This window comes from Mesorhizobium sp. CU3 (assembly GCF_006442965.1).
Lineage (GTDB): Bacteria > Pseudomonadota > Alphaproteobacteria > Rhizobiales > Rhizobiaceae > Mesorhizobium.
Window position 1 is genome coordinate 1 of record NZ_VFWX01000020.1, and the last position, 56,168, is coordinate 56,168.

The following is a 56,168-nucleotide window of genomic DNA, read 5'->3' on the forward strand; positions in this document are numbered from 1 at the left end:
CATCCTCAGTGCAATGATCCGAAACAACGAACCTTGGAATCCAAACAGGTTCTGACAAACACAGTTGCTCATCCGTCTCGGCGCTAGTGCGCCGATCCACCTTCTCCCACAAGGGGAGAAGGGAAGTGGCGCTCAATGCCGGAAATGCCTTACCCCGGTAAACACCATGGCTATGCCGTGCTCATCCGCTGCGGCGATGACGTCGTCGTCGCGCATCGAGCCGCCGGGCTGGATGACGGCGGTGGCGCCGGCTTCGATGGCGGACAGCAGGCCGTCAGCGAAGGGGAAGAAGGCGTCCGACGCAACGACGGAGCCTTTGGTCAGCGGTTCGGCGAGGCCGGCGGCTTCGGCTGCGTCGAGCGCCTTGCGGGCGGCGATGCGCGAGGAATCGACGCGGCTCATCTGGCCGGCGCCGATGCCGACCGTCGCCCCGTCCTTGACATAGACGATGGCGTTCGACTTGACGTGCTTGGCGACGCGGAAGGCGAATTTGAGGTCGGCCAGCTCGGCCGGTGTCGGCGCGCGCTTGGTCACCACCTTGAGATCGAGGTTGTCGACCACGGCGTTGTCGCGGCCCTGCACCAAGAGCCCGCCGGCGACGGATTTCACCGTCGTGCCGGCGGCGCGCGGGTCGGGCAGGCCGCCAGTGACCAGAAGGCGCAGGTTCTTCTTCGCCGCGACGATCGCGGCCGCTTCGTCGGTGGCGTCGGGCGCGATAATGACCTCGGTGAAGGTTTTCACGATCTCCTCCGCCGCCTCGGCGTCGAGGACGCGGTTCATCGCTACGATGCCGCCGAAGGCCGAGATCGGATCACAGGCCAGCGCCTTGGCATAGGCCGCCTTCAGCGTCTCGCCCTCGGCGACGCCGCAGGGGTTGGCATGCTTGATGATGGCGATCGCCGCCGAGCGGGCGGGATCGAATTCGCCGACCAGTTCGAAGGCGGCGTCGGTGTCGTTGATGTTGTTGTAGGAGAGTTGCTTGCCCTGCAGCTGTCTGGCGGTGGCGACGCCCGGGCGCTTGTCGCCCGACAGGTAGAAGCCCGCGCTCTGGTGAGGGTTCTCGCCATAGCGCATGACCTGGTCGAGACGGCCGCCAAAGGCGCGCCAGGTCGGATGCTCGATCTCAAGCGCTTCGGCGAACCAGCTCGAGATCGCCGCATCGTAGGTGGCGGTGCGGGCGAAGGCCTTGGCGGCCAGCATCTTGCGGAAATCCAGCGACAACGAGCCGAGGTTCATCTCCAGCGCGTTGAGCACGGCCGCATAGTCGGCCGGGTCGGTGACGATGGCGACATAGGCATGGTTCTTGGCCGAGGCGCGGATCATCGCCGGACCGCCGATATCGACGTTCTCGACGATCGAGGCATAGCCGGCGCCGGAGCGGCGCACTTCCTCGAACGGGTAGAGATTGGAGACGACGAGGTCGATCGGCTCGATGTGATGGTCGCGCATCGCCTTGGCATGGTCGGCGTCGTCGCGGATGCCGAGCAGCGCGCCATGCACCGAAGGGTGCAAGGTCTTCACCCGGCCGTCCATGATCTCGGGAAAGCCGGTGATTTCCGAAACATCGCGCACCGCCAGGCCAGCCTCGGCGATCGCCTTGGCCGTGCCGCCGGTCGAGACCAGCTCGACGCCGGCGGCGGCCAGCGCCTTCGCCAGCTCGATCAGCCCGGTCTTGTCGAAGACCGAAAGCAGCGCGCGGCGAACAGGAACGAGATCGGGCGCCGGAATGTTTTTCGTGGGCACGGCCATGGGTCGACGGCCTTTCAAGGCTGATTGGAAGAGACCGCGCCGTATCACATGACATCAGGAAATCAAGCGCCGCGCGGCCGGTTCACAAGCTGTTGCGGGATGTCAGTTGTTTTCCGGATAGCCGGCGATGTCGGTGCGGGTCAGCTGCCAGTGGATCTCGGCAACCTCCGAGGCCTTGAAGGCCAGCACGATCTGACGGCTGCGGCGCGGCCCGCCGAGGCCGGCGAAGTAGATCGATTCCTCTACCTCGGGCACCACTTCCGCGCAGGTGAACACCCAGGTGTCGCCCTGCGAGGCGGCAAGGGTCAGCCGGTCGTGCTCGTCCTGCAGCAGGTTGATGTCGGGATGGACGTGGAAACGCAGCGTGACATAGTCGCGGCCATTGTTGCGGACCGCGCCGCCGCCGGGCCGCAGGAAGCGGTCGCGGCCGGTCAGCACGTTGCCGCCGCTGGCAAGCTTCAACTCGCGCTCGTGCAGGAAGCCGAATTGCGCGGCATAGCCGTCATGGCGGGCGACGAAGCCATGCATGCCTTTCTGGTCGAGGCGCTTGCAGGGCACATGCTGAGGGCCGCCGATCAGCGGCGAGCCCAAAAGGTCGCTGACTCGGAGCGAATGGCTGAAACGCGCCGATGAGGTGTCGTTGACGGTCGCGGTCGAATGCGCGGCAGTGGCCCGCGCCAGCGGCCGGAACTCAGGCGCGCCGAACGCGTCGATGCCGGCATTGACGATGAAATGCTGGCGCCCGGACGAAAGCTCGAAAGCGAGGCAGCCGGCATGCGCAGTGTTCGAGACGTCGATCGGCGGCGGCAGGCCGGTGTCGGCGATCACCGTCACGCCACCCAATGACAGGCGCTCATAACCGGAATGCGGCGCATGCAGCAGCGGCGCGCCGGCGGTGTCGTCATGGCGCATGATGGTGGCGATGCGGTCGTGGAAGGTGGCACCCATGCCGTTGAATCGGGCGAGGCTGCCGTCCTGATGGCGGAAGAAGCGCAGCGCCGGCAGCATGCGGTCGATGGCGCCGATCAGCGCCGGCGGCGGCGCCTCGGCCTGGTTGGCGTAAGTCTGGCGCAGCGGCAGAAGGTCGGCCAGCAGCTCCAGCACCGCCATCGGGTTGCGCGAGATGTGGCCGCCGTCCGGCAGGATCTGGCGATCAAGCTCTTCAGCCAGATAGCGTGTCGAGGAGCGCAGCGCCGAGGCCGGCGCCGGTAGCGACAGGGCGGCGAAGGCCAGCGCGATCCGGGCGCGCAGCCTGCCTTCGCCATCCTGCATCTCGCGCACCATCGAGCGGAGATAGCGGATCTGCACGGCGAGCGATTTGAGGAAGGCACGATAGAAGGGGAATTCGGCGCCCTGCAGCACCACCGAGGAGTGCTGCAGCCAGGCGATCACGCGCTTGGCGGTGGTGCCCGGTTCCCAGGCGACGCCCGAAATCTGGTTGCCATGCATGGCGATCCAGTCACTTACCAGGGCCCGCGCATTGGCGGCGGCAAGCTCGGTGCCGGCGGCGCGCATGTGGCGCAGCCAGCGGAAGCCGTGCAGCGATTTCTGCCAGCCGCGATTGGGCACGTCGAGCTGAAAGGGCGAGCGGCCGCCGGTCTCGACCATGTGGCCGGACAGCGGATAGCGGCCGTAATAAATTTCGAGTGCTATCTGCGGATCGGCGAGCCTTAGATCCGGCGGCGCGATCAGAACACGTTCGGGCGTGCGGCCGGAATAGCGCCAGCGATAGACAGGTCCAGCGCGCAAACGCCGGCGTGTCTTGCGCCAGAACTCCTTCGCGACAAGCGTCCAAAGACGCGTCGTGCTGCCGGCAACAAGTGCCAAGCGCCCTCCTGATTTCCCCATTACCCAAGCACAAGCTTATGCGATTCAAGAATTTATGCGAAGGCGGTTTTCGCCTAAGTGAACCGCTTCACGCTGGTCCAGCCCGGTCGTGCCAGAAAAAGTCCTGTCTTTACCGCGCCATACCGCTGGTTGAGGGGCGGTTGCGTCGTTGCTTAGCCACGCTTGTGGCGGCGCCGGAATTCGCTCGGCGAACAGGACTCGCGATCCCTGAACAGGCGGGAAAAGTAAAATGCGTCTTGGATGCCGACCGCCGCCGCCACGCTTTCGACCGGCGAATCGCCGGCCACCAGCAACTGCTTGGCAAGGTCGAGCCGAATGCGCAGCTGGAACGCCTTAGGCGACAGGCCGGTGTGCTGCGCGAACTTGCGGCGCAGCGTCGCCGGCGACATTGCAAATTGCGCGGCGAACGCCTCGAGGTCGAGCGGTTCGATGGCGCGGGCGCGCAACGCCTCGATCACCAACTGGAAATCGGGACCGGTTTCGCCGGCGCTTGCGCCCGCCGCCTGGCGGGCGGCGCGCGCGACCAGTCCATGCAGTGTCGCTGCGGCTTCAGCGTGGGCCAGCGCGGTGTCCAGCGACAGTTCGGCATGCAGACGGTCGAACAGATGCTGCATGCCGCCAAGGTCCGACACGGCAACGACCGGCGCCTGCTCGGCGATGAGCCGCATGCGCGTGAAGTCGCGCGTCATGGCGCCGGTGAACAGGGCCCAGCGCTCGCTCCAGCCGGCATCGTCCGGCCCATAGGAATGCGTTCTTCCCGGAAACAGCCAGAACAGGCTGGGTGCGACAACCGCCTGCCTGCCGGCAGCCTTCGTTTCCAGCCAGCCTTGCCCGTCCTCCACCAGGACGACGGCGAAGTCCGGCAGTTTTCGTCCGACGATGGCCCGGCTGACGCGGTGCCGGCCGATCCCCTTCACGGCCAGCCCGGCCATCGCAGCCGGCGGCGAGCGATACAGTGCAAAATGCCGGTCGGTCATGAGCGAAAAATCCAGGCTGGTATTTCTGTCCATGGGCAATCGCCGCGATAATAGGCATTCTTTGCCTGGATCGAAAATCCTTGAGTGAGTGAAATGTCGATACCGGCAGCAAAATCGTCTCCCAGCATCGCATTGACCGCTAACGACAAGGTGCTGTCTACGGCGCCGAATCGGCTGGGGCGTCTCAGCCCTACCCGGCCCTCGATCGGCATCGAGTCGCTTCGCCAGCTCTATGCGGCGCAAGGCTATCTCTGGCTGAAGGGCTTGCTGCCGCGCCACGAGGTGATCCAGTTTCGCGGCTGGGTGCTGTCGCATCTGGCCGAGAGCGGGCTGCTGAAGCCGGGGACCGATACCTCGCTCGGCATTGCCTCTGACGGCGGCTTCGATCGTCAGCTTGCCGATCGCCGGCTGATGGCGCTGGTACGCTCGACCGCCTATGAAGGCTTTTGCGCGCAGCCTCGCATGTCACGCCTGATGGACGCCTTTGTCGGCGGCTTGTCCTATCTGCACAAGCGCAAGATCATGCGCTTCACCATGCCGGGCACCACCACGGCGACGCCGGCGCATTACGATTTGGTCTATCTGCGCGGCGGCACCAGCCGGGTGGTGACGGCCTGGATACCGCTCGGCGACACGCCGGTCGACATGGGCGGGCTGATCTATCTGGAAGGTTCGCACGCCGTCGGCGCCGCCATGGAGGCGCAGTTCGCGCGGGACAATGCGGGGCTGAGCCCGGAAGAACGCATCAGCGCCTATAACCGCAACATGGGCGAAGGTGGCTGGGTGTCGAAGGACCTGCCCGCAACGGCGGAGCGGTTCGACACGCGCTGGCTGACGGCCGATTACGAGGCGGGCGACGTGGTCTTGCACTCGCCCTACATGATCCATGCCTCCACGACCAACCAGAGCGCCGAAGGCCTGATCCGGCTGTCTACCGACATCCGCTACCAGAATGTCGATGACGAGATCGACGCGCGGTGGGGGAGCCACTGGAGCCTAGGGGACATGCTTTAGGATGTATCGATATTCAGGTGAGGCTGGCACGTGAACGAGGGCTCCATGTCACGGCCAGCGCGGCCAGATTTCACCGCTTGCTGCGGTAATCGTCGCAGTGGTTCGCGACTGGCCGATGCCTCCGTGACGTCGTCATCCACGGGCGGAGCAAGGAGCGGAGCGACGCGCGCAGACCCGAGGATCCATGCCGTGACTTTGATCGTATGGTGCAGCGGAGCAGAATTCTGCACCCTTGCAACGCTTCGAAGTCACGGAATGGATTCCAGGGTCTGCGCGCGTCGCTTCGCTCCTTGCTCCGCCCTGGAATGACGAGGTTCGGAAGCTTCGGGTAATCGTCGAAGGCTGCGATCCGCCGGCACCCACTCGAAAGCGTCAGCGCCAAGAAATCCTATCCAGCCCTTCGCATCCGCGCGGCGAAGAAGCCGTCGAGGCCGGAAATGCCAGGCGAGCCCAAGTCCATGTCCGCGGGCGTGGTGCGCAACGTGCCTTCGGGGGTCAGGAACGGATCGATGCCGGCGAACTCGCCGGGCTGGATCGGATCGTCGGTCACGCCCGCGGTCTCAGCGAGGAAGGCGCGATAGAGTTCCTCGCCCTCCAGCGGGTCGAGCGAGCAGTTGGAAAAGACGATGCGTCCGCCGGGCCTAACGAGGTGGACGGCGTGGTCGAGCAGCTTCCTTTGCAAGGCGGCGAGCTTTTCGACATCGGCCATGGTCTTCGTCCAGGGCACGTCGGGATGGCGGCGCACGGTGCCGGTCGAGGAGCAGGGTGCGTCGAGCAGCACGGCGTCGAAGAGTTGCGGGGGCTTGTAGTCGAGCAGGTCGGTCTGGGCGAGTTCGGCGCTCAATCCGAGGCGCTCGAGATTCTGCTTGAGCCGCGCCAGCCGGTTCTTCGAGGTGTCGACGGCGGTGACGTTGGCGCCGGCCAGGATCAACTGCGCCGTCTTGCCGCCGGGCGCGGCGCAAAGGTCGGCGACGCGCTGTCCACTTATGTCGCCGAACAGCCGCGCCGGCAGGCTGGCCGCTGCATCCTGTACCCACCAGGCGCCGTCGGCGAAGCCGGGCAGCTCGGTGACGTTGGCGGCGAGCTTTTCGACACGCACGGCGCCGGTCGGCAGCACGATGCCGCCTAGACGCTCGGCCCAGAGCGCCGGATCGGATTTGACGGTGAAATCGACAGGCGCCTCATAGCGATGCGCGGCGAGGATGGCGCGCGTCTTGCCTGCCCCATAGGCCGCGGTCAGTCGCCCGGCGAACCATGGCGGCGCCTCGCTGGTGGCGGCCAGCGCCGGGGCAAGCTCGGTGTCCTTGGCGCGGGCGAGCGAGCGCAGCACGCCATTGACCAGGCCGGAAAAGCGCGTGGTGCGCGGATCCGACTTGGCGTGGGTCACGGCGAGGTCGACGGCGGCGCTGTCGGGCACATCGAGGAACAGGATCTGCGCGGCGGCGACATGCAGGATATGCGAGAGCGCGGTGGCGTTGGGCGGCAGCGGCTTTTCCAGCCGCCGGGACAACAGCCCGGCAATGGTCATGCGATGGCGCAGCGCCGTGACCAGGATGGCGCGCACCAGCGCGCGGTCGCGGCCGTCCAGCGCCTTGTATTGCGGATGGCCATGCTCGTTGTCGGTCAGGCCGTCGAGCGGGGTATGGGCATCGATGACGGCGGCAAGCAGCCGCGCGGCGGCCTTGCGCGCGGCAAGGCCGGCGACGTTTTCATCGCCGGCCTGGTGTTGCGCATTGCCTTGATGCGGGCGCCTCGGCGGCTTCACGACCACGGACCCCTGGACCGGACATTGCGCGGCCCGGTCGGGTTGCGGCCCCATGGATTGGGTTTCGGCGGCGCCGGCTCGGCAGGCTGCACTGCCTCCGTTCGCTTGCCCCACGGTCCGACTGGCGGCTCCTCGGGTTGGCTGGCCGGCGCGGAAGCTTGGCGTTGCGGTGCCGGCCGGGTGTTGCCCATCTCGCGCGCCATCTCCTGCCGCGCCATCTCCTGCAAAGCGGCGATGCGGTTCTCGGTGCTCGGATGGGTCGAGAACAGATTGTCCATGCGCTCGCCGTGCAGCGGGTTGATGATGAAGAGATGCGCCATCGCCGGGTTGCGCTCGGCGTCCGGATTAGGGATCTCCTCGGCGCCGCGGGCGATCTTGTTGAGCGCCGACGCCAGCCATAGCGGATTGCCGCAGATCTCGGCACCGCGCCGGTCGGCCTCGTATTCGCGGGTGCGGCTCACCGCCATCTGCACGATCATGGCAGCAAAGGGCGCCACGATCATCGCGACGAGCACGCCGACGAAGCCGAACGGGTTGTTGTTCTCGCGGCTGCCGCCGAGGAAGAAGGCAAAATTGCCGAGCATCGAGATGGCGCCGGCAAACGTCGCCACGATCGTCATGGTCAGCGTGTCGCGATGCTCAACGTGCGCAAGCTCATGCGCCATCACCGCGGCGACTTCTTCGTGGCTCAGCCGCTCGAGCAGCCCCGTCGATGCGGCGACCGCTGCATTTTGGGGGTTGCGGCCGGTGGCGAAGGCGTTGGGCTGCGGACTGTCGATCAGATAGGTCTTCGGCATCGGCAGGCCGGCCTGCTTGGCCAGCGCCTCGACGATGGCGTGAAATTCGGGCGCGTTCTTGGCGTCGACCTCCACGGCGCGGTTCATCGACAGCACCATCTTGTCGGCGTTCCAGTAGCTGAACAGGTTCATGCCGGCGGCGATCAAAAGCGCGACGATCATGCCGCCAGAGCCGCCGATCAGATAGCCGACGCCCATGAACAGCGCCGTCATCGCGGCGAGAAGCATGGCGGTGCGAAGCGTGTTCATCGTTTCATCCGTCTCAGGTCAGGGCGAACAGGAGTCGATCCTCTCAGTTTCGTGGCTATATGTTTCATGGCTATATGATGGGAAACGGTCGCTCCCGTTTCAATCGGCAAGGACTTATCGCATGATCGAAGAGCCAGGCAAAACCGAAGCCGCCAACGCGGATGAAAAGCCGCAAAAGCTGCTCACGCCGGAAGCGCAGCGCGCGCTCGCCGAAGCCGAAGCGAGGCGCCAGTCGTACCGCGAGGCGGAAGCCCATCTGCCGAAAGAGATCGGCGGCCGCGGCGGCAAGGAACCTGGCCGCTACGGCGACTGGGAAGTGAAAGGCCTCGCTACGGACTTCTAAGCGACCGCGCGTTCCAGCGCGAGTGCCAGCCAGCCCTTCTCATCGACCGTTATGCCGATCTCGTCATAGGAGTGGATCGTCGGGTGCGGCGTGACCATCGGATGGACATGCGTGGCCGCGATCACCATCACCGATGCGCCGGACGCTTCGCCGGCCGCGATGCCGGCCGGCGCATCCTCGAAGACGAGGCAGTCGCGCGCCTCGACGCCCAGGCGTTGGGCGGCCAGGAGAAAACAGTCCGGTGCCGGTTTGCCATGATTGACGTCTTCCGCCGTGACCATCGTCGCCGGAACCGGAATGCCGGCGGCCTTGATGCGCAGCAGAGCGAGCTCGCGCGGCGCCGAGGTGACGATCGCCCAACGATCGCGAGGCAACGATTCGAGGAAGGCGACGGCGCCCGGGATCGGGACGATGCCTTCGAGGTCGTCCATTTCAGCCTTGAGCAGCGCATCGGCTTCGGCCACGGCGTCGACGCCCGGCAGCTTCAGTGCGCCGATCGTCTCGATCGCCCGCTTGCCGTGGATGGTCGGCAGGAAGGCGGCCACGTCCAGCCCATGGCGCTCGGCCCATTTCGTCCAGACCCGTTCCGCCGCGGCGATCGAGTTGAGCACCGTGCCGTCCATGTCGAAAAGAAAGGCGGCGAACTTTCTGCCTGCAAACATCGGATACCTTGGGTTTGTTTCTGGGAGGTGGCTGCAACCTAGAGCATTTCACCGTTTCACGGAAACGGCGAAATGCTCATAGGATTGTCTTGACGCAATTTCGGACGGAAGGCGACGGCGAAGTCGCCGCGCCCAACCGCTTCACACTTTTCCTGAAATTGCTCTAGCCGCGATGGCCACATGTGGGAAGGCGGCATTTCGACTTGGACGAGGAACAACAGCCGGTTTGCCGCGTTCTTCGAGCTGTAATCCAACAACACCAAAAAGGGGGAACGCGATGCTGATACGGCTCGGCTATGAAATCGCCGTCGAATGCGACGCCGCGACGCCGATTATCTCCTTGCTCGACATCCATCCCGAACGCCAGGGCGACATCAAGCGGCAGACGCGGGTGCTGACTTCGCCCTCGGTGCCGACACGCACCTATCACGACCGCCACGGCAATGTCTGCCGCCGCTTCACCGCACCCGCCGGGATGTTCCGTATCCTCTACGACGCGGCGATCGAGGACAGCGGCGAAACCGACGAGGTCAACACGCTGGCGCGCGAGACGCCGGTGGCTGAGTTGCCCGACGATGTACTGGTCTACCTGCTCGGCAGCCGCTATTGCGAGACCGACCATTTGAGCGGCCTCGCCTGGCAGTTGTTCGGCCACCTGCCGCCGGGCTGGGCGCGCGTTCAGGCGATCGTCGATTACGTCAACAGCCGGCTCTCCTTCGGCTACGGCTATGCGCGCGCCACCCGCACTGCGGCGCAGGCGCATGAGGAGCGGGTCGGGGTCTGCCGCGACTTCGCGCATCTGGCGATCACGCTTTGCCGATGCATGAACATTCCGGCGCGCTATCTGAACGGCTATCTCGGCGATATCGGCGTGCCCGCCGATCCGGCGCCGATGGATTTCTCGGCCTGGATGGAAGTTTTCCTCGACGGCAAATGGTACACATTCGACCCGCGCCACAATCGGCCGCGGATCGGCCGTGTCGTCATCGCGCGCGGCCGCGACGCCACCGACGTGCCGTTGCTGCACAGTTTCGGCCCGCATCGGCTCGCGCTGTTCAAGGTGTGGACCTACGAGCAGGAAAGCAACCGCTTCAACCCGCCGCATCACGGTATCGATCGGACGGCGAGCGCACAGATGCTGGCATAGGGTCTGTCGATATTCAGGGGAGGCCGGCCTCACGTGAATCTCAACATACCTGCGCCGGAACCTGTCCTAGTCCGGTTCATGTCGGCCCTTGAACCGCTTCGGGACAGGCATGCTGTGCCGAAGCGGGAGGGGTCGGAACCACCGGCCCAATTATGGTAAGTGCTTTATGAATGGGATCATCCTATTGGTTTTCCGTTTACCGGTCGTTTACCTTTCTGTTTTCGTAAATATAATAAAAACAATTAGTTAACCTGCTATCGATGGTCGTTCGATTGGGCAAGAACCTGGGCTGGCCGAAATCCTGCAACACCCCTGCCGAGCGGCATCGATGCCGCAGACAGCGGAGGCGGAAGGGATGCGGCAGTTCAGAGGTGTCGTTCGTGGGGTGGACGGCTTTGCCCGGAATCGTGATGGCAACATCGCGATTCTGTTCGGAGCTGCCGTATCGGTCCTGGCACTGGGCGTGGGCTTCGCGGTCAATATCTCGCAGCTCTATAATGCGCGATCGAGCCTGCAGGGCGTGGTCGATGCGGCGGTGACCTCAACGGCACGCGATCTCACGCTCGGCGTCATCAAGGAAGCCGATGCCAACAAAACGGTGCAGTCGTTCCTCGACGCCAACAGCAACGCCGGCATCCTGCAGACCAACCAGATCGTGCTCGACAAGCTCACCGTCGACAGGACGGCCAGCACCGTGCAGGCGGATGCGCATGTCGATGTCGGGCTCTATTTTCCGGTATTCAGCACCGGCGACATGCGCCGGGTGACGGCTTCGACCACAGCGCTCTATTCCAACAAGACGGTCGAAGTGGCGATGATGCTCGACGTCACCGGTTCGATGGCGGGGCAAAAGATCAAGGATCTCAGGACAGCGGCGAGCAACGCCGTCAATTCGTTCCTTAGCGGCCAGAGCGCCTCCAATCCGCGAGTGCGCGTGGCGATCGTGCCTTATGCCAATTCGGTCAATGTCGGCTCACTTGCCGCAAGCACCGTCTTCGTCGAGACCCAGGCAAGCGATCGCAAGCAGGCGCCGGGCAACAGCGACCCGAAATATGTCTCGGCATCGACCCGGCCGGACAATTGCGCGACCGAGCGCAAGGGCGCCTATCAGTATTCGGATGCCGGGCCCGGCGTCAGCATGGTCAATCGCGATCTCTTTTTGTCCGCCTTCGCCCAGCAGACCGGCACGGCAGCCTGTCCGGTCGCGACGGTTCAGCCGCTGACGGCAAATGCCTCCACGCTGAACAGCGTGATCAAGAATCTTGTCGCGTCCGGCGGCACTGCCGGCCATATCGGGGTGCAATGGGCCTGGTACATGCTTTCGGAAAACTGGGGCAGCGTGATGAACGCTTCGCAACGGCCGGCCAAGATGGATCCGAAGAAGGTGGCCAAATACGTGATCCTGATGACCGACGGCGAATTCAACCTGTCCTATTTCGATGCCGACAACGTCAATCAGGTCTACAACGATGCCGGCAAGGTGCAGACGCGCACGGCGGCGACGACGCTATGCTCGGCTATGCGCGACCAGGGCATAGAGATTTTCACCATCGGCTTCGCGCTGACCGAGACGAACGCCAAGTCGACACTGCAATCCTGCGCCAGCCCCGATACGGCAAACAGCAAGCATTTCTATCAGGCAGCCAACGGCGCGGAACTCGATCAGGCCTTCCAGTCGATCGTTCGCAACATCGACAACCTCACAGTGACCAAGTAGCGGTCGGACGCCGCCTGGAACTCACGCGTTCCAAAAGGAAAAGGCCGCCGCTTCTCGCGAAGCCGGCGGCCTTCCGTGTTTCCGTCCATGACGCGGCTCTGGCGATAACCCCTTCGGGCTACCTGCCGCGCGTCTCGCGCCTTAACGGGAAGACTGCTTCCCGGAAGTGCAATCCGCTGAGCTCACGTTATAGGAAACGAAATCACTCGACATCGGATCACCTCCTTTCAGTTCGTTGAACACACCCAGATGATGGGGTGCGTCGCGGCAAAAGACAAGGGGTGCCGATTTTTGCCGCGACCACTGCGGGCCTTTCGCCTTGGGCCTTGGCTTGGCGCAACCATGCCGACGGATCGCTGCCTTCCTGCGAGACCGCTGATGTTTCTCGAGGGATTGAAGACAAATACTATTGGTTGTACAGGCCGAAACAATGGGGGCCGGCTCGAAGCAACGTCTACAGGCACTTGATGGGATCCGAGCTTATGCGGCGCTCGCGGTCATCGTATATCACGCCATCTTGTTGGTCGATCATGGGCTCATTCAGCGCGTGTTGCCAAAGACGTTCTGGGAGGTGGACGCCAGCGATATTTGGGTGAAGGTCTGGCTCTCGACCTTCAATGGCGCGGCGGCCGTGGAGCTGTTCTTTCTGCTAAGCGGCTGCGTACTCGTCCGGTCGTTGGATGCGGCCAAGGGTACGTGGCTGGCGGTGTCAACTTCTTTTGCCATCAAGCGCGCTCTGCGCATCTATCCAGGCTTGATCCCGTGCGTCGCGGTGACCGCAGCGGTTACCCCGTCCGCCTTCTCATGGGGCGATATTGCCGGCAACATGGCACTGTGGAACTTCGATGTCGTCGGCCCGAGTTGGACCTTGCAGGTGGAGATGCTTGCGCTTCCGCTCCTGCTCATCGTGGGCCTGCTGCATCGGAAGTGGGGCGCCTGGGGGATCCTCGCTGTGTTGGCCGTGGCTTTTATCGCGAGAAAGAACCATGAGGTGTTCATAGCTCCATTGCTTGGCCAATTCGGCTATCTTTTCGTGCTGGGTAGCTTGGCGCCGAGCCGGGTTGGGAGTGTCGTGGCGTCGTTGGCCAAGCCTGTCGGTTGGGTGCCCGTCGTCGTTGCCTTCGTCTTTCTTCGGCAATGCGTCGGTGGAATGGATCTGGAGACGGCGGCTCTCGGCTTTGTCTTGTTGGCGCTGCTCTATCACGATGACAGAGCGGCCACGTCGCCCGTGCTCGTGTCGCGGGTGCCGCAATTTCTCGGGAAGCTGAGTTTCGGCATCTACCTCTGGAATGTGCCCTTCTTCTATATGCCGTATCTGGTGCCGAAAGCGCTGCTGTCTCTCGATACCGTAACTGCAGGGCTCATCATTTCCGCGGTCATCATCCCGCTGAGCATTGTTCTCGCGACGCTCAGCCATTGGCTTATCGAGACGCCCGGCATAGCGCTGGGGAAGCGCTTGGCAAACCTCGCGGATTTTGGTTCGCGTCGCCTCCCGGCGCCGGAAGCGGCAAGCTGATCCGCTCCATCATGTTTTTTCGACGCCGCTCACGCTTTCTCTGGAATTGCTCTGGCCGGGCTGAGGGCGGCTCTTATGGGCGCCTCGTCTAATGGAATAGCAGACGGGCCGTTCTTCGAAGCGGCGCGTACCCACTTTTCAACTGCTTGACAGAAATCGCATCGGCGCGCCGATCTCGATGCGCGCCGGCCGGTCGACGGTGCAATAGACGCCGAGATTGTGGGCGTTGTGGCGCACCACATTGCGCAGGATGCCGGGGTCGTTGTCGAAGCCGTCCTGCGCAATGATGGTGAAGCCGCAGCGGCGGCACGGCTCCGAGACGGTGAGCAAAAGGTCGCCGATGGCGAGCTTGCGGCCGATCCATTCGGTTTCGGGAAAAGACCCTTCGATCGGCGCCATGTCGACGACGATGTTGGGCCGGAAACGGCGCGGGTCGGGCGCGCCTTCCGGATGCAGCGCCTTCAACCGCGCCAGCGAGGCGGTGGTAAGCAGGTGGATCGGCGCCTTGGCGTAGCGGGCCTCGGTCAGCGGGCCGACATAGGAGGGCGCGGCCTGCTCCGCGCCGAACGGGCGGATCGACGCTTCGAAGCCGAGAAAGGCGGAGATGGCGCGATCGCTTCGAGGGTCGGGCGCCGGCAGCCAGTCGCCGCCGGGTATCGATACTTCCAGGCGCCGGTCCCCGGTCAGCCGGGTGCGCAGCAACGGCGCCTTGTGCCACCTCGCTTCGCGGTCCGGCCGCGCGATCTCGCCGTCGGCATCGACGAGGCCGAACAGCCGGTCGCCGTCGACGGTCGTTGCGCCGACGGAGATGGCGTCGAGCCGCTCGCCGGCGAGCGAGCTTGCCGGATAGCGCCAGAGCTGGCTGACGGCGCCGAGTGCGGCCTCTTTATCCATCAGGCCTTCTTGTTCTGCCGGTTGGCGACGAGATCGTCGACGACGGCCGGATCGGCCAATGTCGAGGTGTCGCCGAGCGCGCCGAAATCGTCCTCGGCGATCTTGCGCAGAATGCGGCGCATGATCTTGCCGGAGCGGGTTTTCGGCAGGCCGGGCGCGAACTGGATCTTGTCGGGCGAGGCGATGGCGCCGATCTCCTTGCGGACATGGCCGATCAGCTCCTTTCGCAATTCCTCGCTCGGCTCCACGCCCTTCATCAAGGTGACATAGCTGTAGATGCCCTGGCCCTTGATGTCGTGCGGGTAGCCGACGACGGCGGCTTCCGAAACCTTCTCGTGGCTGACCAGCGCCGACTCCACCTCGGCCGTGCCCATGCGGTGGCCGGAGACGTTGATGACGTCGTCGACGCGGCCGGTGATCCAGTAATAGCCGTCGGCGTCGCGGCGGCAGCCGTCGCCGGTGAAGTACTTGCCCTTGTAGGTCGAGAAATAGGTCTGCACGAAGCGGTCGTGGTCGCCATAGACGGTGCGCATCTGGCCCGGCCAGGAATCGACAATGCAGAGATTGCCGTCGGTGGCGCCGTCCAGCACCTTGCCTTCGCCGTCGACCAACTGCGGCTTGATGCCGAAGAAGGGCCGCGTGGCCGAGCCGGCCTTCAACTGCGTGGCGCCCGGCAGCGGCGTGATCATGATGCCGCCGGTCTCGGTCTGCCACCATGTGTCGACGATCGGCACCTTGCCGTTGCCGACGACGTTGAAATACCACTCCCAGGCTTCCGGGTTGATCGGCTCGCCGACGGAACCCAGCACGCGCAGCGACTTGCGCGAGGTCTTCTTCACCGGGTCGTTGCCGGCGCCCATCAGGGCGCGCAGGGCGGTCGGGGCGGTGTAGAAGATGTTGACCTGGTGCTTGTCGATGACTTCCCAAAAGCGCGACTGCGAGGGGTAGTTCGGCACGCCCTCGAACATCAGCGTCGTGGCGCCGTTGGCCAGCGGCCCGTAGACGATGTAGCTGTGGCCGGTCACCCAGCCGACATCGGCGGTGCACCAGTAGATGTCGCCGTCATGATAGTCGAAGACATATTGGTGCGTCATCGAGGCGTAGACGAGGTAGCCGCCGGTGGTGTGCAGCACGCCCTTCGGCTTACCCGTTGAACCCGACGTGTAGAGGATGAACAGCGGATCCTCGGCCTTCATCTTCTCGGGCTTGCATTCGGCTTTCACCGAGGCGACCTCGTCGTGGTACCAGACGTCGCGGCCCGGCGCCCAGCCGACCTTGCCGCCGGTGCGGCGCACGACGACAACCTTGTCGACCATGACGAAGTTCTTGGCGGCGATATCGATCGCCTTGTCGGTGTTCTCCTTCAGCGGGATGGCCTTGCCGCCGCGCAGGCCTTCGTCGGCGGTGATGACGAAGGTCGATTCGCAGTCGACGATGCGGCCGGCCAGCGCGTCGGGCGAAAAGCCGCCGAAGACGATCGAGTGGATGGCGCCGATGCGTGTGCAGGCAAGCATCGCGTACGCCGCTTCCGGGATCATCGGCATGTAGATTGTGACGCGGTCGCCCTTCTTGACGCCGTGCTTCTTCATCACGTTGGCGAGCCGGCAGACATGCTCGTAAAGCTCGTTGTAAGTGATCTTCTTGTCGTCGTAGGGATTGTCGCCTTCCCAGATGATGGCGGTCTGGTTGCCGCGCTTCTTCAGGTGTCGGTCGATGCAGTTGTAGGAGACGTTGGTCAGGCCGTCCTCGAACCATTTGATCGAGACCTTGCCGTCGAATGAGGTGTTCTTGACCTTGGTAAAGGGCTTGAACCAGTCGATGCGCTTGCCGTGCTTGCCCCAGAACTTGTCCGGGTTCTTCACGCTGTCGGCATACCATTTGAGATAGGTGTCGTTGTCGATCAGCGCGTTCTTCTTCCACGCCGGCTGGACGCGGTGGACATGAACCTCGGACATTTTTTTGCTTTCCTCCCGAACCGTTCCGCCGGCCTGGGCGCCGTCGGTCGCGGCGAAGCAGCCGCGAATTTCGCGGGCATTATTAACAGTTCCACGCCGACGGCAACATTAGACGTTGGATTCGCGTGGCGGGATGACGCAGGGGCAACCGAACAGCCTGTCAGCACTCGCGCTCCAACGCTGCTAACTACATGTTTTGGCGAAGGAAATGCCGGCTGCGATCAGAAAAAATCAATAGACAGTTAAGCAACTAAGCGCAGAATCGGAAGCGGGAGGAAAGGAGATCGATGCCTTAAGGGGGCTGCGATGCACGACCATTGTGAAATGGACCTGATGCTCAGGGGCTATGGGCTGACCACGGCCAAGATTCTCTATCACTTCCCCGACCACCCGCATTTGCTGCAAAGCTATATCTGGCAGGACTACGACATCGCACCGAAGTTCCCGGTGCTGATCCGCTTCATCGAGTTCTGGAAGACCAAGCTCGACGGACCGCTGCATTCGGTGACCTACACGCACCAGAAGCTGATCGCGCCGAATGAATGGCGGAAGGTGGACGGGGAGTTTTTGGTGCACTGAGCGGTGGCGCAGAAGTGTCAGCGGACTGTTTGCGTGATGTACCCGCATGCCTTGGTGGTTAGCGGAAATGCGCCATCGCTTCGTCATCCTCGGGCTTGACCCGAGGATCCATGCCGTGACGTTAGCCGTAGAGTGCAACGGAGCAGAATTCTGCACCGTTGCAGCGCCTTGAAGTCGCGGCATGGATCCTAGGGTCTGCGCGCGTCGCTACGCTCCTTGCTCCGCCCTAGGATGACGAACCTCAGAGGCCGCGGCCAACTACAAGCGTTTGCTCTGACTCAGCCAGCTCTCACACCGCAGGCGGATTGAGCCGGGCAAAACCTTCCTGGCGCCGATAGGGAAAGTACGGGTAGGGCGCCGTCACCGCGCTTGCTTCATCCAGCGTCTTGATTTGTTCCGGCGTCAAACTCCACCCGACGGCGCCGAGGTTCTGGCGCAACTGTTCCTCGTTGCGGGCGCCGATGATGACGGACGAAACGGTCGGCCGCTGCAGGAGCCAGTTGATGGCGATCTGCGGCACGGTCTTGCCGGTTTCGGAAGCGACCACCTCAAGTGCGTCGACCACGCGGTAAAGAAGCTCGTCCTCGACCGGCGGGCCAAAGTCGGCCGTGCCGTGCAGCCGGCTCTGTTCCGGCAGCTTCTGGCCGCGGCGGATCTTGCCGGTCAGCCGGCCCCAGCCGAGCGGGCTCCACACCAGCGCGCCGACGCCCTGGTCGAGGCCGAGCGGCATCAGCTCCCATTCATAGTCACGGCCGAGCAGCGAGTAATAGACCTGGTGCGCGACATAGCGCGGGTAGCCATGCCTGTCAGCGAGGGCGAGCGACTTCATCACCTGCCAGCCGGAGAAGTTCGAGACGCCGACATAACGCAGCTTGCCTGAGCGCACGAGGTCGTCGAGCGCCGACAACACCTCCTCGATCGGCGTCGAGGCATCGAAGGCGTGGAGTTGGAGCAGGTCGATATAGTCGGTGCCGAGGCGCTTCAGCGCCGCGTCGACGGAGCGGATCAGGCGCGAGCGCGACGAGCCCCAGTCGGCCGGGCCGTCGCCCATCGGCAGCGACGTCTTGGTCGAGATCAGCACCGCGTCGCGGCGGCCCTTGATCGCCTCGCCCAGCACCTCCTCCGAGGCGCCGGCTGAATAGACATCCGCGGTGTCGAAGAGATTGACGCCCGCCTCCACGCAGATGTCGATGAGACGGCGGGCCTCCTTGGCGTCGCTGTTGCCCCAATGGCTGAACAGCGGGCCGGAGCCGCCAAAGGTTCCGGCGCCGAAGGAAAGCGCCGGCACGCGAAGGCCGGAAGCGCCAAGAGGTCGGTAGTCCATCTTCATTCTCCTGATTGTCGAAGGAAATCGCTGATCAGCACGAGGCCGGCGCCGGCGTGACGATGGCTGGGCTGCGCTCCAGGCGCAGCGCCAGGACCACGACGGCAAGTGCCGCGAGCGGCACCAAGGCGGCGACGAGCGGGACGGCGCCGAGGCCGGGGCCATGGTCGATGACGAAGCCGCCGAGCCAGGCGCCGATGGCGTTGCCGAGGTTGAAGGCGGCGATGTTGAAGGAAGAGGCAAGGCCCTGGCCGGCGCCCTGCGCCTTCTCCAACACCCACATCTGCAGCGGCGCGACGGTGGCGAAGGCGGCAGCACCCAGCAGGCCGACGGCGAGGATGGCCGCGAGCGGCTGATGCATCGCGGCGGTCATGACGAAGAGCACGGCCGAAAGCGCGACCAGCGTGCCGATCACCGTGGGCACCAGGCGCCTGTCGGCGAGACGTCCGCCGAGCAAATTGCCGGCGACCAGGCCGCCGCCGAAAACGAGCAGGATCGGCGACACCGAAGCTTCGGAAAAGCCGCTGATGCGGGTCAGCATCGGCGCCAGATAGGTGAAGGCGGCAAAGACGCCTACCCAGCTCAGGACGGTGGTCAAAAGTCCAAGCAGCACCGGCCGCCGGCCGAGCACGGCGAGCGTGCCTTCGGAGCTTTCGTCCTCGCTCGCCGCCGCCGGTTCATCGCGCGGCACCAGCAATGCGATGACGGCAAAGGCGACGACGCCGACCAGCGTCACGGCAAGGAACGTGGAGCGCCAGCCATAGGCCTGGCCGAGCCAGGTGCCGAAGGGCACGCCGAGGATGTTGGCGACGGTGAGGCCGGTGAACATCAGGGCGATGGCCGAAGCCTTCCTGGTGGGCGCGACCAGGCTGGTGGCGACGACCGAGCCGACGCCGAAGAAGGAGGCGTGCGCGAAGGCGGTCAGCACGCGCGCGGCCATCAGCGTCCAGTAATCGGGCGCCAGCGCACAGGCGAGGTTGCCGATTGTGAAGACCACCATAAGCGCAAGCAGCAAGGTCTTGCGCGACAGGCGGCCGGTCAGCGCGCCAAGCAGCGGCGCGCCGACGACGACGCCGAGCGCATAGCCGGAAATGAGCAGGCCGGCAGCCGAGATCGAGACGCCGAGATCGGCGCTGACATCGAGCAGCAGGCCCATGATGACGAATTCGGTGACGCCAATGCCGAAGGCGCCGGCGGTGAGGGCATAGAGTGCAAGGGGCATGGCGATGGTCCGATTGTCATGAACAGGACGCCTCAGTCCTGCGCCCCGGATTTTTGCTGGCGCATGATCTTTCCCGAAAACCGGTTTCCGCTTTTCGGGATCATGCACGGGGAAAATCGTGATCCGACAAGCTGTGAACCAGCCTTGCATGAGGCATATTTTCTGTGAAATAGATTCACGAATGGCGAGACCCGAGATCAACCGCTCCGGCGAGATCGAAGTGTTCGTGCGCGTCGTTGAGGCGGGCAGTTTTTCCGCCGCGGCGCGGCGGCTTCGCATGACGCCGTCGGCGGTCAGCAAATTGATCGCGCGGCTGGAGGCGCGGCTCGGCGCTCGGCTGATCAGCCGCTCGACGCGCAAGCTGCAGCTCACCCCGGAGGGCGCTGCCTTCCATGACAGTGGCCTGCGCATCCTCGCCGATCTGGACGCGGCCGAGCGCGAAGCGGCGGCGGGGTCGGCTCCGCGCGGCAGGTTGAGGGTCAATTCCTATGTGCCGTTCGGTCAGCACCGGCTGATGGCGCTGCTGCCGCGTTTCCTGGAGCGCTATCCCGAGATTACCGTCGAGGCGGTCCTGACCGACAACGTCATCGATCTCTTGGAAGAGCGCGCAGACGTCGCCATCCGCGCCGGGCCGCTCAGCGAATCACGGCTGGTGGCGCGCAAGCTCGGCCAGAGCCGGATGGTGCTGGTGGCGTCGCCGGCCTATCTCGAAGCGCGCGGCACGCCGCGCACGCTGTCCGACCTCGCTCGCCACAATATGCTGGCTTTCGGCTTCGCCCGGCATATCGACGGCTGGCCCTTCGTCGACGCGGCAGGCAAATCGCTCATCCTGCCGATCGTCGGCAACATGTCGCTGACCGACGGCGAAGCGATGCGGCGCACGACGCTGGCCGGGGCCGGCATTGCGCGGCTGGCGCGCTGGCATGTCCAGCCCGACATCGATGCCGGGCTGCTCGTGCCGCTGCTGGAGGACTTCAATCCCGGCGACGAGGAGCCGACGCATGCCGTCTATGTCGGCCAGGGCAAGCATTTGCCGGCACGGGTGCGGGCTTTTCTGGATTTTCTCGCCGAGACTGTGCGTCTCTAAAAAGAAAGCCGCGCGCCAGTGGCACGAGGCTTTTCACGACATCTGCGCAAATTCGAGGCGTTACGCCTTCGGCACGAAAGGCGCTGGACGGCGGCCGGCGCCTTGCCGCTCCAGCATCCAGCCCGGATACTCGGCGGGCAGCGCGCTCACCTCATCCAGTTTCGCGAGATCATCGGCGTCGAGCTTCAGGCCGGTGGCGGCAAGGTTCTGCTCGAGCTGGTCCATGCGGCTGGCGCCGATGATGACGCTCATCACGAAGGGTTTTGCCAGCACGTAGCCGAGCGCCACCGTGGCGACACTGACGTCGTGCTTCTTGGCGACCTCGCGCATGACCGCGACCGCTGCCCGGGCGCGGTCCTCATTGACCGGCGGGAAATTGAAGGATGCGCGGCGGCCCTCGCCATTGCCGGGCGCGCCGGGGCCGTATTTGCCGGAAAGCAGGCCACCCGCCATCGGCGACCAGACCATCAGCCCGAGCTTTTCCTCATTGATCAACGGCACGATCTCGCGCTCCAGGTCGCGGCCGGCGATCGAATAGTAGGATTGGATGGTCTCGAAGCGGGCGTAACCCTTGCGCTCGGCAATGCCCAGCGCCTTGGCGATACGCCAGGCCTGCCAGTTGGAGACGCCGACATAACGCACCTTGCCGCCGGCGACGAGATCGTCGAGCGCGCGCAGCGTCTCGTCGATCGGCGTCACCGTGTCGGTGCCGTGCAGCTGGTAGAGATCGATGTGATCGGTCTGCAGCCGTTGCAGGCTGCGGTCGATGGAATCCATGATATGGCCGCGCGATGCGCCACGGTCATTGGGACCGCTGCCCATGGCGCCATGCACCTTGGTGGCGATGATGACGTCCGAACGTTTGACGCCGAGATCCTTGAGCGACTGTCCCAGCAACTGCTCGGACTGGCCAAAGGAATAGACATCGGCGGTGTCGAAGAAATTGACGCCGGCGGCGATCGAGCGGCCGACGATCTCGTTGACGCCTTTCTGGTCGAGGCTGGCGATCAGGCCCCATTGGGCGTTCTCGCCGGCGGCGCCGAAAGTCATGGTGCCGAGGCAAAGTTCGGAAACGAACAGGCCGGTGTTGCCGAGCTGATTGTAGCGCATAGTGGGATTCCCCGGGAGGTGTTGGATGACACCAGGGGAAATAGGAACGGGTCGTTTCGTTTCAAGGCCTGCATAGCGAGAGAATCAGAGATCGATGTCTCGGATCATGGTCTCAGGTCTGCGATTGACTTCCTCGGCGAACTCGTCGTCCCATCCGGGACCGGAGAGAAGATATTCCGCAAGTGACGGCTTGGCGCCGACGAGCCTTTCGGCAGCTACGACCACGACGACGGGCCTTCCATCTTGCGTGATGGTCTGCGGCCCCATTTCACACGCTTGCTTGATCAATTTCGGCAGGCTCTTTCCTGCTTCCTGAATATCCATTCCATGAGCGCCACTCGGCAAAACAGTCTGCGATGCATATCAGTTGCGCCAGAAAAGGTCATGCAAAACAGGTCGTAGCTAAACTAGCGGCTGCCGAAGATCGCCGACCCCACCCTGACGCTCGTCGCGCCGAAAGCGACCGCCGTTTCGTAGTCGCCGGACATGCCCATCGACAGTTTTTCGACACCCGCCTCTCGCGCAAGCTTCTCCAGCAGCGCGAAATGCGGGCCGGGGTTTTCCTCGGCGGGTGGGATGCACATCAGGCCTTCGATGGCGAGGCCGTGCACGTCGCGGCAGCGCTGGACGAAGGCGACCGCCTCGCGCGGTTCGATGCCGGCCTTTTGCGGCTCGGATCCGGTGTTGACCTGGACGTAGAGCCTCAGGGACCGGCCCTGCTTAGCGATTTCCTTGGCCAGCTCGGCGGCGATCTTTTCACGGTCGATGGTCTCGATGACATCGAACAGCGCCACCGCTTCCTTGGCCTTGTTGGACTGCAGCGGGCCGATGAGATGCAATTCGATATCTGGAAAAGCCGCCTTCAGACCCGGCCACTTACCCTGCGCTTCCTGCACCCGGTTCTCGCCGAAGACCCGCTGACCGGCCTCGATCACCGGACGGATATGCTCGGCATCGAAGGTTTTCGACACCGCGACCAGCGTCACCGCGCCAGGCTTGCGCTCGGCCTCGCGTTCGGCGTTCGCGATCCTCACCTGGACCGCGTGAAGCTGCTCGACGGCGCTCGTCATGCCACTATCCTGCCTATGGTTTTCATGCCCATGCCGGCTCGTCGCAGTTGACGGGTCCGGCAATCCATGGTGAACACCGCGACGACATTTCCCAAGCCGCCGGCCATTGTCCGGCGCCTCGTGCCTGCTTTTAAGTGAAAAACACCCGATGGCAACCGAACGATACAATCCGCGCACCGCAGAGCCCAAATGGCAGAAGGCCTGGGCCGAAAAGAAGCTGTTCGAGGCCAGCAACGACGATCCGAAGCCGAAATACTACGTGCTCGAGATGTTCCCCTATCCGTCGGGCAAGATCCATATCGGCCACACCCGCAACTACACGATGGGCGACGTGGTGGCCCGCTACAAGCGCGCCAAGGGTTTCAACGTGCTGCATCCGATGGGTTGGGACGCCTTCGGCATGCCGGCCGAAAACGCCGCCATGCAGAACAAGGTCCATCCCAAGGACTGGACCTACGAGAACATCGCCGTCATGCGCGAGCAGCTCAAGATGATGGGCCTGTCGCTCGACTGGGCGCGCGAGTTCGCCACCTGCGACGTCGACTACTACCACCGCCAGCAGATGCTGTTCCTCGACTTCGTCGAGAAGGGGCTGGTGACGCGCAAATCCTCCAAGGTCAATTGGGACCCGGAGGACATGACGGTGCTTGCCAACGAGCAGGTCATCGACGGTCGCGGCTGGCGCTCGGGCGCGCTCGTCGAGCAGCGCGAGCTGACGCAGTGGTTCTTCAAGATCACCGATTTCGCCGAGGATCTGCTGCAGTCGCTCAACCTGCTCGAGGAGTGGCCGGAAAAGGTCAAGCTGATGCAGCACAACTGGATCGGCCGTTCGGAAGGGCTGCTGATCCGCTGGCCGCTGGCAAAGCCTGTCGGCGATGCGCGCGAGCTGGAAGTTTACACGACAAGGCCGGACACGATCTTTGGCGCCTCCTTCATGGCGGTCGCCGCCGACCATCCGCTGGCGAAGAAGGCTGCCGAGGATAATGTCCAACTGGCCAAGTTCATCGAGGAAGTGCGCCACATGGGCACCTCGGTGGCGGCGCTGGAGACGGCCGAGAAGAAGGGCTTCGACACCGGCATCCGCGTCGTCCATCCGTTCGACGAGAACTGGACGCTGCCGGTCTATGTCGCCAATTTCGTGCTGATGGACTACGGCACCGGCGCCATTTTCGGCTGCCCGTCGGGCGACCAGCGCGATCTCGACTTCGCCAACAAATACGGCCTGCCGGTGATCCCGGTGGTGATGCCGGAAGACGGCGACGCCAAGACCTTCCAGATCATCGAGGAGGCCTATGTCGACGACGGCGTGATGATCAATTCGCGCTTCCTGGACGGCATGAAGCCTGAGAAGGCCTTCAACGAAGTGGCGAAGCTGCTGGAGCAGAAGACGATCGGCGGCCGGCCGATGGCGGAGCGCAAGGTGAATTTCCGCCTGCGCGACTGGGGCATCTCGCGCCAGCGCTACTGGGGCTGCCCGATCCCGATGATCCATTGCGAGGCCTGCGGCGTCGTGCCGGTGCCGAAGGCCGACCTGCCGGTGAAGCTGCCCGACGACATCGAGTTCGACCGTCCTGGCAACCCGCTCGACCGGCATCCGACCTGGCGGCACGTGAAGTGCCCGCAATGCGGCCGCGACGCGCGGCGCGAGACCGACACGATGGACACCTTCGTCGATTCGTCCTGGTATTTCGCGCGCTTCACCGCGCCCTGGGCCAATGAGCCGACCGAGCCGAAGGCGGCCGACGAATGGCTGGCGGTCGATCAATACATCGGCGGCATCGAGCACGCGATCCTGCATCTGCTCTATTCGCGCTTCTTCACCCGCGCCATGCGCGAGACCGGTCACCTCAATCTGGCCGAGCCGTTCAAAGGCTTGTTCACGCAGGGCATGGTGGTGCACGAGACCTACCGCGTCGGCGGTTCCTCGACCAACGGCCGCTGGCTGTCGCCGCCCGAGGTCAGGATCGAGGACGCCGGCGGTAAGCGCCGCGCCGTCGAGATCGCCACCGGCGAGGAAGCGGCGATCGGCGCGCTGGAAAAGATGTCGAAGTCCAAGAAGAACACGGTGAGCCCGGAAGAGATCACCGACGGCTACGGCGCCGACACCGCGCGCTGGTTCATGCTGTCGGATTCGCCGCCCGAGCGCGACGTCGAATGGACCGACGACGGCGCGGCCGGCGCGCACCGCTTCGTGCAGCGTGTTTGGCGCCTGGTGCAGATCGCGACCGAGCAGCTTGCCGGCGTGAAGCCGGTCGCTGCGAAGGATGGCGAGGCCGGCGCCGTCTCCAAGGCCGCGCACAAGATTTTGAAAGCGGTCGGCGAGGATATCGAGAAGCTCGGCTTCAACCGGGCGATCGCGCGCATCTACGAGCTCGCCAACGCGCTGGCGACACCGCTCAACGACGTCGCCGAAGGCAAGGCCGACGCGGCGCTGAAAGGCGCCTGCCGCGAAGCGGTGGAGATCCTGGTGCATATCGTCGCGCCGGTCATGCCGCATCTGGCGGAAGAGTGCTGGCAGGAGCTGGGCGGCACCGAGATGGTCGCCGAACGGCCGTGGCCGGTCTATGACCCGGCGCTGGTCGTGGACAACGAGATCGTGCTGCCGGTGCAGGTCAACGGCAAGAAGCGCGGGGATTTGACAATTGCCCGCGACGCGGATCAAGTTGCCGTCGAAAAAGCGGTGCTGGCCCTCGACTTCGTGCAGAAAGCGCTCGAAGGTAAGGCTCCGCGCAAGGTGATCATCGTGCCGCAGAGGATCGTCAATGTCGTTGCCTGATCCGGTGAAGTCACAAGCGGCCCGCCTGCGCGGCCGCTTCGCGGTCTGCGGTATGGTTGCCGCGCTGGCGCTGGTCTCGGCCTGCACCGTCAGGCCGCTCTATTCCAACCAGCCGCTGTCGCCCGGATCGACGTTGAGCGCAAAGGCCGAGCTGGGCTCGATCTCGATCAAGCCGGTCAACACGCGCTACGCGCAGCAGGTGCGCAACAATCTGATCTTCGCCTTCGGGCAAGGGGCGGGCGAGCCGGCCTCGCCGGCCTATACGCTCGATCTCGGCGTCACCGAACTGGTCGAATCGGCAGCCGTCGTTCAGGTTCAGACATCGGAAGACGAGCCGACCGCGGGCACGGTGACGCTGACCGCCAACTATGTGCTACGCGACAACGCGACCAACGCGGTCATCGCCGTCGGCAAGCGCTCTGTGCCATCGTCTTTCGACCGGCCGCTGCAGGAATACGCGTCCTATCGCGCCCAGATCGACGCCGAGAACCGCGCGGCTCGGGAACTCGCGGAATTTCTGCGGCTGGCGATCGCGCAGGATCTTGCGAAGCACAAGAAGGCATCGGCCTGACCTGAATCTCGACACCTCGGTGCGTCCCAAAAGAAAAAGGCCGGTCGCCCGGCCTTTTTTCGTTTCTGACCAGATAGAGACGGATCAGCCGATCTTCTGGCCGGTCTTGGCCCAGTCGGCGAGGAACTGCGCCAGGCCCTTGTCGGTCAGCGGATGGCTGACCAGCGCCTTCAAGGTCGCCGGCGGCGCGGTCACGACATCGGCGCCGATGAGTGCTGCCTGCTTGACGTGGTTCACGGTGCGCACTGAAGCCGTCAAGATCTCGGTCTTGAAATCGTAATTGTCGTAGATGGTGCGGATTTCCGAGATCAGCTCCATGCCGTCCGAGCCGGTGTCGTCGATGCGGCCGACGAAGGGCGAGATAAAGGAAGCGCCGGCCTTGGCGGCAAGCAGCGCCTGGTTGGCCGAGAAGCACAGCGTGACGTTGACCATGCGGTTCATCTCGGTGCGGATCGTCTTGCAGGCCTTGAGGCCATCCAGCGTCAGCGGCACCTTGATGCAGACATTCGGCGCGATCTTGGCCAGCACCTTGGCCTCGGCCATCATGTCCTCGTACTTGGTCGCGACGACCTCGGCCGAAACCGGGCCTTCGACGATGTCGCAGATCTGCTTGGTGACGTCGGCGATCTTGCCGCCCGATTTCAGGATCAGCGACGGGTTGGTGGTGACGCCATCGAGCAGCCCCAGATCGTGCAGCTCCTTGATCTCCTTGATGTCAGCGGTGTCGACAAAAAACTTCATGGCTGTCTCCTTGGGGATTGCCTGGCGTAAGCCAGGCGGATGCGGGGGTCCCCTTTGATCTAGACCAAAGTCGGGGCAAGGTCACGCCTGATGATCGAAGATTCGCCCTTTGTCGCGGCCGCTCCGGTGCTGGTGCCGATGCCGGCCGAACGGCCCTACACCTATGCCGTTCCGCCTGGCATGCGCGTGGTGCCGGGCTCGATCGTGCGCGTGCCACTCGGGCCGCGCCAGGTCGCCGGCATCGTCTGGGACGGCAAGGTCGAAACGGTCGATGCGAAGAAACTGCGGCCGATCGAGGAAGTGTTCGACTGCCCGCCGATCGATCGGGCCATGCGCCGCTTCGTCGACTGGATCGCGCAATACACGCTGTCGGCGCCCGGCATGGTCGCGCGCATGCTGCTCAGAGCTCCCGAAGCGTTCGACCCGGAGCCGTGGATCGAAGGGCTGCAGCGCACGATGGCCGAGCCCGACCGGCTGACGGATGCGCGGCGCCGCGTGCTGGAGACGGCCGAAGGGGGGCTCGCCTGGACGCGCACCGGCCTCGCGCATGCGGCGGGTGTGTCCTCGACCGTCATTGACGGGCTGCGCGCGCAGGGCGTGTTCGAGACGGTGATGATCCCGCCACGGCCGGTGGTGGCGGCACCCGATCCGGATCATGCCGCGCCGGAGTTGATGCCGGACCAGAAAGCCGCCGCCGAGAAACTGCGCACCGCGGTCGCAGCGGACGCCTTCAACGTCACGCTGCTCGACGGCGTCACCGGCTCCGGCAAGACGGAGGTCTATTTCGAGGCGGTGGCGGCGGCGCTGGACAAGGGCCAGCAGGTGCTGATCCTGCTGCCGGAGATCGCGCTGACGCATGCTTTCCTCGAACGGTTCCAGGATCGTTTCGGCGCCAAGCCGGCGGAATGGCATTCCGACCTGCCGCCAAGAATGCGCGAGCGCGTCTGGCGGCAGGTGGCGGAAGGGGGCGTGCGCGTCGTCGCCGGCGCGCGTTCGGCGCTGTTCCTGCCGTTCAAGCAGCTCGGCCTGATCGTCGTCGACGAGGAACATGACCCTGCCTACAAGCAGGAGGACCGGGTCTTCTATAATGCGCGCGACATGGCGGTGGTTCGCGGCCATATCGGCGGCTTCCCGGTGGTGCTCGCCTCGGCCACGCCGTCGGTGGAAAGCCGGGTCAATGCCAGCCAAGGCCGCTACGACAGGGCGGTGCTGTCGTCGCGCTTCGCCGAGGCCGCACTTCCCGACCTGAAATCGATCGACATGCGGCGCTCGCCACCGGCGCGCGGCGGCTTCCTGTCGCCGGTTCTGCTGGAACAGATGCAGCGCACGCTGGAGAGGAAGGAGCAGTCGCTGCTCTTCCTCAACCGGCGCGGCTATGCGCCGCTGACACTCTGCCGTGTCTGCGGCCACCGCTTCGGTTGCCCGGTCTGTTCGGCCTGGCTGGTCGAGCACCGCTTTCGCGGCCAGCTCGTCTGCCACCATTGCGGCCACAATGAGCGGCGGCCGGAAGCCTGCCCGGAATGCGGCACGCTGGACCATCTCGTCGCCTGCGGCCCCGGCGTCGAGCGCATCGCCGAGGAAGTCGTCGACCATTTTCCGGATGCGCGCACCATCGTCTTGTCCTCTGATCTTCTGGGCGGCGTCCGCCGGCTGCGGCTCGAACTGGAAGCGGTCGCCAATGGCGAGGCGGACATCGTCATCGGCACGCAGCTCGTCGCCAAGGGCCACAATTTTCCCGGCATGACACTGGTCGGCGTGGTCGACGCGGATCTCGGACTGGCCAATGGCGATCCGCGCGCTGCCGAGCGCACCTTCCAGCTGCTCAGCCAGGTGACGGGCCGTGCCGGCCGCACCGGCAAGAAAAGCCTCGGCCTTTTGCAAACCTACCAGCCCGACCACCCGGTGATGCGGGCGATCGTCTCCGGCGATTCGGAAGCCTTTTACGAGCGCGAGATCACCGAGCGCGAACGCGCCGCGCTGCCGCCTTTCGGCCGGCTCGCCGGCATCATCGTCAGCGCCGCGACGCGCGGCGAGGCGGAAAGCCATGCGCGCGGCTTGCGGCGGGCGGCGCCTCAGGCGTCCGATCTCTTCGTGCTCGGCCCGGCCGAGGCGCCCTTGTCGCTGATCGGCGGCCGCCACCGCTTCCGCCTGCTGGTCCAGGGCGAACGGCGCGCCGACATGCAAGGTTTTATTCGCGCCATGCTGGCCGAGGGGCCGAAGCCGCGCGGTTCGGTCCGCGTGCAGGTCGACATCGACCCACAGAGCTTTCTATAAGCTCAAAACAGTCCAACGGAGCGTTCGCGCAATGAAAACCCTTGGCCTCATCGGCGGCATGAGTTGGGAATCGACGGCGATCTATTATCGCCTTCTCAACGAGATCGTGCGCGAGCGGCTCGGCGGGCTGCATTCGGCGAAGTTGCTTCTGTGGTCGTTCGATTTTGCCGAGATCGCCGAGCGGCAGCATGCGGGCGATTGGGCAGGCGCCGGCGCGCTGCTGGTGGAAGCGGCGCGCAAGCTGGAGACGGGTGGCGCCGAAGGCCTGGTGATTTGCACCAACACCATGCACAAGCTGGCCGGCGAGGTGCAGGCCGCGGTATCGGTTCCGCTCATCCATATCGCCGACGCCACAGGCCGCGCCGTCGTAGAGGCCGGCGTCAAGCGCCCGGCGCTGCTCGCGACCCGCTTCACCATGGAGCAGGAGTTTTACAAAGGCCGGCTGGCGGAGAAATACGACCTGCAGCCGATCGTGCCGGACCAGGCCGGCCGCGACATGGTGCACCGGGTGATCTACGACGAGCTTTGCCAGGGCATCGTGAAACCAGAATCGCATGCCGCCTATGTCGGGGAGGTCGGCCGCATGCGGCGCGAGGATCAGGTGGACAGCGTCATCATGGGCTGCACCGAGATCACCATGCTGATCGGCCGGGGCGACTTCGACTTCCCGGTGTTCGACACCACGCGAATCCATGCCGAGGCCGCAGTCGATTTCGCGCTGTCCTGATGCGCGATTCCTAATGTGCCTGCATCCTCTGGCGCGCCGCTTTTCCCTCGCTAGAATGTCGGTGTTCAAAGCAAGAAATAGGAGGGGGATAGGATGGATTTCGCGTTTCCGTGGCCGGCGAGCCAAGGCGAGTGGCTGGCGTGGTCGAGCGCTGTCGTCACGCTGGCTCTCGGGCTTTTCCTTTTCCTCGCGCCAGGGCTAGCCTTCCGCGTGCTGCGCCTGCAGCCGAGGCCGGAGAAAGCGGCGGCGATCGCCGAGGGGCGCGGCCGCATGTCGGGCTTCTATCTCGGCGTCAGCCTGTGCTGCATCCTGCTTGCGCAACCGCTGCTCTATATGGCCCTGGGCTTCTCCTGGCTGTTCACCGCTTTCGGCCGGCTCTTGTCGATGATGTCCGACGGCGCCAACACGCCTTTCAATTGGGCCTCCATCGTGATTGAATTGGCTTTGGCGGCGCTGCCGCTGGCCTTTGCCTTCGGCTTCGTGCCGTAAATTCGCGACTAATCCTGCACGTAGGATTGGACTCTGTCGCCCGATGCGACAAAAGTGCCTGAAAAGCATGCCGGACGATGCATTGCGGTCTTAAAAAGCCTGTGCTAGACGGCAATCGACTTTCGACCGGGGATAGCGGAAGCCGCGCCTCGGGATTTGAAAAATTGCAGTAAGGTCAAAGATTTAGCCAGAGTTTTTGCTCGCGCCAACAATCTGCGGCCTGTCAGACAAGAGAAAAGACGGTCCGTGGCCCAATCGTCATCGCCAATCTCAGCTGTCGCAGAACGCTATGCCGGCTCGCTGTTCGAGCTCGCGCAGCAGGAAAATTCGGTCGCCAAGGTCGAGGCCGACCTCAACGGCTTCGAGGCGCTGCTCAACGGCAGCGACGACCTTACCCGCCTGATCAACAGCCCGGTGTTCTCCAGCGAGGACCAGGCGAAGGCGATCGCGGCGATCGCCGACAAGGCCAACATCACCGGCCTGGTCGGCAATTTCCTGCGTGTCGTTGCCCGCAACCGCCGCCTGTTCGCGGTGCCCGGCATGATCAAGGCGTTCCGCCAGATCGCTGCCGAACATCGCGGCGAGGCATCCGCCGAAGTCACCTCGGCGCATGAATTGACGGCGGCGCAGCAGACCGAGCTCAAGGCGGCGCTGAAAAGCATCGCCGGCAAGGACGTCGCCATCGCGATCACCGTCGATCCGTCGCTGCTCGGCGGGTTGATCGTCAAGATGGGCTCGCGCCAGATCGATACGTCGCTCAAAACCAAACTCAATTCGCTCAAGCTTGCACTGAAAGAGGTCGGCTGATGGACATCCGCGCCGCGGAAATTTCCGCAATTCTGAAAGACCAGATCAAGAATTTCGGCAAGGAGGCGGAAGTCTCCGAAGTCGGTCAGGTGCTGTCCGTCGGTGACGGCATCGCCCGCGTCTACGGCCTCGACAATGTCCAGGCCGGCGAGATGGTCGAATTCCCCGGCGGCATCCGCGGCATGGCGCTGAACCTCGAAGCCGACAATGTCGGCGTCGTCATCTTCGGCAACGACCGCGACATCAAGGAAGGCGATACCGTCAAGCGCACCGGCGCCATCGTCGACGTTCCGGTCGGCCCGGGCCTGCTCGGCCGCGTCGTCGACGCGCTCGGCAACCCGATCGACGGCAAGGGCCCGATCAAGGCCACCGAACGCAAGCGCGTCGACGTCAAGGCGCCCGGCATCATTCCGCGCAAGTCGGTGCATGAGCCAATGTCGACCGGCCTCAAGGCCATCGACGCGCTGATCCCGGTCGGCCGCGGCCAGCGCGAGCTGGTCATCGGCGACCGCCAGACCGGCAAGACCGCCATCATCCTCGACACGATGCTGAACCAGAAGTCGGTGCACGACAACGGCCCCGAGAAGGAAAAGCTCTACTGCGTCTACGTCGCCGTCGGCCAGAAGCGCTCGACCGTCGCGCAGTTCGTCAAGGTGCTGGAAGAGCGCGGGGCGCTCGACTACTCCATCATCATCGCCGCCACCGCGTCCGATCCGGCGCCGATGCAGTTCCTGGCGCCGTTCGCCGGCTGCACCATGGGCGAGTACTTCCGCGACAACGGCATGCATGCGCTGATCAGCTATGACGATCTGTCGAAGCAGGCCGTCGCCTATCGCCAGATGTCGCTGTTGCTGCGCCGCCCGCCGGGCCGCGAAGCCTATCCGGGCGACGTCTTCTACCTGCACTCGCGCCTGCTCGAGCGTGCCGCCAAGCTCAATGACGACAACGGTAATGGTTCGCTGACCGCGCTGCCGATCATCGAGACGCAGGCCAACGACGTGTCGGCCTATATCCCGACCAACGTCATCTCGATCACCGACGGCCAGATCTTCCTCGAGACCAATTTGTTCTTCCAGGGCATCCGCCCGGCGGTGAACGTCGGTCTGTCGGTGTCGCGCGTCGGCTCGTCGGCGCAGATCAAGGCGATGAAGCAGGTCGCCGGCTCGATCAAGGGCGAGCTCGCGCAGTACCGCGAAATGGCGGCCTTCGCGCAGTTCGGCTCCGACCTCGACGCCGCCACGCAGCGCCTGCTCAACCGCGGCTCGCGCCTGACGGAACTGCTGAAGCAGCCGCAGTTCTCGCCGCTCAAGACGGAAGAACAGGTCTCGGTGATTTTCGCCGGCGTCAACGGCTATCTCGACAAGCTGCCGCTCAACCAGGTCGGCAAGTTCGAGCATGGCCTGCTGGCTCACATGCGCTCGGCCGGCAAGGACGTGCTTGACGGTATCCGCAAGGAGAAGGCGCTGTCGGACGATCTGCGCGCCAAGCTCAAGGCCGAGATCGACGCTTTCGCCAAGACCTTCGCCTAAACAAGCAGCCGGACGCTCGGGATCAGGTTTGAAGCATGCCTTCATTAAAAGACCTTCGTAACCGTATCGCCTCGGTCAAGGCGACGCAGAAGATCACCAAGGCGATGCAGATGGTCGCCGCGGCGAAGCTGCGTCGCGCGCAGGAAGCGGCGGAAGCGGCGCGTCCCTATTCCGAGCGCATGGGCGCGGTTCTGGCCAACATCACCCAGGCGATCGGCGGCGGCGGCGATGCTCCGGCGCTGATGACCGGCACCGGCAAGGACGACGTGCATCTGCTCGTCGTCTGCACCGCCGAGCGCGGCCTGTGCGGCGGCTTCAACTCGCAGATCGCGCGTCTGGCCCGCGACCATATCCGCAGGCTTCTCGCCGACGGCAAGCAGGTCAAGATCATCTGCGTCGGCAAGAAGGGTTACGACATCCTGCGCCGCGACTACGCCTCGCTGATCCTCGAGCGTGTCGACCTGCGCGAGGTCAAGACGCTCGGCTTCGTCAATGCCGACGCGATCGCGCGCAAGGTGATCCACCTGTTCAGCCAGGGCGAGTTCGACATCTGCACGCTGTTCTACTCGCAGTTCAAGTCGGTGATCAGCCAGATCCCGACGGCGCAGCAGATCATCCCGGCGGCAGCGCCTGCTTCGACCGCCGCCGAGGCGACAAGTGGTGGCAACGCCGTCTACGAATACGAGCCGGAGCCGGGCGAAATCCTCTCCGACCTCATCCCGCGCAACATCGCGGTGCAGATCTTCCGCGCGCTGCTCGAAAACGCGGCCGGCGAGATGGGCGCCAAGATGAGCGCGATGGACAATGCGACGCGCAACGCCGGCGACATGATCAACAGGCTGTCGATCACCTACAACCGCCAGCGGCAGGCGCAGATCACCAAGGAACTGATCGAAATCATTTCGGGCGCCGAGGCGCTCTAATCACGCGCCGAGCGGGACACCCGCCGGACGGCGTGAACAACGGATAGACGAAAAGGGCAAAGACGATGGCGAAAGCAGCTACCCCGAAGACCGCCGCCAAGGCGGCAGAGGCCCCCAAAGCGGCGGCAAAGGCCGCCCCGGCCAAGAAGGCGGCCGCTCCGGCAAAGGCTGCGGCTCCGGCCAAGGCGGAAGCGACCGCCAAGGCCCCGGCCTTCGCGGCCAAGCGCGTCGGCGCCGCCGGCAAGGTCCGCCAGGTCATCGGCGCCGTCGTCGACGTGCAGTTCGAAGACCATCTGCCGGCCATTCTGAACGCGCTGGAAACCGAAAATGTCGGCAACCGCCTGGTGCTTGAAGTCGCCCAGCACCTCGGCGAGAACACCGTCCGCTGCATCGCCATGGACTCCACCGAAGGCCTGGTCCGAGGCCAGGACGTCTTTGACACCGGTGCGCCGATCTCGGTGCCGGTCGGCCCGGGCATGCTCGGCCGCATCATCAACGTCATCGGCGAACCGGTCGACGAGGAAGGCCCGGTCGACGGCGTCGAGCTGCGCGCCATCCACCAGCCGGCCCCGGCCTATATCGACCAGTCGACCGAAGCGCAGATCCTGGTCACCGGCATCAAGGTTCTCGACCTGCTCGCGCCCTACGCTCGCGGCGGCAAGATCGGCCTGTTCGGCGGCGCCGGCGTCGGCAAGACCGTGCTGATCCAGGAACTGATCAACAACGTCGCCAAGGCCCATGGCGGCTTCTCGGTGTTCGCCGGCGTCGGCGAGCGCACCCGCGAAGGCAACGACCTCTATCACGAGTTCATCGAATCTGGCGTCAACAAGAAGGGCGGCGGTGCCGGCTCCAAGGCGGCGCTGGTGTACGGCCAGATGAACGAGCCGCCGGGCGCGCGCGCCCGCGTCGGCCTGACCGGCCTGACGGTCGCCGAGTATTTCCGCGACCAGGGCCAGGACGTGCTGTTCTTCGTCGACAACATCTTCCGCTTCACGCAGGCGGGCTCGGAAGTGTCGGCGTTGCTCGGCCGTATTCCGTCCGCCGTGGGTTACCAGCCGACGCTGGCCACCGACATGGGCGCGCTGCAGGAGCGCATCACGACGACGACCAAGGGCTCGATCACCTCGGTGCAGGCGATCTACGTGCCGGCCGACGACTTGACCGATCCGGCGCCGGCGACCTCGTTCGCCCACTTGGACGCCACCACCGTGCTCAACCGCGCCATCTCGGAAAAGGGCATCTATCCTGCCGTCGATCCGCTGGACTCGACCTCGCGCATGCTCGACCCGATGGTCGTCGGCGAGGAGCACTACCAGGTCGCGCGCCAGGTGCAGTCGATCCTGCAGCGCTACAAGTCGCTGCAGGACATCATCGCCATCCTTGGCATGGACGAGCTGTCGGAAGAGGACAAGCAGACCGTCGCCCGCGCCCGCAAGATCGAGCGCTTCCTGTCGCAGCCGTTCTTCGTCGCCGAAGTGTTCACGGGTTCGCCGGGCAAGCTGGTCGATCTCGCCGACACCATCAAGGGCTTCAAGGGCCTTTGCGCCGGCGACTACGACCACCTGCCGGAAGCCGCCTTCTACATGGTCGGCGGCATCGAGGAAGCGGTCGAGAAGGCGCAGCGCCTCGCGGCTGAAGCGGCCTGATGAACAATGCCGGACCCGGATACGCTTCAGGCGATCGGGTCCGACTGCTTCAGCTCAGCGATGAATTCCTGTCGGATATGCCCGAAGAAGACGTCGCGGATCTGAACACTCTCATTGGTCGAGAGTGGATTGTGGAAGAATGGCATGAAGATCTCGGTCAGTTGGAGATATCCAACTCCCTGAGCAAAACGGAAACCATACATTTCGTGTGGGTGCCGCCCGAATGGGTTGAACGGATACGATAATGGCTGAAGCTTTCCAATTCGAACTGGTCTCGCCGGAGCGGCTGCTCGTTTCCGAGCAGGTCGAGTCCGTCGTCATCCCGGGCGCCGAGGGCGAGATGACCGTGATGGCCAAGCACGCGCCGGTCATGACCACGATCAAGCCTGGCGTCGTCACGGTGAAGACGGCTGCCGGCGCCGAAGAGCGTTACGTCGTGTTCGGCGGTTTCGCCGACATCCTGCCGTCCGGCTGCACGCTGCTTGCCGAATCGGCGGTGCATGTCAACGACATCGACCGCACCGACCTTGCCCGCCGCATCCAGGAGGCCAAGGAAGACGCCGCCGACGCCAAGGACGACGAGAGCCGCAGCCGCGCCGAACAGTTCCTCAGCCAGCTTACCACGCTGGAAGGCGCGTTGCTGCCGGCCTGACATCTGCTCTGACACGAGATTGAAAGGCGGGGCTTGCCCCGCTTTTTTGTTTGTTGGACAGTCCGCCCTGCTTTGTCAGAGGGCAACGGATGTCCGACAAATCAGGCTCGCGATCAAGATGGTCGACAGCGCTCGTGGCGCTGTTAGGCGGGCCTTTCGGCGGCTTCCTGTGGATCGGCGCCGGTCCCCTGGCGATTGCCTGGCTCATCGTCATCAGCTTGCTGTCGATCGCAATCGGCTATGCCGGCTTTCCGGTTTTCCATGGCGTGAACCTTGCTTGGGCCACCAATATCGTCTGGTTCGGCCTGGCTGTGCTATCCGTGGTGATCGTTGTCCCGTTCGTGCGGCGTTTCAGACCCGATAAATGGTATGCGCACGGACTTTGGGTCCTGGTCCTTGTCGCTCTCGCTTCCTACGGCGCGGCCTTCGCCATCCGTACCTTCCTGTTCCAGCCTTTCTCGATGCCGTCCGGCAGTATGGAGCCGACGCTTCAGGTCGGTGACTATTTCTTCGCCTCCAAATACGCCTATGGCTATGGCCGCTACAGCGCTCCCCTCGGCGTGTTGCCGATCGACGGTCGGGTGCTGGGCAGCCTGCCGAAACGCGGTGATGTGGTGGTCTTCAGGCCGCGCACCGATACCGATACGGATTACGTCAAGCGCATCGTCGGCCTGCCCGGGGACCGGATCCAGATGATCGACGGCCGGCTCCATATCAATCAGGTTGCCGTCAAGCTCGAGGATCTCGGCGAATATTCGACCGACGAGATACGCTCGGCGCGGCTGCAGCGCGAGACGCTGCCCGAAGGCGTCTCCTATCTGGTGATCGACTATACCGCGAGTTCGGCTGGCGACGACACGCCCGAGATCGTGGTGCCGGCGGGCGAGTACTTCATGCTGGGCGACAATCGCGACAACTCCGACGACAGCCGGTTCGCCATGGGCACGGTGCCCTACGCCAATCTGGTCGGCAAGGCGGTGCGGCTGTTCTGGAATTCGAACGGCGTCAATTACACCGCGCGCCAGGTGGTGAACGGATCGGCGGGCAGATAGTCCGCGGCGACGAAGCGCTACTCTGCCAGCCTGGGCAACTCGTTGCCGATGCCAAGTGCGGCGAAAGCCAGCTTCGGACCGCCCTGGTTGAGGTGAACGAGGTGGGCGGCGACGAAATCGATCAGCGTTTCGCGCTCGGCATGGCCCTTGGCAAAGCCTGCCAGGTCGAACACGGAAGCAGCCATCTCCCGCGTCGGCAGAGCCTTTTGGAAGACCTCCTTGAGCGGCGCGTCGAGCGGGTCGGTGAAATGGCTCTCCGGCAATGTCGAGCCGCGCGCCGCGCAGGCGGCGATCCAGGCGGCGACGACCAGCGACAGATGCTCGGGCAGCGCGCCATCCTCGAGCCTGGCGAGTGAGGAGGCGACGATGCGCTGCGGCAGCTTCTGGCTGCCATCATTGGCGATCTGCGCAGTACGGTGAGCGAGCGCTGTGTTCGAGAAGCGCTCCGCCAGCTCGGCCGTGTAGGCGGCGGTGTCGAGCCCGGCATCCTGCGGCAGCGTCGGGATCGCTTCGGCCCAAAGCCGGTCGGCGAACTGCCGGATCGCCGGGTCGCCGAAGGCGCGGTCGACGGTGGCGTGGCCGCTGAGCAGGCCGAGATAGGCGATGCCGGAGTGCGCACCGTTGAGCAGCCTCAGCTTCATGTCCTCGAACGGGCCGACATCCTCGACCATGGTGACGCCGAACCTCTCCCAGGCGGGCCGGCCAGTGGGGAAGCGGTCCTCGATCACCCATTGGCTGAACGGCTCGGTCATCACCGGCCAGGCATCCTCGATCCCGAGCTCGCCGGTGACTCGCGCACGGTCGGCATCGGTGGTGGCCGGCACGATGCGGTCGACCATTGACGACGGAAAAGCCACTTCGGCGGCGATGTGGCGCGCGAGCCCGGCATCACCGTGGACGTCGCGCAATTTGGCGAACTCGATCAGCAGCCGGTGCAGCGTGGCGCCATTGGCCGGCAGGTTGTCGCAGCAGAGCACGGTGAAAGGCGGTGTGCCGGCGGCACGGCGGCGCGCCAGCGCCTCGGTCAGGAAGCCATGCGCCGTCTTCGGCTTTTCCGGGTTTGCCAGGTCGTGCGCGATGTCGGCATGGCCCTTGTCGAGCGTGCCGTCTGCGGCCCTCAGATAGGCCTTTTCGGTGATGGTCAGCGTGACGATGCGGATGCGCGGGTCGGTCAGCGCGGCAAGCACGGCGCCAGGGTCTTCCGGGGCGACGAGCAGCGACTGGATCGAACCGACGACCTGCAATTGCTCGCCGGCGCTGTCCCTGATCGCCAGTGTATAGAGCCCGTCCTGCGGCGCCAACGCGTCCCGCGTGTCAGGGCTGCGCAACGAGACGCCGACGATGCCCCAATCCGTTTCTCCGTCTGCGAGGCAAGCGTCGAAATAGGCGGCCTGATGCGCGCGGTGGAAGGCGCCGACGCCGAGGTGGACGATGCCGGGCGTGATGCCGGCGCGGTCATAGCGCGGGACGGAAGCCGGTATAGCCGCAATCGTCATATTCGACAGGCGCTTCTTCATCGGATGCGAAGTCTCCAATCCGTCGCGGCCGGGACAGCCAGGATCAAGGCAAAGTCGCTGGCGGCGTAGCATTCGCCGCCGCCGCCGACAATGCCCGTGGCACGCACAAGGTGGCCGCGGCGCGCGCAGGCGGCGCAGCTTTTCGTGTGTTGACAGCATTTCCCACCGATCCTACCGGTGGATCGCCGAGGAGGGATCGACGTGGCTGCTTTGACCGATCCGGATCTGCTGTTCGCCGCCGAGGGGCGTCCGCTTGCGCTCGCCCGCGCACTCTATGCCTCGGTTCGCGACCTGCCGATCGTCAGCCCGCACGGTCACACCGACCCGCGCTGGTACGCGCTGAACGAACCGTTCCCCGATCCGGCGCAATTGCTGATAGTGCCCGATCACTACATCTTCCGCATGCTGTTCAGCCAGGGCGTGCGGCTGGAGGATCTTGGCGTGGCGACGCTCGATGGCGCGGCGGTCGAGACCGATGGCCGAGCGATCTGGCGCCGCTTCGCCGAGCACTACTACCTTTTCCGCGGCACGCCGACCCGGCTCTGGCTCGACCATGTGCTGGAGCATCTGTTCGGCATCGAGGAGCCGCTCGGTCCAGGCACTGCCGACCGCCACTACGACACGATCGCCGCGCTGCTCCAGCGCGAAGATTACCGTCCGCGCGCGCTGTTCGAGCGCTTCAACATCGAAGTCATCGCCACGACCGAAGGCGCGCTCGACGATCTCGCCTGGCACAGAATGATCCGCGACAGCGGCTGGCGTGGCCGTGTCGTCACCGCCTATCGGCCGGATGCCGTGGTCGATCCCGATTTCGAAGGATTCTCGGCCAATCTCGACCGTCTAAGCGACATCACCGGCTGCGATACCGGCACATGGGCGGGCTATCTCGATGCGCATCGCAAGCGGCGCGCCTTCTTCAAGGAGTTCGGCGCAACTTCCTCCGATCACGGCCACCCCACGGCCGAGACCGCCAACCTTTCCGATGCGGCGGCGGAAGAATTGTTCAACCGTGTCCGTCGCGGTTCGGACGATGCCCGCGAGCGAAAACTGTTCCGCGCCCAGATGCTGACCGAGATGGCCAAGATGAGCCTGGACGACGGGCTGGTGCTGCAGATCCATCCGGGATCATGGCGCAATCATTCGCCGGCGATCTTCCAGAAATTCGGCCGCGACAAGGGTTTCGACATCCCGACCAGGACCGACTATGTGACGGCGCTGAAGCCGCTGCTCGACTGCGTCGGGCTGGAGCGCGATCTCAGCGTCATTCTCTTCACGCTCGACGAGACCAGCTATGCGCGCGAGCTTGCGCCGCTTGCCGGCGTCTATCCGGCGTTGAAGCTCGGGCCGGCCTGGTGGTTCCACGACAGCCCGGAAGGCATGCGCCGCTTCCGCGAGATGACCACCGAGACGGCCGGCTTCTACAACACGGTCGGCTTCAACGACGACACGCGCGCCTTTCCGTCGATCCCGGCGCGCCACGATGTCGCCCGCCGCGTCGACTGCGCGTTCCTGGCGCGGATGGTGGCCGAGCATCGGCTGCGCGAGGACGAAGCGCATGAGCTCGCCGGCGAACTGGCCTATACGCTTGCCAAAAAGGCCTATCGGCTGTGAGCGCAGGGGGGGTGAGCGTGACTGATCTCTCAGCCTTCAGTCTCACCGGGAAACGCATTCTCGTCACCGGCGCCAACACCGGCATCGGCCAGGGTATCGCGGTGGCGGTGGCGCGCGCCGGCGGCTCGGTCGTCGGCGTCGGCCGTTCGGCGATGGAGGAGACGGCGCAACGGATCGCCGCGGCCGGCGGCGGCTTCGAGGAGGTCGCCGCCGATCTCGGCGATCCGGAAGCCGCTGCGGCGATGCTGGAGCGCGTCTGGGACGAAAGCGGTCCGCTCGACGGCCTGGTCAACAATGCCGGCATCATTCGGCGCGCCGATGCGGTGGAGTTGACTGAGGCGGACTGGGACGAGGTTATGGACGTCAACCTCAAGACCGTCTTCCGGCTCTGCCAGGCTTTTGCCAGGCGCGTGCTGGCCGGGCCGGGGCGACGCGGCAAGATCGTCAACATCGCCTCGGTGCTGAGTTTCCAGGGCGGCATCCGCGTCGCCTCCTACACCGCCTCGAAGCACGGCCTGCTCGGCCTCACCCGGCTGCTCGCCTGCGAATGGGCGGCGAGGGACATCAACGTCAACGGCATCGCGCCGGGCTATATCGAGACCAACAACACCGAGGCGCTGCGCGCCGATCCCGACCGCAGCGCCGCCATCCTCGGGCGCATCCCGGCCGGTCGCTGGGGCCGGCCCGAGGACATCGGCGACGCGGCGGTGTTCCTGCTGGCGCCGGCGTCGGACTATATGCATGGCGCGGTGGTGCCGGTCGATGGTGGCTGGCTGGCGCGCTAGAGTAAGTTCGAATGGAGCCAGGCGATGACCGATGTTTTTTCTCACGCGGGCGCAAAAGCCTGGGAGCCGACGCCGGATGGCAACAGGCGGCGCGTGCTGGTGCATAGCGAGGAACTGATGATGGTCGAGTTCGCCTTCGACAAGGGCGGGGTCGGCGCGCTGCATTCGCATCCCCATGTGCAGGCAAGCTATGTCGCCGAGGGCCGCTTCGAGGTCACCATCGACGGCCGCTCGGAAATCCTCGAGACCGGCGGCAGCTTTATCGTCCCGTCCAATCTGGTGCACGGCGTCAAGGCGCTGGAGGCCGGGCGGCTGGTCGACAGTTTTGCGCCCCACAGGGCCGACTTCATCGATTGAGTTCTCCGTCGCCGCAACGAAAAGCCCGCGCCGTGAAGCGCGGGCTTGTTGCCTGGACGCCATGTTGCTCTTGGCGCCGCCGCGGTACTCAAACATCGCCGCAGAAGGCAACGGTGCCGCAACATGGTGAATATACGTTTAACGGCCGACGACTTCAGCGCTGCTGCAAGGCAAGCCGCAGGCCGAGCGCGCAATAGATGCCGCCGACCACCTTGCCTTGCCATTTCAGCACAGCGGGATTGCGGCGCAGGAAGGCGCCGAGACCGCCGGCGCTGACGGCAAAGACGACGGTGCTGAACAGGCCGAGCAGGACGAAGATGACGCCGAGCATCATCAGCTGCAGCGCCACGAAACCGCTTTGCGGGTGCACGAATTGCGGCAGGAAGGCGAGGAAGAACAGCGCCGTCTTCGGGTTCAGCACTTCGGTCAGGATAGCCTGGCGGAAGGCCTTGCCGGCTGAAATCGGCAACGTCCTGCGCGCGAGGTCGGTCGGCGCCTTTTCGAGTATGGCGCGGATGCCGAGATAAACCAGGTAGGCCGCGCCTATATATTTGATGACGCTGAACAGCATCGCCGATGCGGCGATGACCGCCGAGATGCCGACGACCGCCATGATGGTGTGGACGACGTCGCCCGCCGCGACGCCGGCGCCCGTGGCGATGCCGACCCTGGTGCCCGAGCTGGTGGCGCGCGCCACGGTGAGCAGCGTCGCCGGCCCCGGAATGAACACAAAGCCGAACACGACCGCGATGTAGGTGATGAGCGTAGCGGGATCGATCATGCGAAGGCTCCTGTGCATCGGCGGCGGCCGGCAGTGGGCGCCTGGCGTTATAGCACCGCGGAACTGACCAGAGGAGGTGCATCCCGCCTTTGGCTTCGAACTTCCGTTTCAACGCACGCCGTTGTATCGAAACCTGGAGCCGAACGATGCCAAGGCGGCCACGGGCGGCGCCGGCGGGATCATTCCTTGAAGGGGCCAGCTTGGAAGAGCGAGCGACATGTGAGACCCAGCCAAGACGGGCTGGAGTGCCCAGGCAGCCTGCCGCATGATCGCGCAACCCATTCTCACCGCGAGGCGGCATGGACTGATCGTGGCGCCTGACATGTTGCCCGGCGGCGATGGGACCAATATCAACGGGCCGTCGCTGATCGGCATGCCTGACTGGGCGCCGAGGCGGCTCGGCGCCTATCATCTCTACTTTGCCGACCATCACGGCTCCTATATTCGCCTCGCCTATGCCGATTCGATCCACGGTCCCTGGCGCATCCATCCCGGCGGTGTGCTGTCCCTCGATCAATGCCCGTTCATCGAAGACCACATCGCGTCTCCCGACATTCATGTCGATCAGCGGAATCGTCGCTTCGTGATGTATTTTCACGGACCGGCAAGAGGCGGCTGGGGAAGCCAGACGACCTTTGTCGCGACATCCGGTGACGGCCTTCATTTCAATCCGCTTTCCGAGCCGCTCGGGCCCTCCTATGCCCGTTTCTTTCACCACGACGGGTGGTGGTACGGTTTTCTCGGGACAAAGGCTGTCACGGTCTTCCGCTCCAGGACCGGCCTCTCCGATTTCGAGCGTGGCGCGATCGTTCTTCCCGGCATCAAGGGTCGTCCCACGCCGCGGCATCTGGCGCTGCAGAAATCCGGTCGCTGGCTGCGGGTCTTCTACACGCGCAGGGGCGATGCGCCGGAACGGATCCTTCACGGCACGATCGATCTCGCCGAGGACTGGCGCGACTGGGCGGTGCGAGGCGAGACCGAACTGCTGCGGCCGCAGACGGACTTCGAAGGCGCGGGTTTGCCGGTCCGTGCTAGCCGGGACGGGGCGGCCGAAGGCGCGGAGAACGCGTTGCGCGATCCCGCGATCTTCGAGGAGAACGGCCGCACCTGGCTGCTGTACGCCGTCGCCGGAGAGAGCGGTATCGCCCTGGCCGAAGTCACTTCCAAAGACGTCCCTGCCAAGGCAGCCCTGACGCCGGCGATCACTCTGAGCCGCGGTGCAAGACGACTGTTCTGGCGCCTGCGCAAGGCCGCGCGGCGGCTGCCGTCGGCAATGACGTTTCGCAAACGGATCTTCATCGCCGGCTGTGCCCGCAGCGGAACCACGCTCAGCCGCCGTTTGATGGAATGTTTCGACGATATCCATGTCCATACGGATGAGGCGCCCTATCAGGCGCTGCTCAAACTGGACCGCCCGCAACTCAATCTGGTCGTCAAACGCACCCATGAGAGCCATAAGGACATCGAGCATCTGCCTGCCTCGGTCGGTCTGATCTATTGCGTGCGGCACCCTTTCGACGTGCTCACCAGCTCTCATCCGGAGACTGTGAACGAGCGGCGTTTTCATGTAACGACCGATCGCTGGGAGGCGGAGTATGACGGGTTGATGCGCCTCAGAAAGGCGCAGCCCGACAGAGCCGTTTTCTATTTGCGCTACGAGGAACTGATCGCCGAGCCGGATATCGTCCAGGCCAGGATCGCGCGATCGTTCGGCCTTTCGCCGGTCACCCTCTACAGCCGGGACCCGGACAATCCGATACGGGGGACGTCGCTGAGAAAATGGGAAAGCAATGAAGAATTCCGGACCTACCTGCATGGCCTGCCGGCGGCTTTCCTCGCCCGCGTGGAGAATTTCTGCCGCGAGTTCGGCTACGAAACTCCGGACCTCATGTTGACCACAGGAGCGCGGTGATGCCGGCGCAAGCAGCGAGCCTGCGGGCCGAGGACCCAAAGCGGCGCGTCTTGAAGGACGTGTTCGGCTTCGACGATTTCCGTCCCGGGCAGGTTGCAGTGATCGAGGCGCTGCTTGCCGGGCGCCACGTGCTGGCGGTGATGCCGACGGGCGCGGGCAAGTCGCTCTGCTACCAGGTGCCGGCGCTGGTCAAGGGCGGGCTCGCCCTCGTGGTCTCGCCGCTGGTGGCGCTGATGCAGGATCAGGTCGCGGCACTTCGGCTCGCCGGCGTCGCTGCCGACACCATCAACTCCTCGCTCGACCGCGACGCCAATGTCGCGGCCTGGCGCCGGGTGGCGGCCGGGCAGACAAGGCTGCTCTATCTGGCGCCGGAACGGCTGATGACCGAGCGCATGCTCGAGGCGCTGTCCCGGCTGGACGTCAAGCTGATCGCCGTCGACGAGGCGCATTGCATCTCGCAATGGGGCCCGGCCTTCCGGCGCGAGTATGAAGACCTGTCGCGGCTTCGCGGCATCTTCCCGCAAGTGCCGATCATCGCGCTGACGGCGACCGCCGACGAGGCGACACGCACGGACATCGAGGCGCGGCTGTTTGCCGGGCGCGCCGAAACGCTGGTGCTGGGCTTCGACCGGCCCAACATCAAGCTGGCCATGGAGGTCAAGCAGGACAGCAAGCGCCAGCTGCTGCGCTTCGTCGAGCGTCACCCCGGCAAGAGCGGCATCGTCTATTGCCTGTCGCGCAAGAAGACCGAGGAGATGGCGGCCTTCCTGGAGAAAAACGGCGTGCGGGCGCTCGCCTACCATGCCGGCATGAGCAAGGAGGCGCGCGAGGCGAACCAGAACGCCTTCATGACGCTCTCCGGCGTCGTCATGGTGGCGACCATCGCCTTCGGCATGGGCATCGACAAGCCCGACGTCGCCTATGTCTTCCACACCGACCTGCCGGGCAGCCTCGAGGCCTATTACCAGGAGATCGGCCGCGCCGGCCGCGACGGACGCTCGGCCGAGGCGCATATGCTCTATGGCGCCGGCGACATCCGCACGCGCCGCATGTTCATCGACGACGAGGATTCCTCGCCCGAACACAAAAGGCGGGCGCATCGCCGTCTCGATACGCTGATCGGCTATTGCGAGACGGCGCAGTGCCGGCGTCAGGTGCTGCTCGGCTATTTCGGCGAGGAAGCGCAGGCTTGCGGCAATTGCGACAATTGCCTCGACCAGGCGCCGCGCGCGGATGGCTCAGCCGAGGCGCGGCTCATCCTGGCGGCGGTCGCACAGAGCGGCGAGCGCTTCGGCGCCGGCCATGTCCTCGATATCCTGCTCGGCCACGAGACGGAAAAAGTGCTGGCGAGAGGCCATCAGAGGCTGGCCAGCTTCGGTGCCGGCGCCATGCATCGTAAGACGGTGTGGCTGTCGCTGGTCAGGCAATTGGTCGCCGGTGGCTTCCTGGTGCCGGATCCGGACGGCTATGGCGGTCTCGCCATCTCCGAAAGCGGCCGCGCGCTCGGCCGCGGCGAGGTTGGCTTCGAGTATCGCGTCGAGGGCCGCGATCGTCTGGCGCGCGGCAGGAAGCGCGCCGAAGCCGCGGCTGGCGGTGACGGCGTCTATGCTTCCCTGCTGGCGGCGCTCAAGACGCTGCGCCTGCGGCTCGCCAAGGAACGCCAGGTGCCGGCCTATGTGATCTTCTCCGACCGCACGCTGATCGACATGGCCGAGCGTCGTCCGCAGGACCTCGACGATTTCGCCGAGGTGAACGGCGTGGGTGCTGCGAAGCTCAAGGAGTTCGGCGAGGTTTTTGTCAGGGCGATCGCGGCGCACGGGGCGGGCTAGGTCGGCTGCGATCGGGTCAAGCCATGGTGTGCTGAATTTTTCACTTTTGCCCCGCCGACACGACGAAATTCCGACAAAAGGCGCGTCCGAGAAGCTTTAGGTACGGCGCTGCCGGGACATCTCGGCGCAAATTTCGACGGCCAGCAGCCGAGTAGACTCGCAATGACCATAACCATCGACAATGCCGCAAGCTGGCGCGACATCGCGCGCGTCGGCGACGGCGAGATGCTGGCGCTGACCGACTCCGCCTGGGATCGCATCGCCTATGCGAACCGCATCGTCGCGAGCCTCGTCGAGAAGGGCATCCGCGCCTATGGCGTGAACACCGGGGTCGGCGCGCTCTCGAGCCAGATCGTGGCGCCGGCGCTGCAGGAGAAGCTGTCGCGCAACATCATCTTCAGCCATGCCTGCGGCGTCGGCGAATTGGTGCCTGAGCGCGGCATCCGCGCCGTCATTGCCGTGCAGGTGGCGAATTTCGCGCATGGCCATTCGGGCGTGCGGCCCGAAATCGTGCGCAACCTGCTCACCTTCCTCGAGCGCGGCTGCGTTCCCGACGTGCCGTCGCGCGGGTCGGCCGGTTATCTCACCCACAATGCCCATATCGCGCTGGTGCTGATCGGCGAGGGCAGGGCGACGGTCGCCGGACGCAGGATGAGCGGCCGCGAGGCGCTGGCCGAGATCGGCCTGGAGCCGCTGGTGCTGGGCGCCAAGGAAGGATTGAGCCTGGTCAACGGCACGGCATGCGCCACCGGCCTGACCAGCATCGCGCTGGTCCGCGCCGAGCGCCTGCTCAGCTGGGCCGATGCAGCCGCGGCGCTGACGCTGGAAGCCGCCGGCGGGCAGATGGCGGCCTTCGACGAGACCGTGCTGGCCATGCGGCCGTCGCCTGGCATAGCGGCGGTAGGCGCTACGGTGCGGCGCCTGCTCGACGGCAGCGGGCTGATCCAGGCCGCGCAAGGCAGCCGCACGCAGGACGCGCTCAGCCTGCGCGCGGTGCCGCATGTGCATGGCGCGGCGCGCGAGGTGCTGGAGCGCTCGGCACTGCTGGTCGATCGCGAGCTGGCTTCGGTCACCGACAATCCCGCCGTGGCCGGCACGATCGACGAGCCGAAAGTGTTTTCGCAGGCACATCCGGTGGCGCCGGCGCTCGGGCAGACCGCCGACGCCCTGACGATCGCGCTGGCGCAGGTCGCGGCGATGAGCGAACGCCGCATCGACCGCCTGGTCAACCCGCTGGTCAACAACCTGCCGGCATTCCTCGCCGCGGAAGGCGGCTGCAATTCCGGCTTCATGATCGCGCAATACACCGCCGCTTCGCTGAGCAACGTCAACCGGCGGCTGGCCGCGCCGGCGGCGACGGACGGCGGCGTCACATCGGGCCTTCAGGAGGATTTCCTGGCGCACCCGACCGTGGCGGCCAACAAGCTTCTGGCTGTCATCGACAACGCCGAATACATCCTGGCCATCGAACTCATGGCGGCGGCGCAGGCGCATGATTTCCTGTCCGGCAAGGCCGCGCGGGCCCCCGGCACGGACGCCATCTACCGTGCCGTGCGCCAGCGCGTCGCCCAATATAGCGACGACCGTCCGCTGTCCTGGGACATGGAAAGGCTGCGCGACTTCATACGCGAGGTGGATATGGGGCCGGTGATTGGCGATTTTTGACAAAGATTGCCAAAATATGCCATATGAACTTTGTATGGAGGTCGATATGGCGACGATGAACGTATCCTTGCCCAAGCCGATGAAGGAGTGGGTGGAGGCGCAAACCGAGACGGGGCGCTACGCCAATGCGAGTGATTATGTGCGCGATCTGATCCGCAAGGATCAGGAACGCAACGATAAGATCGCGGCTATGCAGCGATTTGTCGATGAGGGCCTTGCAAGCGGCATAAGCAACCGCGGCATGGATGAGATTCTCGCGGATGCGCGGGCGCGGGCTGAAAAGGAACGTGCTACCAGGTGACGTACCGTCTATCCCGCGAGGCTGATGAAGACATTGTGCGCATCTACGTCGAGGGTGTGCGCCGCTTCGGGAAGGTGCAAGCCGAGACCTATCACGAAGAACTCAAATCCCGTTTCGAGCTACTGGCAGATAGTCCGCGAATAGCGCGGGAGCGGTTTGAGTTGTCGCCGCCAATGCGCATTCATCCGTTCAAGGTCCATCTCATCGTCTACCGAATCGAGGAAGGCGGAGATGTCTTCATTGTCCGGGTGCGTCACGGACACGAGGATTGGGCGGGAACCGCCTCTTAAGCTTCGGAGGGCATCCTGCTTCCGGCTAATGCCAAAGGCACACTCGCACGTCCTTCCCAGCGTAGCATGCGCCTTCGCGGTGAAGGTCTTCCCATCTTTCGTCGCCGTGGGTTTCGTCAATCTCCGCGTTCGAATAGCCTGCCCAGCTATCACCGTCCTTGTAGATGACGGCCCAGTAATCCTTGGACATTTCACCGGCCCCGCTATGCGGGTCGGGGTAGTCGATGCCTGCAAAAACCTGCTTGGGGCCCTGGATGTTGAAATCGCCGCCCTTCTCGATCTGGTAGGAGCATTTTCCGGATATGCGGGTCTCACCCTGAACGACAAGCAGGCAGCGACCCCATTTATAACCGCTCGGCAAACGATGCTGTGCCGCGTGCGAAGGCGAAGCGGAAAACGCCATTGCAAGGGCAACCGCGATGGTTCGCCCGGCCATAAGCCACTCCACGGAGCGACCGGATACTGTTGGATTCCGCCCAGAGCGCATGTTGAACGGCCCTCCGCAGGTTGATCCCTGAGACCATATGTTGTCGAGCATAGCGGGACATTTGTCACGTGAGTGTATGCTGCTTCACGGCCGGGGCATGGATCGATTGGGGCGGCACGAGAGCAATACGATCGCTATCAGGTCATGCAGCGCACACGCCCAAGAGCGATTGCGTCCCGTCTCCGGTAGTATCAGACGGCTGCGATGGCCGGCTGGGTAGAGGCCGACGAACATGCTCGACGCTATGGCAAGCTCTCATGGCACATCAGCGGCGAAACTAACCGCCGGGTGCCCCCTGCACACTCATCTTGAGACCGTAAACACTCGTGGTCGCCGTGATGAAGAGCAGATCGTTGTCTTTGCCCGCAAAGGTCACATTTGTTGGCTTTTCCGGTACTTCTATACGTTCGATCCTTTTGCCCGCCTTATCGAACACCAACACGGCGAACTCGGTCAGATAGACATTGCCCTTCTCGTCGATTGTCATCCCGTCCGAGCCGAAATTGCAGAAAAGACGTTTGTTCGTGAGAGCGCCGTCGGGATTTATGTCGTAGGCGTAGGTCTTGCCCGCTCCGTAGTCTCCCACGTAAAGCACCTTTCCGTCTGCCGTACCAATGATGCCGTTGGGCTTGAACAGGTCGGCCGTCACACGCGTAACGGTCTTGTGGTCGGGCGTGACAAAGTAGACGTTTTGCCCCTCCACCCGTGTACTTTGGTCGTGATCTGAATCGAAATCAGGGTCGGTAAAATAGATGCCGCCGTCTGGACGAATCCATAAGTCGTTCGGGCCGTTGAATACCTTGCCGTCGAAGTTCGTCACAAGCACCGTGACTGTCTTGTCGGGCGCGACGGACCACAATTCGCCCTTCTCGGGGGCAGCGACGATCAGGTTGCCGACCTTGTCGAAAACGGTTCCGTTCGCACGTCCAGCTGGCTTGAGCCAATCAGAAAATTTCCCGTCTGCCGCTCTCCATTCAACAATCCGGTTATTTGGGTCGTCGGTAAAGAACACGTTGCCATCAACATCCGCCGCCGGGCCTTCAGTGAATCCATAGCCTTCAGCCAACTTCTCCAGCTTCGCGCCAGACGCGATGATAGGCGAATCCGCAGCGAAGGTGGAATTGGCCGTGAGCGACAGAACGGCGAGAAGGGTGCAACTGAATGCTTCCAGTGTTCGCATGGTCGGCTCCTCCGGAAAATCCAAGTTTGTGCCTCTGGAGGCCGTCAAGCAAGCCTTTATAAGCGCTCACTTGGCAAGCGATTGCTTATGAGGCTAGGGAAGGCTTCGCATGCAGCGGCCACAGGCGGGTGCCAGAGCGAGCGGGACGTGTCGGCGGCGTAGGACAGCGGCGGCGAAGGCTGCGCATCCTATGGGCCATAAGCGCATCCCACTCTGCCTTATGGGGGAAATCTGGCGGAGAGGGAGGGATTCGAACCCCCGATACCCTTGCGAGTATGCCGCATTTCGAGTGCGGTGCATTCGACCACTCTGCCACCTCTCCGCGAGGTCATGGTCGGCCGTTGCCGGCGCGGCGCACTAGATAACGGCTGACCGCGCCAGTTACAAGGCCCTATTCGAGCGATTTGCGGCTTCCTGGAAACGCGCCGTCGAGGCGAAGGCCCAACCTCCTGTCGCGCGCTCAGGGTTTCTTCGCAGTCTTGCCGTCCGGTGGAGGCGCACCTTCGGCGGATGGCGCGCCGGGAACGTCGTAGGCGGCGCGCTCGGTCATGGCAGCGATCACGCTCTTTTCCAGCGCTGCATAGGTCTTGCCGTCATTCTCGCCGGAAAAGATCACCACCGCGGCATAGCCCGCCTCGTTGACGAAGAAGAACGAGCCGCCGGTCTTGGGATAGTCGGGCATATGATGGTGCAGCAGGCCATCATGGTAGTACTGCGTGCCCAGCGCCGTGCGCCTGATGCAGACGCCGAAGCCATAGGCCGGCTTGCCGGCGAAGCGCGGGCAGGGTGCTTGCGTCGGCGGCGATTTCCGGCCCTTGGCGTAGGCAGCGTCGCCGGGCAGCGCATCGAGCCATTGCCGTGTCGCCGGTCCCAGCGCGCCGGACTCTCTGTCGAAGGCGTAGAGGAGTTTCGCGTAGTCGTCGGCCGAGATGTCCCAGCCGCCGTTCGGGGCGCGGGCGGCCAGTGTGGCATCGATGACGCCGGCATCGGCCGGCAGGCCGAGCCTGGCAAAAACCTTGCCGCAGGTGGCGGGATAGGCTCGGCCGCCGATCGACTGGGCGACATAGCCCAGGACCAAATAGCCGCTGTCGCTGTAGGAGATCGTGCCGCCGGGGTCGAAGTCGAGCATGGTTTGCGTCGCCGTGCGGAAGGAAGCGGCGACCGAATGGTCGTGCTTGTCGTCGAAGGCGTTCTTGGTCAGGCCGGCGCGGTGGGTGAGCAGTTCCTCGATGGTGATCGCCTTGAAGCGCGGATCCTTCGGCTCGCCGCCCTTGTGATTGCGGGCGAAATAGCCGGCAAGCACGGTGCCCAGCGGCTCGGTGAGCGACAATTGGTTATGGTCGACAAGGCCGGCGATGCAGAGGCCGGTGATCGCCTTGGAGAGGCTCGCAACCGGCTGGCGGTCCGTCGCCTTCCAGCCGTGGTCGAAGGCGCCGACGATGTCCTTGTGCAGCGCCACCGCCACTTCGGCATCGGCAATGTGATGCTCGGCCATCCAGGAGGTGACCGCGGCATCGACATCCGCCGCGACCTCATTCGGCTTGGCTGAAGCCGGCGCGGCGCAGGCCGCGAGAAGAACGGCCAGAACCGGCCAGGCCTGCAACCGCCTCAGCATCCTGTCTCCCCCCGAATGCCTGCATCGTCAGATGCGATGTTGCCATGACCGGTCCGACAGCGCCAATAACAGTCTCGGCAACGGCCGATAGCGGCTCTGTGCCTTGACTCAGCTTGCCTTGACGCTCTCCTTGCCTTGACTCCGGCGCAACCTTCGGTTAGGGACAGCCCGCATTCGGCGTGGAGGCTCTTCCGCGCCGCTTGTTTTTTGAACCCGCAGACTGACAAAAAGACGGCCGAACCGCCTGAAGCGGTTCATAAAGGCCGACCGAACAGCGAAAGGCAAAAAATGTTCGCAGTCATCAAAACGGGCGGCAAGCAGTATCGCGTCGCCGCCAACGATCTCCTGAAGATCGAGAAACTCGAAGCCAAGGTCGGCGATATCGTCGAGATCGGCAATGTGCTCGCGCATGGCGAGGGCGAGAATGTCGTCTTCGGCGCGCCGTTCGTCGATGGCGCTCTGGTCACGGCGGAAGTCGTCGAGCAGGGCAAGAACCGCACCGTCATCGCTTTCAAGAAGCGCCGCCGCCAGAATTCGCGCCGCAAGATCGGCCACCGCCAGCTTCTGACCACGGTGCGGATCTCCGAGATCCTGCTCGGTGGCGCCAAGCCGGCGAAGAAGGCCGCCGCCAAGCCGGAAGCCAAGGCCGAGGCGAAGGCTGAAGTCGCCGCCGAGGCGAAGGCCGAAGTGGCTGCGAAGGAGCCCAAGGCCAAGAAGGAACCCAAGGCTGAAGCTGCCCCGAAGGCAGAGGCCAAGGCTGAGACCGCCGCCGCGCCGCTGTTCAAGGCGCCTAAGGGCGAGCCGGACGACCTCACCGTTATCAAGGGCATCGGCCCGGTCGCGGCCAAGGATCTCGCCGAGCAGGGCATCGTCACCTTCGCGCAGCTCGCCAAGCTCTCCGACAAGGATGTCGCCAAGATCGACGAGCACATGCCGTTCAGCGCCGACCAGATCAAGGACTGGCGCGAGCAGGCCAAGGAACTGGCGAAGAAGTAATTTTTCCGGCGACGAAACGTCGCCGGTACGGACTTGAAACGGAACGCGAACGCGTTCATAAGACCATTCAAGCGCCTTATGGCGCATCGGAGTTAGTCAAATGGCACACAAGAAAGCTGGCGGTTCGTCGCGCAACGGTCGCGATTCGCACTCCAAGCGTCTGGGCGTGAAGAAGTTCGGCGGCGAAGCCGTCGTCGCCGGCAACATCATCATCCGTCAACGCGGCACGACCTGGCATCCGGGCACCAACGTAGGCATGGGCACGGACCACACCCTCTTTGCGCTCGAAGCCGGCGCAGTCGCCTTCAACAAAAAAGCCAACGGCCGAACCTACGTTTCGGTGAACCCGATTACCAAAGCAGCGGAGTAGCCGGTTCCGCACCATAACACCGGCGCCCATCTCGGGAACCGGTGTCTGGCCAGGCCAGGAAAAGGATCAGGAGAGATGGGCTTGCCCTCTCTCCTTTTTCATTTTCTTGCCCTGGAGGACTAAAATGGTTGCCGAAGCGGAAGACACCGAAGACGAAAGTTACGCGATCGATTGCCCAGTGCTGGCCACCGAGCGTCTGGTCATGCGCGCCCCGCGCAACAGCGATCTCGAGCAACTGGTCACCCTTGCCGACAACCGTCACGTTGCCGAAATGCTGGCGCGCATGCCGCATCCCTATGGCGAAGCCGAGGGGCGGGCTTTCCTCGCCATGGCTTCGTCGCGGCGCGCCGGCATCGTCTATGCGCTGACGCTTGCCGGCACCGGCACCTTCGTCGGTTGCGCTGGCTTGAACACCACCGACCGCGGGTTGGAGCTCGGCTACTGGATCGGCGAGCCCTACTGGAAGCGCGGCTATGCGACGGAAGCCGCGCATGCGCTGGTCGATCTCGCCTTCCAGAAGACCTCGATCCAGGTGCTGCATGCCTCGACAAGGGTGATCAATCCGGCCTCGCGGCGTGTCATCCACAAATGCGGCTTCCAGTATGCCGGCCAGGGTATGCTGAACTCGATCGTCGCCGGCCAGGTGCCGGTTGAGCGTTACCGCTTGGATCGCAAGACGTGGACCAGCTTGCGCAACTGGGTCCACTTCTAAGATGGGCCGATATTCAGGTGATGCCGGCCTGCGAATGACGGCTTCCTGCGCTTCCGGTGCTCACGTGCCTCAAGCACGCTCCGCTCCGGTTCTCGAGAACCAGTGTTTTCGGCTCGGCCTGACCTGAATCTCGACACACCTCCGCGCGGTGCATTGGATCGAAGGTCAAAACCGCTCAGCCGAGCTCGGCCCACAGCGGAAGGTGGTCCGATCCGACGGCCTGCCGGTCGGACCACAGGCGCTGCAGCGATTTGGCCAGCGAGGCGCTGGTGAAGATGTAGTCGATGCATTTGTGACGACCGGCATCGGCTGGCCGATCCGGATCGACCCAGGTGACGAGATCGGCGACGGCAAGGCGCTGGGCGGCGTCGACGGCGAGATCGGCGGTCAAGGGCATGCCGAATTCATGGTCCGGGCGACCGGCAAGCTCGACATACTCGGGCGAGCCCGGCAGCATGTTGAAGTCGCCCATGACGATGAAGGCTTCCGGATAGGGCAGGTCCGGCAGGCCGATCTCGGGGATGCCCGACAGGCCGCCGCCTTCCAGCGCGTAGTTCAACAGGCGCTGGCGCAGGAAGCGGATCTGGCTCTGGCGCTCGACCGGGCTGCGGTGGTCGAGGTGGGTGGAATAGAAGCGGATGAAGCCGAGCGGCGTCTCGATCAGCGCTTCGAGCGCGCCGCGCTGGAAGTTCATCGCCTCGAGGCTGCGGCTGCGCGGCAAAAGGAGATTTCGCGACAGATGAATGGGCGTCTTCGAGAGCACCATGTTGCCGAGCTGGAAACTCTCCGAGATGGCGCGGCCGTTCTCGATACGCGCGCTGATGTTGACCTCGAAATTGCTGCCATAGGCGGCGAAATAGTCGGGCAGCGCCTCGCCGATCTCGGCCACCATGTCGCGGTTGCCGTTTCTCGGATTGTTGCGGGTCACCTCCTGCAGCGCGATCACGTCGGCGCCGCGCACCGCCTCGGCAATGCGGCCGAGGTCGTATTTGCCGTCGAGACCGATGCCGTATTGTATGTTATAGGTGACGATCTTCATTCCGCGCCCCTCCAGTCACTCCCCGCACCAGTGCTACCGCGTCCTTGGCAAAAGGGCATCCGGCGCTTTAGTCGCAAATCGGTCTCGCCCTGAATCTCAACTTGCCTTAGAGCAATCGCTCAAGGTCATCAGCAGAAACTCGAAACGACGATGAAATTCCTCGACCAGGCCAAGGTTTACATCCGATCCGGCGACGGTGGCGCCGGATCGGTATCGTTCCGGCGCGAAAAATTCATCGAGTTCGGCGGTCCGGACGGCGGCGACGGCGGCCGCGGCGGCGACGTCTGGGCGGAAGCGGTCGACGGGCTGAACACGCTGATCGACTACCGCTACCAGCAGCATTTCAAGGCCAAGACCGGCACGCACGGCATGGGCCGCAACATGACCGGCGCCAAGGGCGCCGATATCACGCTGAAAGTGCCGGCCGGCACGCAGATCTTCGCCGAGGACAATGAGACGCTGATCTGCGACCTGACCGTGGTCGGCCAGCGCTTCCTGCTTGCCAAGGGCGGCAATGGCGGCTTCGGCAACCAGCATTTCAAGACCTCGACAAACCAGGCGCCGCGCCGCGCCAATCCCGGCCTGCCGGGCGAGGAGCTGAACATCTGGCTCAGGCTGAAGCTGATCGCCGACGCCGGCCTGGTCGGCCTGCCCAACGCCGGCAAGTCGACTTTCCTCGCCGCCGTCACCGCCGCCAAGCCGAAGATCGCCGACTATCCGTTCACGACGCTGCATCCCGGCCTTGGCGTCGCCCGCATCGATGGCCGCGAATTCGTCATCGCCGACATTCCGGGCCTGATCGAGGGCGCGCATGAGGGCGTCGGCATCGGCGACCGCTTCCTCGGCCATGTCGAGCGCACGCGCGTGCTCTTGCACCTCGTCTCGGCGCAGGAGGAAAATGCGGGCAAGGCCTACAAGACCGTGCGCGCCGAGCTCGAGGCTTACGGCCATGGTCTGGCCGAGAAACCCGAGATCGTCGCGCTCAGTCAGGTCGATATCCTCGATCCGGATGCGCGCAAGAAGAAGGTGGCGTCGCTGAAGCGCGCCGCCGGCCGCGCGCCGATGCTTTTGTCGGCGGTCACCGGCGAAGGCGTCGAAGCGGTGCTGCGGGCGCTGATGGCGGTGGTCGCCGAAGCGCGAGACGCCGTGCCCGCCCCCGTCGAGACGCGCTGGCAATGACCATGACGTCGTTGAAGTCCTACAAGCGGATCACCGTGAAGATCGGTTCGGCGCTGCTCGTCGACCGCGCGACCGGCCTGAAGCGCGACTGGCTGACCTCGCTTGCCGACGACATCGCCGTGCTCGCCAATGCCGGCGCCGAAGTGCTGGTCGTCTCGTCGGGCGCGATTGCGCTCGGCCGCACCATTCTCGGTCTCGGCAAGCGCGCGCTGAAGCTCGAGGAAAGCCAGGCGGCGGCCGCCGTCGGGCAGATCGCGCTTGCCGGCGCCTGGTCGGACGCGCTCGGCAAGGACGGGCTGAAATCCGGTCAGATCCTTTTGACGCTTGGGG

General features: G+C 64.5%; 52 protein-coding genes and 1 tRNA gene (1 of these 53 running past the window's edge). 32 read left to right on the top strand and 21 right to left on the bottom strand.

Annotated features, from left to right (window positions below):
- Nucleotides 1–132: 132 nt before the first annotated feature.
- From purH to FJ988_RS25375, 3 genes are all read right to left on the bottom strand, one after another.
- Complete coding sequence (gene purH, locus FJ988_RS25365; protein ID WP_140821098.1) at nt 133–1,749, bottom strand: bifunctional phosphoribosylaminoimidazolecarboxamide formyltransferase/IMP cyclohydrolase; 1,617 nt, start codon at nt 1,747–1,749, stop codon at nt 133–135.
- Between the two features lie 102 nt (nt 1,750–1,851).
- Nucleotides 1,852–3,597, bottom strand: coding sequence for a heparinase II/III family protein (locus tag FJ988_RS25370; RefSeq protein ID WP_181183667.1), 1,746 nt, complete (start codon nt 3,595–3,597; stop codon nt 1,852–1,854).
- Nucleotides 3,598–3,749: 152 nt separating this feature from the next.
- Nucleotides 3,750–4,607, bottom strand: coding sequence for an AraC family transcriptional regulator (locus tag FJ988_RS25375; protein ID WP_407067706.1), 858 nt, complete (start codon nt 4,605–4,607; stop codon nt 3,750–3,752).
- 60 nt (nt 4,608–4,667) lie between these two features.
- On the opposite strand from FJ988_RS25375, the gene FJ988_RS25380 reads away from it, so the two are divergent.
- Nucleotides 4,668–5,588 (top strand): phytanoyl-CoA dioxygenase family protein, encoded by a 921-nt coding sequence (locus FJ988_RS25380; protein ID WP_140821102.1) that lies wholly within the window; start codon nt 4,668–4,670, stop codon nt 5,586–5,588.
- A gap of 388 nt (nt 5,589–5,976) precedes the next feature.
- Here FJ988_RS25380 and FJ988_RS25385 read toward each other — a convergent pair whose 3' ends face one another.
- On the bottom strand, nt 5,977–7,407 hold the full coding sequence (locus FJ988_RS25385) for an RsmB/NOP family class I SAM-dependent RNA methyltransferase (protein ID WP_140821104.1): 1,431 nt from the start codon (nt 7,405–7,407) through the stop codon (nt 5,977–5,979).
- Nucleotides 7,350–8,399, bottom strand: a complete 1,050-nt coding sequence (gene htpX, locus FJ988_RS25390) for a zinc metalloprotease HtpX (RefSeq protein ID WP_140821106.1) — start codon at nt 8,397–8,399, stop codon at nt 7,350–7,352. The genes FJ988_RS25385 and htpX overlap by 58 nt, the downstream gene beginning before the upstream one ends.
- A 121-nt stretch (nt 8,400–8,520) precedes the next feature.
- On the opposite strand from htpX, the gene FJ988_RS25395 reads away from it, so the two are divergent.
- Nucleotides 8,521–8,742, top strand: a complete 222-nt coding sequence (locus FJ988_RS25395) for a DUF1674 domain-containing protein (protein ID WP_140821120.1) — start codon at nt 8,521–8,523, stop codon at nt 8,740–8,742.
- Here the strand turns inward: FJ988_RS25395 and FJ988_RS25400 are convergent.
- The gene (locus FJ988_RS25400) at nt 8,739–9,404 is read right to left on the bottom strand and encodes an HAD-IA family hydrolase (protein WP_140821122.1); all 666 of its coding nucleotides are present in this window, start codon (nt 9,402–9,404) and stop codon (nt 8,739–8,741) included. The genes FJ988_RS25395 and FJ988_RS25400 overlap by 4 nt on opposite strands.
- A gap of 277 nt (nt 9,405–9,681) precedes the next feature.
- Between FJ988_RS25400 and FJ988_RS25405 the strand changes: the two genes are divergently transcribed.
- The 3 genes from FJ988_RS25405 (at nt 9,682) to FJ988_RS25415 (ending at nt 13,784) form a co-directional block, all read left to right on the top strand.
- The gene (locus FJ988_RS25405; protein WP_140821124.1) at nt 9,682–10,551 is read left to right on the top strand and encodes a transglutaminase family protein; all 870 of its coding nucleotides are present in this window, start codon (nt 9,682–9,684) and stop codon (nt 10,549–10,551) included.
- A gap of 355 nt (nt 10,552–10,906) precedes the next feature.
- Complete coding sequence (locus FJ988_RS25410) at nt 10,907–12,268, top strand: pilus assembly protein (protein WP_140821126.1); 1,362 nt, start codon at nt 10,907–10,909, stop codon at nt 12,266–12,268.
- Nucleotides 12,269–12,677: 409 nt separating this feature from the next.
- Complete coding sequence (locus FJ988_RS25415; RefSeq protein ID WP_181183668.1) at nt 12,678–13,784, top strand: acyltransferase; 1,107 nt, start codon at nt 12,678–12,680, stop codon at nt 13,782–13,784.
- Nucleotides 13,785–13,922: 138 nt separating this feature from the next.
- On the opposite strand, the gene FJ988_RS25420 is transcribed toward FJ988_RS25415, so the two are convergent.
- Both FJ988_RS25420 and acs read right to left on the bottom strand, forming a co-directional pair.
- Entirely contained in the window at nt 13,923–14,678 is a 756-nt protein-coding gene (locus tag FJ988_RS25420; RefSeq protein WP_140821130.1) for an MOSC domain-containing protein, read from the bottom strand.
- A complete protein-coding gene (acs, locus tag FJ988_RS25425) occupies nt 14,678–16,633 on the bottom strand; it encodes an acetate--CoA ligase (protein ID WP_140821133.1) in 1,956 nt (651 codons plus the stop codon). Before acs ends, FJ988_RS25420 begins: the two co-directional genes overlap by 1 nt.
- Before the next feature lie 306 nt (nt 16,634–16,939).
- Here acs and FJ988_RS25430 point away from each other — a divergent pair, with 306 nt between their 5' ends.
- A complete protein-coding gene (locus FJ988_RS25430) occupies nt 16,940–17,212 on the top strand; it encodes an usg protein (RefSeq protein ID WP_140821135.1) in 273 nt (90 codons plus the stop codon).
- A 289-nt stretch (nt 17,213–17,501) separates the two neighbouring features.
- Here the strand turns inward: FJ988_RS25430 and FJ988_RS25435 are convergent, their stop codons facing one another.
- Nucleotides 17,502–18,536: an aldo/keto reductase gene (locus FJ988_RS25435; protein WP_140821137.1), complete on the bottom strand. Its 1,035-nt coding sequence runs from the start codon at nt 18,534–18,536 to the stop codon at nt 17,502–17,504.
- Between the two features lie 34 nt (nt 18,537–18,570).
- Entirely contained in the window at nt 18,571–19,758 is a 1,188-nt protein-coding gene (locus FJ988_RS25440) for an MFS transporter (RefSeq protein ID WP_140821139.1), read from the bottom strand.
- A gap of 181 nt (nt 19,759–19,939) precedes the next feature.
- Between FJ988_RS25440 and FJ988_RS25445 the strand changes: the two genes are divergently transcribed.
- Nucleotides 19,940–20,845, top strand: a complete 906-nt coding sequence (locus FJ988_RS25445) for a LysR family transcriptional regulator (RefSeq protein ID WP_140821141.1) — start codon at nt 19,940–19,942, stop codon at nt 20,843–20,845.
- 60 nt (nt 20,846–20,905) lie between these two features.
- On the opposite strand, the gene FJ988_RS25450 is transcribed toward FJ988_RS25445, so the two are convergent.
- From FJ988_RS25450 to FJ988_RS25460, 3 genes are all read right to left on the bottom strand, one after another.
- Complete coding sequence (locus FJ988_RS25450; protein WP_140821143.1) at nt 20,906–21,955, bottom strand: aldo/keto reductase; 1,050 nt, start codon at nt 21,953–21,955, stop codon at nt 20,906–20,908.
- 84 nt (nt 21,956–22,039) lie between these two features.
- Nucleotides 22,040–22,279 carry a type II toxin-antitoxin system prevent-host-death family antitoxin gene (locus tag FJ988_RS25455; protein ID WP_140821145.1) on the bottom strand — a complete coding sequence of 80 codons (240 nt, stop codon included), beginning with the start codon at nt 22,277–22,279 and terminating at the stop codon, nt 22,040–22,042.
- Between the two features lie 83 nt (nt 22,280–22,362).
- Entirely contained in the window at nt 22,363–23,025 is a 663-nt protein-coding gene (locus FJ988_RS25460) for a YggS family pyridoxal phosphate-dependent enzyme (protein ID WP_140821147.1), read from the bottom strand.
- 148 nt (nt 23,026–23,173) lie between these two features.
- Between FJ988_RS25460 and leuS the strand changes: the two genes are divergently transcribed.
- Nucleotides 23,174–25,801 carry a leucine--tRNA ligase gene (gene leuS / locus FJ988_RS25465; protein WP_140821149.1) on the top strand — a complete coding sequence of 876 codons (2,628 nt, stop codon included), beginning with the start codon at nt 23,174–23,176 and terminating at the stop codon, nt 25,799–25,801.
- A complete protein-coding gene (gene lptE, locus FJ988_RS25470; RefSeq protein ID WP_140821152.1) occupies nt 25,788–26,372 on the top strand; it encodes an LPS assembly lipoprotein LptE in 585 nt (194 codons plus the stop codon). Before leuS ends, lptE begins: the two co-directional genes overlap by 14 nt.
- Nucleotides 26,373–26,456: 84 nt before the next feature.
- Here lptE and fsa read toward each other — a convergent pair whose 3' ends face one another.
- A complete protein-coding gene (fsa, locus tag FJ988_RS25475) occupies nt 26,457–27,113 on the bottom strand; it encodes a fructose-6-phosphate aldolase (protein ID WP_140821154.1) in 657 nt (218 codons plus the stop codon).
- A 90-nt stretch (nt 27,114–27,203) separates the two neighbouring features.
- Between fsa and FJ988_RS25480 the strand changes: the two genes are divergently transcribed.
- The 10 genes from FJ988_RS25480 (at nt 27,204) to lepB (ending at nt 37,212) form a co-directional block, all read left to right on the top strand.
- Nucleotides 27,204–29,387, top strand: a complete 2,184-nt coding sequence (locus FJ988_RS25480; RefSeq protein WP_140821156.1) for a primosomal protein N' — start codon at nt 27,204–27,206, stop codon at nt 29,385–29,387.
- Nucleotides 29,388–29,418: 31 nt separating this feature from the next.
- On the top strand, nt 29,419–30,114 hold the full coding sequence (locus FJ988_RS25485) for an aspartate/glutamate racemase family protein (protein ID WP_140821158.1): 696 nt from the start codon (nt 29,419–29,421) through the stop codon (nt 30,112–30,114).
- A gap of 93 nt (nt 30,115–30,207) precedes the next feature.
- A complete protein-coding gene (locus FJ988_RS25490) occupies nt 30,208–30,603 on the top strand; it encodes a DUF4345 family protein (protein ID WP_140821160.1) in 396 nt (131 codons plus the stop codon).
- Between the two features lie 246 nt (nt 30,604–30,849).
- The gene (locus FJ988_RS25495; protein ID WP_140821162.1) at nt 30,850–31,410 is read left to right on the top strand and encodes a F0F1 ATP synthase subunit delta; all 561 of its coding nucleotides are present in this window, start codon (nt 30,850–30,852) and stop codon (nt 31,408–31,410) included.
- Complete coding sequence (gene atpA / locus FJ988_RS25500) at nt 31,410–32,939, top strand: F0F1 ATP synthase subunit alpha (RefSeq protein ID WP_140821164.1); 1,530 nt, start codon at nt 31,410–31,412, stop codon at nt 32,937–32,939. The genes FJ988_RS25495 and atpA overlap by 1 nt, the downstream gene beginning before the upstream one ends.
- Nucleotides 32,940–32,974: 35 nt before the next feature.
- Nucleotides 32,975–33,862 carry a F0F1 ATP synthase subunit gamma gene (locus FJ988_RS25505; RefSeq protein WP_140821166.1) on the top strand — a complete coding sequence of 296 codons (888 nt, stop codon included), beginning with the start codon at nt 32,975–32,977 and terminating at the stop codon, nt 33,860–33,862.
- Between the two features lie 65 nt (nt 33,863–33,927).
- Nucleotides 33,928–35,508, top strand: a complete 1,581-nt coding sequence (gene atpD, locus FJ988_RS25510) for a F0F1 ATP synthase subunit beta (protein ID WP_140821168.1) — start codon at nt 33,928–33,930, stop codon at nt 35,506–35,508.
- Nucleotides 35,508–35,753, top strand: coding sequence for a hypothetical protein (locus FJ988_RS25515; protein ID WP_140821170.1), 246 nt, complete (start codon nt 35,508–35,510; stop codon nt 35,751–35,753). The genes atpD and FJ988_RS25515 overlap by 1 nt, the downstream gene beginning before the upstream one ends.
- Nucleotides 35,753–36,160, top strand: coding sequence for a F0F1 ATP synthase subunit epsilon (locus tag FJ988_RS25520; RefSeq protein WP_140821172.1), 408 nt, complete (start codon nt 35,753–35,755; stop codon nt 36,158–36,160). Before FJ988_RS25515 ends, FJ988_RS25520 begins: the two co-directional genes overlap by 1 nt.
- Before the next feature lie 89 nt (nt 36,161–36,249).
- Nucleotides 36,250–37,212 (top strand): signal peptidase I, encoded by a 963-nt coding sequence (gene lepB / locus FJ988_RS25525; protein WP_140821174.1) that lies wholly within the window; start codon nt 36,250–36,252, stop codon nt 37,210–37,212.
- 17 nt (nt 37,213–37,229) lie between these two features.
- Here lepB and FJ988_RS25530 read toward each other — a convergent pair whose 3' ends face one another.
- On the bottom strand, nt 37,230–38,729 hold the full coding sequence (locus FJ988_RS25530; protein ID WP_140821176.1) for a mannitol dehydrogenase family protein: 1,500 nt from the start codon (nt 38,727–38,729) through the stop codon (nt 37,230–37,232).
- A gap of 201 nt (nt 38,730–38,930) precedes the next feature.
- Here FJ988_RS25530 and uxaC point away from each other — a divergent pair, with 201 nt between their 5' ends.
- From uxaC to FJ988_RS25545, 3 genes are read left to right on the top strand one after another with little or no spacing between them, the layout of a single operon-like run.
- The gene (uxaC, locus tag FJ988_RS25535; RefSeq protein ID WP_140821178.1) at nt 38,931–40,340 is read left to right on the top strand and encodes a glucuronate isomerase; all 1,410 of its coding nucleotides are present in this window, start codon (nt 38,931–38,933) and stop codon (nt 40,338–40,340) included.
- 17 nt (nt 40,341–40,357) lie between these two features.
- The gene (kduD, locus tag FJ988_RS25540; RefSeq protein ID WP_140821181.1) at nt 40,358–41,125 is read left to right on the top strand and encodes a 2-dehydro-3-deoxy-D-gluconate 5-dehydrogenase KduD; all 768 of its coding nucleotides are present in this window, start codon (nt 40,358–40,360) and stop codon (nt 41,123–41,125) included.
- A gap of 24 nt (nt 41,126–41,149) precedes the next feature.
- Nucleotides 41,150–41,482 carry a cupin domain-containing protein gene (locus FJ988_RS25545; protein ID WP_140821184.1) on the top strand — a complete coding sequence of 111 codons (333 nt, stop codon included), beginning with the start codon at nt 41,150–41,152 and terminating at the stop codon, nt 41,480–41,482.
- Nucleotides 41,483–41,636: 154 nt separating this feature from the next.
- On the opposite strand, the gene FJ988_RS25550 is transcribed toward FJ988_RS25545, so the two are convergent.
- On the bottom strand, nt 41,637–42,263 hold the full coding sequence (locus FJ988_RS25550; RefSeq protein ID WP_140821186.1) for a LysE family translocator: 627 nt from the start codon (nt 42,261–42,263) through the stop codon (nt 41,637–41,639).
- Nucleotides 42,264–42,528: 265 nt separating this feature from the next.
- On the opposite strand from FJ988_RS25550, the gene FJ988_RS31290 reads away from it, so the two are divergent.
- From FJ988_RS31290 to FJ988_RS25575, 5 genes are all read left to right on the top strand, one after another.
- A complete protein-coding gene (locus tag FJ988_RS31290; RefSeq protein ID WP_246688658.1) occupies nt 42,529–44,175 on the top strand; it encodes a sulfotransferase in 1,647 nt (548 codons plus the stop codon).
- Complete coding sequence (gene recQ / locus FJ988_RS25560; protein WP_140821189.1) at nt 44,175–46,004, top strand: DNA helicase RecQ; 1,830 nt, start codon at nt 44,175–44,177, stop codon at nt 46,002–46,004. Before FJ988_RS31290 ends, recQ begins: the two co-directional genes overlap by 1 nt.
- 162 nt (nt 46,005–46,166) lie before the next feature.
- Complete coding sequence (gene hutH / locus FJ988_RS25565; RefSeq protein ID WP_140821191.1) at nt 46,167–47,669, top strand: histidine ammonia-lyase; 1,503 nt, start codon at nt 46,167–46,169, stop codon at nt 47,667–47,669.
- Between the two features lie 46 nt (nt 47,670–47,715).
- Entirely contained in the window at nt 47,716–47,970 is a 255-nt protein-coding gene (locus FJ988_RS25570) for a type II toxin-antitoxin system ParD family antitoxin (RefSeq protein ID WP_140821193.1), read from the top strand.
- The gene (locus tag FJ988_RS25575) at nt 47,967–48,260 is read left to right on the top strand and encodes a type II toxin-antitoxin system RelE/ParE family toxin (RefSeq protein WP_140821195.1); all 294 of its coding nucleotides are present in this window, start codon (nt 47,967–47,969) and stop codon (nt 48,258–48,260) included. Before FJ988_RS25570 ends, FJ988_RS25575 begins: the two co-directional genes overlap by 4 nt.
- A 25-nt stretch (nt 48,261–48,285) precedes the next feature.
- On the opposite strand, the gene FJ988_RS25580 is transcribed toward FJ988_RS25575, so the two are convergent.
- The 4 genes from FJ988_RS25580 to FJ988_RS25595 all read right to left on the bottom strand — a co-directional run bounded on the left by FJ988_RS25580 (nt 48,286) and on the right by FJ988_RS25595 (nt 51,542).
- Nucleotides 48,286–48,696, bottom strand: coding sequence for a hypothetical protein (locus FJ988_RS25580; protein WP_140821197.1), 411 nt, complete (start codon nt 48,694–48,696; stop codon nt 48,286–48,288).
- A gap of 328 nt (nt 48,697–49,024) precedes the next feature.
- Nucleotides 49,025–49,927, bottom strand: coding sequence for an SMP-30/gluconolactonase/LRE family protein (locus FJ988_RS25585; protein WP_140821199.1), 903 nt, complete (start codon nt 49,925–49,927; stop codon nt 49,025–49,027).
- A gap of 232 nt (nt 49,928–50,159) precedes the next feature.
- A tRNA-Ser gene (locus FJ988_RS25590) sits at nt 50,160–50,249 on the bottom strand.
- A 138-nt stretch (nt 50,250–50,387) separates the two neighbouring features.
- Nucleotides 50,388–51,542 carry a serine hydrolase gene (locus FJ988_RS25595; RefSeq protein ID WP_140821201.1) on the bottom strand — a complete coding sequence of 385 codons (1,155 nt, stop codon included), beginning with the start codon at nt 51,540–51,542 and terminating at the stop codon, nt 50,388–50,390.
- 288 nt (nt 51,543–51,830) lie between these two features.
- Between FJ988_RS25595 and FJ988_RS25600 the strand changes: the two genes are divergently transcribed.
- From FJ988_RS25600 to FJ988_RS25610, 3 genes are all read left to right on the top strand, one after another.
- Entirely contained in the window at nt 51,831–52,538 is a 708-nt protein-coding gene (locus tag FJ988_RS25600) for a 50S ribosomal protein L21 (RefSeq protein ID WP_140821203.1), read from the top strand.
- 100 nt (nt 52,539–52,638) lie between these two features.
- A complete protein-coding gene (gene rpmA / locus FJ988_RS25605) occupies nt 52,639–52,908 on the top strand; it encodes a 50S ribosomal protein L27 (protein ID WP_140821204.1) in 270 nt (89 codons plus the stop codon).
- A 124-nt stretch (nt 52,909–53,032) separates the two neighbouring features.
- Nucleotides 53,033–53,620, top strand: coding sequence for a GNAT family N-acetyltransferase (locus tag FJ988_RS25610; protein ID WP_140821206.1), 588 nt, complete (start codon nt 53,033–53,035; stop codon nt 53,618–53,620).
- Nucleotides 53,621–53,795: 175 nt separating this feature from the next.
- Here FJ988_RS25610 and FJ988_RS25615 read toward each other — a convergent pair whose 3' ends face one another.
- The gene (locus FJ988_RS25615) at nt 53,796–54,659 is read right to left on the bottom strand and encodes an endonuclease/exonuclease/phosphatase family protein (RefSeq protein WP_140821207.1); all 864 of its coding nucleotides are present in this window, start codon (nt 54,657–54,659) and stop codon (nt 53,796–53,798) included.
- Nucleotides 54,660–54,809: 150 nt separating this feature from the next.
- Between FJ988_RS25615 and obgE the strand changes: the two genes are divergently transcribed.
- Both obgE and proB read left to right on the top strand, forming a co-directional pair.
- Entirely contained in the window at nt 54,810–55,838 is a 1,029-nt protein-coding gene (gene obgE, locus FJ988_RS25620; RefSeq protein ID WP_140821209.1) for a GTPase ObgE, read from the top strand.
- A gap of 2 nt (nt 55,839–55,840) precedes the next feature.
- Nucleotides 55,841–56,168, top strand: partial view of a glutamate 5-kinase gene (gene proB, locus FJ988_RS25625; protein ID WP_140821211.1) — the beginning only. Its footprint extends 812 nt past the window's final position; 328 of the gene's 1,140 nt are visible here — the first part of the coding sequence; its start codon is at nt 55,841–55,843; its stop codon lies off the right edge, out of view.

Coding starts and splice junctions, on each gene's coding strand:
- purH (WP_140821098.1), bottom strand. CDS start 1,749: ATGGCCGTGCCCACGAAAAACATTCCGGCGCCCGATCTCGTTCCTGTT.
- FJ988_RS25370 (WP_181183667.1), bottom strand. CDS start 3,597: ATGGGGAAATCAGGAGGGCGCTTGGCACTTGTTGCCGGCAGCACGACG.
- FJ988_RS25375 (WP_407067706.1), bottom strand. CDS start 4,607: ATGGACAGAAATACCAGCCTGGATTTTTCGCTCATGACCGACCGGCAT.
- FJ988_RS25380 (WP_140821102.1), top strand. CDS start 4,668: ATGTCGATACCGGCAGCAAAATCGTCTCCCAGCATCGCATTGACCGCT.
- FJ988_RS25385 (WP_140821104.1), bottom strand. CDS start 7,407: ATGGGGCCGCAACCCGACCGGGCCGCGCAATGTCCGGTCCAGGGGTCC.
- htpX (WP_140821106.1), bottom strand. CDS start 8,399: ATGAACACGCTTCGCACCGCCATGCTTCTCGCCGCGATGACGGCGCTG.
- FJ988_RS25395 (WP_140821120.1), top strand. CDS start 8,521: ATGATCGAAGAGCCAGGCAAAACCGAAGCCGCCAACGCGGATGAAAAG.
- FJ988_RS25400 (WP_140821122.1), bottom strand. CDS start 9,404: ATGTTTGCAGGCAGAAAGTTCGCCGCCTTTCTTTTCGACATGGACGGC.
- FJ988_RS25405 (WP_140821124.1), top strand. CDS start 9,682: ATGCTGATACGGCTCGGCTATGAAATCGCCGTCGAATGCGACGCCGCG.
- FJ988_RS25410 (WP_140821126.1), top strand. CDS start 10,907: ATGCGGCAGTTCAGAGGTGTCGTTCGTGGGGTGGACGGCTTTGCCCGG.
- FJ988_RS25420 (WP_140821130.1), bottom strand. CDS start 14,678: ATGGATAAAGAGGCCGCACTCGGCGCCGTCAGCCAGCTCTGGCGCTAT.
- acs (WP_140821133.1), bottom strand. CDS start 16,633: ATGTCCGAGGTTCATGTCCACCGCGTCCAGCCGGCGTGGAAGAAGAAC.
- FJ988_RS25430 (WP_140821135.1), top strand. CDS start 16,940: ATGCACGACCATTGTGAAATGGACCTGATGCTCAGGGGCTATGGGCTG.
- FJ988_RS25435 (WP_140821137.1), bottom strand. CDS start 18,536: ATGGACTACCGACCTCTTGGCGCTTCCGGCCTTCGCGTGCCGGCGCTT.
- FJ988_RS25440 (WP_140821139.1), bottom strand. CDS start 19,758: ATGCCCCTTGCACTCTATGCCCTCACCGCCGGCGCCTTCGGCATTGGC.
- FJ988_RS25445 (WP_140821141.1), top strand. CDS start 19,940: ATGGCGAGACCCGAGATCAACCGCTCCGGCGAGATCGAAGTGTTCGTG.
- FJ988_RS25450 (WP_140821143.1), bottom strand. CDS start 21,955: ATGCGCTACAATCAGCTCGGCAACACCGGCCTGTTCGTTTCCGAACTT.
- FJ988_RS25455 (WP_140821145.1), bottom strand. CDS start 22,279: ATGGATATTCAGGAAGCAGGAAAGAGCCTGCCGAAATTGATCAAGCAA.
- FJ988_RS25460 (WP_140821147.1), bottom strand. CDS start 23,025: ATGACGAGCGCCGTCGAGCAGCTTCACGCGGTCCAGGTGAGGATCGCG.
- leuS (WP_140821149.1), top strand. CDS start 23,174: ATGGCAACCGAACGATACAATCCGCGCACCGCAGAGCCCAAATGGCAG.
- lptE (WP_140821152.1), top strand. CDS start 25,788: ATGTCGTTGCCTGATCCGGTGAAGTCACAAGCGGCCCGCCTGCGCGGC.
- fsa (WP_140821154.1), bottom strand. CDS start 27,113: ATGAAGTTTTTTGTCGACACCGCTGACATCAAGGAGATCAAGGAGCTG.
- FJ988_RS25480 (WP_140821156.1), top strand. CDS start 27,204: ATGATCGAAGATTCGCCCTTTGTCGCGGCCGCTCCGGTGCTGGTGCCG.
- FJ988_RS25485 (WP_140821158.1), top strand. CDS start 29,419: ATGAAAACCCTTGGCCTCATCGGCGGCATGAGTTGGGAATCGACGGCG.
- FJ988_RS25490 (WP_140821160.1), top strand. CDS start 30,208: ATGGATTTCGCGTTTCCGTGGCCGGCGAGCCAAGGCGAGTGGCTGGCG.
- atpA (WP_140821164.1), top strand. CDS start 31,410: ATGGACATCCGCGCCGCGGAAATTTCCGCAATTCTGAAAGACCAGATC.
- FJ988_RS25505 (WP_140821166.1), top strand. CDS start 32,975: ATGCCTTCATTAAAAGACCTTCGTAACCGTATCGCCTCGGTCAAGGCG.
- atpD (WP_140821168.1), top strand. CDS start 33,928: ATGGCGAAAGCAGCTACCCCGAAGACCGCCGCCAAGGCGGCAGAGGCC.
- FJ988_RS25515 (WP_140821170.1), top strand. CDS start 35,508: ATGAACAATGCCGGACCCGGATACGCTTCAGGCGATCGGGTCCGACTG.
- FJ988_RS25520 (WP_140821172.1), top strand. CDS start 35,753: ATGGCTGAAGCTTTCCAATTCGAACTGGTCTCGCCGGAGCGGCTGCTC.
- lepB (WP_140821174.1), top strand. CDS start 36,250: ATGTCCGACAAATCAGGCTCGCGATCAAGATGGTCGACAGCGCTCGTG.
- FJ988_RS25530 (WP_140821176.1), bottom strand. CDS start 38,729: ATGAAGAAGCGCCTGTCGAATATGACGATTGCGGCTATACCGGCTTCC.
- FJ988_RS25545 (WP_140821184.1), top strand. CDS start 41,150: ATGACCGATGTTTTTTCTCACGCGGGCGCAAAAGCCTGGGAGCCGACG.
- FJ988_RS25550 (WP_140821186.1), bottom strand. CDS start 42,263: ATGATCGATCCCGCTACGCTCATCACCTACATCGCGGTCGTGTTCGGC.
- FJ988_RS31290 (WP_246688658.1), top strand. CDS start 42,529: ATGATCGCGCAACCCATTCTCACCGCGAGGCGGCATGGACTGATCGTG.
- recQ (WP_140821189.1), top strand. CDS start 44,175: ATGCCGGCGCAAGCAGCGAGCCTGCGGGCCGAGGACCCAAAGCGGCGC.
- hutH (WP_140821191.1), top strand. CDS start 46,167: ATGACCATAACCATCGACAATGCCGCAAGCTGGCGCGACATCGCGCGC.
- FJ988_RS25570 (WP_140821193.1), top strand. CDS start 47,716: ATGGCGACGATGAACGTATCCTTGCCCAAGCCGATGAAGGAGTGGGTG.
- FJ988_RS25580 (WP_140821197.1), bottom strand. CDS start 48,696: ATGGCCGGGCGAACCATCGCGGTTGCCCTTGCAATGGCGTTTTCCGCT.
- FJ988_RS25585 (WP_140821199.1), bottom strand. CDS start 49,927: ATGCGAACACTGGAAGCATTCAGTTGCACCCTTCTCGCCGTTCTGTCG.
- FJ988_RS25595 (WP_140821201.1), bottom strand. CDS start 51,542: ATGCTGAGGCGGTTGCAGGCCTGGCCGGTTCTGGCCGTTCTTCTCGCG.
- FJ988_RS25600 (WP_140821203.1), top strand. CDS start 51,831: ATGTTCGCAGTCATCAAAACGGGCGGCAAGCAGTATCGCGTCGCCGCC.
- rpmA (WP_140821204.1), top strand. CDS start 52,639: ATGGCACACAAGAAAGCTGGCGGTTCGTCGCGCAACGGTCGCGATTCG.
- FJ988_RS25610 (WP_140821206.1), top strand. CDS start 53,033: ATGGTTGCCGAAGCGGAAGACACCGAAGACGAAAGTTACGCGATCGAT.
- FJ988_RS25615 (WP_140821207.1), bottom strand. CDS start 54,659: ATGAAGATCGTCACCTATAACATACAATACGGCATCGGTCTCGACGGC.
- obgE (WP_140821209.1), top strand. CDS start 54,810: ATGAAATTCCTCGACCAGGCCAAGGTTTACATCCGATCCGGCGACGGT.